Origin of the sequence: Cumulibacter soli (genome assembly GCF_004382795.1) — a bacterium.
In the GTDB taxonomy this organism is placed as follows: domain Bacteria; phylum Actinomycetota; class Actinomycetes; order Mycobacteriales; family Antricoccaceae; genus Cumulibacter; species Cumulibacter soli.
Genome location: NZ_SMSG01000009.1, coordinates 1 through 57,671, shown reverse-complemented (window position 1 = coordinate 57,671; position 57,671 = coordinate 1). Strand labels below are relative to the sequence as shown.

Here is a 57,671-nt window from a genome sequence, read left to right as displayed (position 1 = left end):
CATTCATTGACTTCCTGGCCGATACGCCGTTCCAGGAGTCGATCCCCGACACCATGTTCATGTATCCCGCGAGCGGTGCGGCGCTGCCTGAGTTGTGGGCGGAGCACGCGCCACTGGCCACCGATCCGCTGAGTGTCGATCCGAAGGAGATCGAGGCGAATCGGGATACCTGGCTCAAGGAGTGGGCCGACGTCACCGCAGGTTAGCGCGAAGCAGTCCCGCGGTACACCGAGCCGCGCGAAGGTCGGCGTCCCGACGTGGGTGCTGGTGGCGATCGCGGCGATCCCGATCGCCTTCCTCGCAGTCTTCTTCCTGCTGCCGATCGGCGGCATGCTGCAACGCGGGTTCTTCACTGACGGTGCGCTCGACCTGTCGGCTTTCGGTGACACGCTCAGCAGCCCGCGAATACTGCGGCTGATCTGGCTGACCGTCGCGCAGGCGGCGGTGGCCTCGGTGCTGTCGGTTCTGCTCGGCGTGCCTGTGGCGTACTGCCTGTATCGCCTACGGTTGCCGGGAAGCGGCCTGTTGCGCGCGATCGTCGCGATGCCGTTCGTGCTACCCACCGTTGTGGTCGGCGTCGCGTTCCGCAGCCTGCTCAACGAAGCCGGTCCGCTCGGATTCCTCGGCCTGGACGGCACCTGGATCGCGATCATCCTCGGGCTGATCTTCTTCAATATCTCCCTTGTGGCGCGCACCGTCGGATCCAGCTGGCAGGGACTGGATTCACGCGCCGAGGAATCAGCGGCCGCTCTCGGCGCCTCACCGATGACCGTGTTCCGGACCATCACACTTCCGGCGCTACGTCCGGCGATCGTTTCGTCGGCATCGGTGGTGTTCCTGTTCTGCTCGACCGCGTTCGGCGTCGTACTCACCATGGGTGGGTTGCAGTACGGCACGATCGAAACCGAGATATACCTGCAGACCGCGCACTTCCTTGATCTGAAGACCGCCGCGGTACTGTCCGTGCTTCAACTGGTCGTTGTGCTCGGTCTACTCGCGTTCATTGGCCGCTGGCGTCGCGGCGTCGCGCCAAACCCGACCGTGCGTGTCGTACGGCGACGCCCGCGAAGGAGCGAATGGCCCGTGCTCACGGTGCTGGTCATTGTCCTGGCATTCCTTCTCACGCCGATTCTCGCGCTGGTGGTGCGCTCGTTGCAGCGCGGCGGGCAGTGGACGCTGCAGAACTACGTAGCGCTCGCCGACGAGGACTCGAATCCGGCACTGTTGGCTCCGGTGACGCAGGCGCTACGCGCCTCGTTGATCATTGCAGCGAACGCGACCGTGATCGCTGTCCTACTGGGCGTTCTGGTCGCCTTCGTGCTGTCGCGCGCCAGCGCAACCCGCGGGGGTCGTCGCGCGACCAAGGTCTTCGACGCGGTGTTCATGTTGCCGTTGGGTGTCTCGTCGGTGACCGTCGGCTACGGCTTCTACATCACGCTGAATAACCCCCCGCTGGACCTTCGCACCTCGTCGGTGCTGATCCCGATCGCGCAGGCCACCGTCGCTCTGCCGCTGGTCGTGCGGACGCTCACTCCGGCGTTGCAGCAGATCGACGACCGACTGCGGCAAGCCGCGATGATGCTGGGGGCGCCGTACTATCGGGCCTTGATGACGGTCGACGTCGCGGTCATTTGGCGGCCACTGCTGGCTGCTGCCGGCTTTGCGATGGCGGTGTCGATGGGGGAGTTCGGCGCCACGGCGTTCTTGGCGCGCAGCGATAATCCGACGCTGCCGGTGGTGATCTTTCGGCTCATATCGCGGCCGGACGCCGAGAGTTTCGGAATGGCGATGGCGGCCTCGGTCGTGCTGACGGTGGTGACTGTGGTGATCATGGGCTTGGTGGAGCGGCTGCGGGTATCGACGGTGGGGACGTTCTGATGGAGGTCGTGCCGATGGATGAAGAGACCGTGCCGGTAGACAGCAACTCGACAGAAAGCAACGCGACGGCACTGGAACTTGACGGCGTCCGTGTGCGGTTCGAGCGCACCGTGGCTGTCGAGGGGGTGCGCTTGCAGGTCGACGCGGAAGAAATCGTCGCAATCCTCGGTCCCTCGGGCTGCGGCAAGTCGAGCTTACTGCGCGCGATCGTCGGTCTTGAGCCTCTCGATGGCGGCACCGTGACGTACGACGGGGTCGATCAAAGCGCGATCCCAGTCCATCGCCGCGGATTCGGCTTGATGTTTCAGGATGGGCAGTTGTTCGAGAACCTCTCGGTACGTCAGAACGTCGGCTACGGTCCACGGCGGCATAAGGCGTCGCGCGCCGAGACAACCGCCATCGTCGATGAGCTGTTGGAGTTGGTGGGGCTGGCCGGATACGCCGCGCGGGCGCCGTCCACCCTGTCGGGTGGTCAGCGACAACGCGTCGCCCTCGCGCGAGCGCTCGCGGCAAAACCACGGCTGCTGCTCCTGGACGAACCACTGTCGTCGCTGGACGCCTCGCTTCGTCGGCGGCTGGCCGATGATTTGCGGCGAGTACTCAAACAGACGGCTACGACCGCATTGCTGGTGACGCACGATCATGACGAAGCATTCGCGATAGCCGACCGAGTGGTGTTGATGCGCGATGGGAAGTTCGTTCAGCAGGGCACGCCCCGTGAGGTGTGGTCGGCCCCGGTAGATGAAGCTGCGGCGTTGTTCCTCGGCTACGCCCGGGTCCTTCGATCCGGTGACTGCGTCCCGCTGCGACATGCGTTCGGACTTGGCGAGCAAACGCTGGCGCTACGGGCAAACGCTCTGCGTATCGCCGCGGACGGTGCCTTGGTGGCATCGGTGCGCTCCGTGGCCCCTGCGCTCGACGAGTTGCGGCTCATCGTGGCGATCGAGGGTGGCGAGGAACTCGAGGCAGTGGCGCCGATCGATGCTCAGGTGGCCACCGGGGACGTCGTACGGCTCAGCCTGTTTCGCAGTGGGACCGCAGCGATATCGGAGAACTGATCGAGATCATCGCCGCGTCCGGGGCTCATTCGGCCGACGGTTTATTCCTCATCGGCGATGACTTTGGAGGTTACGGTGTCGGCCCCCGGATCAGTCGTGGGCGCGGACTCGTCGGCGGTCAGGATGTCGATGAGGATCACCGTGACGTTGTCCGGGGCTCCCGCCTCCAGCGCGAGTTCGACGAGTCGGTCGGCTGCTGCATCGACATCAGCGATGTCCAAGGACGTGATGATGTCCCCGCGGGCGACGTAATCAGTCAGGCCATCTGTGCACAGCAGGTAGCGATCGCCGGCGATGCGCCGCAGCGTGGTGAACCTCGGCTGTACGTCCTGCCCGTTCAGGGACTTCAACACGACATTGCGATACGGATGGTGCTGCGCCTGGTCGGGAGTGATGTCGCCGTTGTCGACCATCAGTTGGACGAACGAGTCATCGCTGGTCAACTGCGTCAGCTTGTGCTTGTCAGCCTGGTAGAGGTACGCGCGGGAGTCGCCGATGTTCGCCACGGCGATGCGACGATCACCGAACATCACCGCGGTGACCGTTGTGCCCATGCCCTCCAGGGTGGGATTGTCAGCGACCTGGCGAGCGATTTCGGCCGTAGCGTTGTCGATTCCTTGGGTGAGCGCGGCGGTGATGTCGTCGCTCGGGTGCTCGCGGTCGAGCGCGGCGAGCATGTCCTTGGTAATCGTGGAGGCGACTTCTCCGGCGGCGTGACCGCCCATCCCGTCGGCCACCAGAATCAGGCGGTCGCCGACGTAGAAGCTATCTTCGTTGTTCTCCCGCACGAGACCGAGATGCGTGCGAGCTGCTGCGCGCAGCAGGTTTGGCATCGTGACTCCTCGACGCGTGCTCGGACCGGTGCCCAGCAAGTTTAGACCCAACGCCGTTGCCAAGTTGTGACCCGCGCAGGTGGCGGATTCGGATCAGAGTGTCGGCCCGTGTTCCTTCGAGGCGTACCTGCCTACCTGACGGGTCGTCCAGCCATCCGTAGCGCCACCGATGATGCCCGCGAGCCCAGGAATCGAGCGGCCGATGAAGCTTGCGGTCGACCTGCCTGCAGCCCGAGCGATGATTTCGCCGATCACCGCGGCACCGATCTGGTTCGCGGTCTTCTCGTCAATGGGCGGACCTGTGGCGATATCGCGCGGGCGGGACGGTATCCGGTCCTCGGCGAGCAGTTTGCGCACCGCCTTCGAACCGAGGATCGTCGCGAATACCGCAGTACGCACCCGGTCATCGCCCAGATCGTAGCCGCGTAGGTGCGCTATCGCGGCCACCATGCGGCACTGCAGGATGGCGATTCCGACGACGTTTGCGGGGATCGTCGCGACTTTGCTGGCCAGACCGCCGATGTTTGTTGCGAACCCTTCGACGGCGGCCAGTTTGGTGTGGTCGGAGATGATGCCTGCGATTGCCTCGCGCACGTTGCCGTTGGCTTTTTGCAGCCGGGCGTCGGCGTACACCGCGGCCGGGCGCAGCGGCCCGATGCCGTCCAGCGCTTTACCGAACGCGACTCGCGCGACTTTGCCCGAGGCTTCTGGGGTCGCGCGTTGTACGCGCGGGATGATCACCCGGTTCAACAACGTGTCGCGAAGCCCCATCGTCGCCTCCTACGGCCGTCGGTCAGGTACGGAAAGTATGCCCCCGACCGTCGCCGGATGGCAGGCGTGGCTGCGGGTGGGCAGCAAACGAATTGGGTCGTAGGCTGGGTGCATGGTCATGTGGGGTCAAGAACCGGTGATGGTCGCTGAGCACGATGCGCTGCCAGGACGAGACGGGTACCCGTACCGAGTGCCCGCGATGAACGAAGTGCTGGGCACGCCGTTGGACGGCCCGTGGCCGGACGGCACCGAGGTCGCCGTACTGGGCATGGGGTGCTTCTGGGGCGTCGAACGGATCTTTTGGCAGATCGACGGCGTGTACTCGACGTCCGCGGGGTACGCCGGTGGCTTCACCACATACCCGACGTACGAGGAAACCTGCACCGGTCGCACCGGGCACGCTGAGGTGGTGCGGGTGGTGTACGACCCGTCGAGAGTCGGTTACGACGAACTACTCAAGACGTTCTTCGAAAACCATGACCCCACGACCAAGTGGCGCCAGGGTAACGATGTCGGTACGCAGTACCGTTCGATCATCCTGACCACCTCGCCGCAGCAGGCCGAGACGGCGCAGCGAGTGCGGTCGGCGTACTCGGCGGAGTTGGTCGGTCGTGGGTACGGCGAGGTGACGACCGAAATCAAACCGGCCGGTGAGTATTACCTGGCTGAGGACTATCACCAGCAGTACCTGCACAAGAACCCCGGCGGCTATTGCAATCACGGTTTCAACGGGGTGACTTGTCCGGTCGGATTGGCCTGAATGAATCGCCGTCCCGAGGCGGCAGTAATTAGGTTTACCGCACCTTAGTGAAACTCAGGGAAACCAGCCCTGACCTGGTATAAGGCGTGCCTTTCCTGGGCGTCACAATGCACAAAATACTTCCGGATAACTGGTGATTCTTCGACCACTGTGGGCATACGATTGTCCACATGAAGATGGATAACGCACTGGAAAAGGCTTTCTGCCAGCAGATCACGATGGAGTTCGAAGCATCGATGGTCTACCGCCAGTTGGCCATCGAAATGGACGTCCTCTCCCTGCCCGGAATGGCTGCGTGGTTGCGCCATCAGGCGGACGAGGAAATCGTCCACGCGAACAAGTTCATCGATCACCTTCTGGACCGGGATAACCACCCGACCATCGGATCGACCGACGTGAATGTCCAGGAGATGGACAACCCGCTCGCGGCCTTCACTGCGGCTCTGGAGCACGAGCGCAAGGTGTCGGAGGCGATTCGCGACCTCTACCGCCAGTCCGAGGAGGTCGGCGACCTCGATTCGCGTCCGCTGCTCAACTGGTTCCTGACCGAGCAGATTGAGGAAGAGGCGACGGTGACCGAGATCGTGGATCGCATCAAGTTGATTCATGACGACGGGCCCGGTCTGCTTCGGCTCGACGCGGAGCTTGGCTCTCGCCCCACGAGCACGACCGAGGATTAATGCAATGCGCGACGAGGACGCGTGGCTCAGGCCGCGTGCCCTCGTCGCGCAGGTGCAGCGCAGATCACAGAGCTGCCATCGGTTCTTCGGGTATCCTCGTTGCATGCTTCCCGTGAGTCAGTATTGGTTTTTTGGGTCGGCTCCGGCCGGCGCAACTCGCATCTGACGCGCGCAACCGGAGCCGACTAAGGCGTGGACCGCAACGGTCCGCGCCTTTCGCCATTCAAGAGGCGGGCGCTCCGGGACGTGGGGTGATCCGCCGTACAGGAGAGGGACACCCCAGATGAACGCCGCACTTCGACAGAACACCGAGAATCTTCGGGTTCGCCAGATTCAACCGCTGCCGACCCCACGCGAGATCCGCGAAGAACTGCCGCTGCCCGACGACGCCGCCGAACTGGTCGCGCGCTCCCGCAAGGAATCGCAGGAGGTGCTGCGCGGAGAAGACGATCGCCTCTTGGTGGTCGTAGGGCCATGTTCGGCGCATGATCCCGAGGCCGTACTTGACTACGCCCGCCGGCTCTCCGCGGTCTCCGACCGCCTAGGGGAAGACCTGCTGATCGTGATGCGGGTGTACTTCGAGAAGCCGCGCACCACGACGGGCTGGAAGGGTCTGATCAACGATCCTGCGATCGATGGCAGCTACGACATTCCGCGCGGTCTGCGCCTTGCCCGCCGCGTACTGCTCGACGTACTCGCCGCTGGGGTCCCGGCCGGTTGCGAATACCTCGAGACCACCACGCCGCAGTACATCGCGGACACGGTGACGTACGGCGCTATCGGAGCCCGCACGGTCGAATCGCAGGTGCATCGTCAGCTCGCGTCGGGGATCTCGATGCCGATCGGGCTGAAGAACGGCTCGGACGGCGACGTCCAGGTCGCCGTCGACGCATGCGTGGCGGCCTCCGCCGCGCAGACTTTCCTCGGCGTCGACGCCGACGGGCGCGGTGCAGTCGTGATGACCGACGGTAACCCGGACGGTCACGTGATCCTCCGTGGCGGCCGTGCCGCGCCGAACTACGACGCTGATTCGGTGGCCGTCACGATGGCGCTGCTGCAGAAGGCCAACCTGCCCGAGCGGGTCGTCATCGACGCCAGCCACGGCAACAGCCGCAAGGATCACGTCCGCCAGGCGGAGGTCGCGCGAGAGGTCGGCGAGCAGATCGCGAGCGGTTCGCGCGAGATCGTCGGGGTGATGCTGGAGAGCTTCATCGTCGAAGGGAACCAGAAGCCGGCCCCGTCCGGACTCACCTACGGCCAGTCGGTGACGGACGCCTGCATGTCGTGGGAGGCCACCGAGGCGCTTCTGGACGACCTCGCCGGCAGCGTCCGCGCTCGCCGCACTTCCTAACCCCTCTCAACGCTCGCACCCCCGCCCGGTCGTCGACCGGAGCGGGTGTGACGGGCGGGGAGATCTGCTGGCCGCGTGTGTGGACGATGACGGGCGGCGTGCTGCGCAATAGGCTTCGATCATGACTGAGCTTCCACAGCGCGAACTAGGTACAGGCGGACCGCGGATCACGGCCGTCGGGATTGGCTGCAATAACTTCGGTCGGCCAGGAACCGCGACGGTGTCCTTCGAAGGAACGCGCGCTGTAGTGGACGCCGCGATCAACAGCGGCGTTACGTTCTTCGACACTGCCGAGATGTACGGTCAGCCGCCCGGGACCAGCGAGCTGCTGCTCGGCGAGGCGCTCCGCAAACGCAATCGCGATGACGTCGTGATCGCGACCAAATGGGGACATCAGGCCGCGATTGCGTCCGGCGCGCAGGACTGGGGCCCGAAGGGCGCGCGTACCTACATCCGTAATGCGCTGGAGTCGTCGTTACGTCGATTGCGCACCGACTATGTTGACCTCTACCAGTTCCACACGCCTGATCCACTCACACCGATCGCCGAAACGCTCGGCGCGCTGCAGGAACTGATCGACGAGGGCAAGGTTCGACATATCGGGCATACGAACTTCACTGCGGCTGAAATCGAGGAGTCGAACGCCGCGGCGGCGGCCGACGGACTAACCCCGTTTGTTTCCGGGCAGAACGATTACTCCTTGCTGAATCGTGATCCGGAACAATCGGTCCTGCCCGCGCTGGCGGCAGCGGGTATGGGATTTCTGCCGTACTACCCGCTGGCCAACGGGTTACTGACCGGCAAGTACACGCAAGGTAAGACGCCGCAGGGCTCCCGGCTCGCTGCACTCAAACCGGAAATGCTCGCCAGCGTCGACTGGGCACAATTGCAGCGGTTTCAGGCGATCTGTGATGACGCCGACGTGACGATGCTGCAGGCGACCTTCGGCTGGCTGCTGGCCCGACCTGGGCTGACCAGTGTGATCGCGGGAGCGACCTCGCCCGATCAAGTTGCTGCCAACGCCGAGGCCGGACGCACCGACTTTTCCGCTGACGTGCTCGCAGCGATCGAGGGGGTCTTCGCGCGGTGAGGAGCTGGGGCGATACCGGGTTGCCGACCGTACCGGCCGTAATTGGCGCCGGACTTCGTGCTGTGGGCACTCCAGGTTGCGCCACGAAGTTGCTGCGTGACACGGCCTTCTGCTCGCGCGATCTGATTGCGGCGTGCGGACGCGGCGCAGTTCTGACACGCTAGGGGCACGACGCCGAGGGGGCAACGATGAGCTCAGGACACGCGCACCGCACGCCGGGCCCACCACGTATCGAGGAGGTCTCCGACGGCGTTTTCGCCTATATCCAGCCCGATGGCAGTTGGTGGATCAACAACATGGGCTTCGTGGCCGGGCGCAAACACACGATCTCGATCGATTCCAGCTCGACCGTGGCGCGGACCACCGCGTACCGCGACGCGATCGCAAAGACGACGTCCGCCCCGGTGACGACCCTCGTCAACACGCATCACCATGGCGACCACACCAACGGGAACTTCTTGTTCGAGGGCGCGACAATCGTCGCTCACGAGCAGGCGCGCCGGCTCATCGTGGAAGATGGCAAGGAAGGCATCCAACGGTTGCAGCGTGCCGGGGTTTTCGTTGGACCGGACGGCGGACCAGATTGGGGTGACATCGAACCAGCGCCGCCATTTCTCACCTATACAACGGGTGTAGACCTGTACGTCGATGATCTGAAACTCGAAGTCCGTCACCTTGGGCATCCTGCGCACACCACGAACGACTCGATCGTGTGGTTGCCCGAACGGCGGGTTCTGTTCACCGGGGATCTGCTCTTCAACGGCGGCACGCCATTTCTCCTGATGGGGTCGGTGACCGGCGCAATCGAAGTCGTCGACGCGCTGAAACGATTCCCCGCAGACGTGATCGTGCCCGGGCATGGCGACATCTGTACGCCGGAGACAATCGATGAGGTCTTGGAGTATCTACGCTTCGTCCGAGAACTTTCGGTGCAGGGACACTCCGCTGGCATCCCGCCGCTCGAACTCGCTCGCGAGGCAGATCTCGGCAAGTTCGCCGACCTCACCGATTCCGAACGTATTGTCGGCAACCTGCACCGCGCGTACCTCGAACTGGACGGCGCCCAACGCGGCGCACCGATCGACGCCATAAAAGCGATCGGAGACATGGTCGCGTTCAACGACGGCAATCCACTGACCTGCCTCGCCTGAAACGCCCGGCTGAGTCGGCGCGGCAGGCCGCCGCGGTTCCCCGGCTCTCAGGTGCCAGCGACCAGGATCGCTATGGCGAGTTCGGTCAACCGCGTGGACAGGTCAGCTCGACGGTGTGCGTTTCCGGTGCGCACCAGGTTGTTAATGACAGTGAATACAGCGTTGACCCGCAAGGCCAATTCGCGTGGATCGTGACCAGGGATAGCCTGAGCGACGACTCGCACCCACACGCGTAAGTAGTCGTCCTGGAGCCGATAGGTGGCTGCACGCTCGTGCTCTGGGAGTTGGTCGCGCTCGCTGATCAGCAGTCCGATCAGATGGCTGTTGCGCACCGAGAATTCAATGTGCGAGCGCAGCAGAATCTGCAGTGATTCCTGTGGGTCGATCGTTTCGTGTATCAGTGGGATTCCGGCGTGCAGGCGCTCATTCCCGCGCACCATCGCCGCAACCAACAGGTCGGTCTTCGCGCCGAAGTGCTTGTACACGCTCGGCCCGGCCATGCCCACCGCCGCTCCGATGTCATTCATGCTGACCGATCCGTAGCCGCGCCGGTCAAACAGCTCGATTGCTGCGTTGAGCAGTTGCTCGCGGCGGGTATCGAGATTTGCCTGGTGATGCCCCCGCTCGACTACGGCGCCTGTGGACTCGGTTCGCAGCGTGCATTGTGGGACAGCGTGTGCGATGGCGTACGCCAACTCTTCGCGGCGCGGTTGTCGGATAGCGGGTTCCCGTGTGGCGGCGCCCGCTAGTACGCCGAGCAGCGACCAGGCGAGCAACTCTGCGTCGGCCTCTGACAGTTCGCGGCGCTCGTCGCCGATGAACGCAGTTATCTGGCGCACCAGACCGGTCAGTCGTGAGCGCGCCTGCGCGCGCTCAGCGTCTGGCAGATGGCGCGCCTCGCGCTGCCAGAGCGCTGCGAGTCCGGTGTGCTGCATCGAGAAGTCGACTAATGCGGTCACGAGTTCGTAGATGTTCGCTGCGGCGCGGACGGCCTCCTCGAGGCTGTCGAGGCCGTCCCGCACCGCGGCGAGTAATAGCTCTTGCTTGTTGCGCACGTGCCGGTAGATCGCAGGCGCGGAGATCCCCACGGCGTCAGCGACGTCCGCGAGCGTGACGCGGTGAAAGCCGTGCTGCCGGAACAGATCGGCGGCCGCGGCGATGATCTGTGCCTTACGATCCCGCGGGCGCGGGCGCGGGCGTGCCTGGAATATCGCCGTGCGGACAGGCAAATCCGCAGCCTCGCTCATGTCGGCACCCTTTGGAGGGTGCACTCTGGGAAGTGGTGCGTCATCCGCACTCGCGGCGGCTCAGAGGCTCGCGTGCTCGAGGATGGGAGCTCAGAGGCTCATCGACTTCGCGATGATGGTGCGCATGACCTCGCTGGTGCCGCCGTAGATTCGCGAGACCCGAGTGTCGGCGTACATTTTCGCGATGGGGTACTCAAGCACGTAACCGTATCCGCCGTGCAATTGCAGGCACTTGTCGGCGACGCGCCCGGCCATCTCGGTACAGAACAGCTTGGCTTTAGCAGCATCAACGGCCGTGAGTGTGCCGGCGTCGTCCGCCTCGATAGCGCGGTCGACCATCGCTTCGGCTGCCTCGACCGTGGCGGCACAGTCGGCTAGCACGAACTTGGTGTTCTGGAACCCGGACAGCGGTTTGTCGAAGACTTGCCGGTTCTTCACATAGTCGACAGTGTGTTCAATCGCCGACCGAGCCAATGCGTAACTCTGCACCGCGATCGTCAGGCGTTCCCGAGGGAGGTTATTACCGAGGTACGAGAACGCTTTACCCTCCTCGCCGAGAAGGTTCTCAGCCGGCACGTGAACGTCCGTGAACGACAGTTCGCAGGTATCGCTGGACTTCAGACCGATCTTGTCGAGTCGGCGGCCAACCTCGAACCCGGTCGTCTTCGTGTCCATCACCAGCAAGGACAAGCCCTCGCGGCGGTTGTCGCCAGTGGGAGCAGAGGTGCGTGCGACGACGATGATGAGATCGGCTTGCGAGCTGCCGGTGATGAACGTCTTGGCGCCGTTGATGACATAGTCGCCTCCGTCGAGGCGCGCGGTTGTTTGGATGCCGGCGAGGTCCGAGCCGGTGCCCGGCTCGGTCATCGCGATCGCGAGCAGCAGCTCGCCGCTGGCGATGCCGGGGAACCAGCGTTTCTGCTGTTCTTCGTTGGCAAGATTGCGCAGGTACGGCACGATGATCCCGGTCGAGATGTCGTAGTTGCCGAACGAAACCGCCGCGCGCGCCGCCTCCTCGGTCATCACGGCCTGGTACTTGTAGCTGATCTTGCCGGCGCCGCCGTACTCCTCGGGAATATCGAACGCAGTCGCGCCCGTGCCCGCCAGCTTCTTATAAAAGTCGTGCGGGACGTAGCCCATTGACTGCCACTGTGGGTAGTTCGGGGTGATCTCCTTGGCGATGAAGCTACGAATCGTCGAGCGGAAGGCCTCGTGGTCTTCGTTATAGATGGTGCGGTCCATGAGCTAGTCCTACCTCGTCAATTGGCTAGTGTGACTTAACCAACACAGGGACGGACGCTGTTGCTGCGACTGATGACGTCCCTCATTCGATGGCTAATTGATATTAACTTTCGGTGGCATCGCTTGGTATGTCAATGCAGTCAGGTCATGCTCTCAGTGCCAGGACGAGCGCTCGCGCGGAGTGGGAACGACGTCCGGGTTCCACTGCTCGAACGGCGCATTGAGCTTGTAGCGATCGTCCTCCTGCAGGCCAAGAACGATGAATTCGCCGTTGTCCGGATTAGAGATCGATTCGAAGTACTCCACGCTCCAGTGGAACCAGCGCATGCAGAACAGGCGCATCGTCAGTCCGTGCGTCACGATGACGACGTTCTCCGACATCTCGGGCTCGGCGAAGTTGCGGTGTAGTGACTCCAGAAAAGTGGATACGCGGTCATAGACATCGGAGCCGGACTCCCCATTCGTGAAGCGGTACCAGAAGTGCCCGTACTCGTTGCGGATTCGCTTCTCCATCTTGATCTGCGCCGGGTCTTGGAAGTTCGCCCAATCCTGCTCGCGTAGTCGTGGTTCGAGTCGCAGATCGTCGTCGGTGATGCCGAGGCCCAGCAGCATCGCGCTCTGGCGAGTGCGTACGTACGGCGAGGCCCAGACCCGTAGCGACTCGCCGTCAATGAGTTCCCTCAGCCGGACACCTGCCGCACGCACCTGCTCGCGGCCACGTTCGGTCAGGTGTAGCGCGTGGTCGGGAACGGTCTCGTAGATCGTGTCATCGGCATTGCCCTGGCTCTCGCCGTGCCGTACCAGGATGATCCGTTTCGGTCGGTATCGAGCCCCCATGGGCTCAGCCTATCCAGGTGGATCACCGTGACCCACCGGTGTGCTTGGTTGCTGGCGGTCGGAGGCTGGGACGCGTCGAGAGTGACGTCGTCTACTCGATCCGGGCATCTTGGGGGACGTCGAACCTGAAACGTCGTCCGGTGACCTTGATGGGGGTCAGCCGGACCAGCACATCTCTGGACTCGGCGACCCAACGGCTCAGACCGAGTTTCTCGGCCTCCTCGATCTCGAATTCGCGGTCGAGTTGCCGTGCTGAGCATTTCGCGATCACGCTCCACCCCGACTTGTCGTCCCAATCGTCGATTTCGAACGCGACAGGACGCCCAAGCGCGATTCCGAACAGCTTGGTGCCCTCCGCGGTGCGGATATACATGGAGCCCTCGCGCAACTCGTAGCTGACGGGGAATACTTCGACCTCATCGCCAATGATCATGGCGACGCGGCCGATCGGTCTGCTGCTGAGCAGATCCCAGCACTCTTCCTCGGTGATCACGCTGACTGGCGGCTCGCTCATTACCTAGGTGTATGTCGACATAGTCGGAAGGTCAACGGATTCGCTAGGCAATATTCGACAGCGTGGAAGGATGTGCACGACAGGCACGGCCGGTGACCGAAGGGGCGGATATGACCGAATCGATCGATCCGCGGGCGCGAGTGCCGAGGACCGACGCGTTGCTGAGCACGGCAGTGGCGACCGCCGCGATCGAGACGTACGGACGACGATTCGTCAAACGTGTGGTGCACGAAGTGCAGGACGCCGTACGCGCTGGTGACGTCGACCCCGCGCAGGCCGTGGCCGATCTCGAGGTCCGCCTGTCCCGGGGGCTGATCGGCCTACGCCGAGTGCTGAACGGGACCGGGGTGCTCGTGCACACCAATCTTGGCCGCAGCCCACTGTCGGCCGCGGCGCTGGCCGCGATCAGCGTGGCGGCCGGTACCTGCGACGTCGAACTGGATCTCGATACCGGTCGCCGCGGCAACCGAGGCGCGTCCCTGAACGCCGCGCTGCTCGCCGAGGTCACGCCGGCCGGCGGCGTACATGTGGTCAATAACGGCGCTGCCGCCCTCGCGCTCGTCGCGATGGCACTCGGCGGTCGCGGCGAAGTGATCGTCTCCCGTGGCGAACTGATCGAGATCGGCGCCGGATTTCGGCTACCCGATCTCGTCGAGGCAACCGGCGTACGCCTCAAAGAAGTCGGCACAACCAACCGCACCCATCTAGCCGACTACCGCGACGCCATCAGCGAGGACACCCGACTGATTCTGAAGATCCATCCGTCGAACTACCGCGTCGAGGGGTTCACGACCGGCGTCGGCGTCGACCAACTGGGCGACCTCGGAGTGCCGGTGGTCTCCGATATCGGTAGCGGCCTGCTGCATCCGCACCCGATGTTGCCGGACGAACCCGATGCAACGACGCACCTGAATGCCGGGGCGGCGGTGGTGACCTCCTCGGGCGACAAGCTCCTTGGCGGCCCGCAGGCAGGAATGATCTTCACCGCCGATGCGGATGTCGCGACGCGCTTGAAAAAGCATCCGATGGCGCGGGCCTACCGCATCGACAAACTCACCCTCGCAGCATTGGAAGCGACCGTCGTCGGACCGGAGGCTCCGGTGATCGACATGTTCGAGACGCCGGTGGACGAATTGCGGCTGCGCGCTTCGCGCGTGGTTGCGGCGCTCGACGGTATTGATGCGCGCGCGGTTGACACAGTGTCGACGGTCGGTGGCGGGGGAGCGCCGGGCTCCGAATTCCCAAGCGCCGGAATCAGCCTGCCCTCGTCGTACGCCGCCGCGTTGCGTGCTGCGCCGATCCCCGTTCTCGCACGAATCGATAACAATCGATGCATTGTGGACCTGCGCGCGATCGACGCCGCAGACCTGGATAACGTACGTGAATCAATCCGGTACGCGGGCGCGGCGGGCGCATGACACGAAGTGCCGTCTTTGCCACCGCAGGACACGTCGACCACGGAAAGTCGGCGCTGGTGCGCGCGCTCACCGGTATCGAACCAGATCGATGGGATGAGGAACGGCGTCGCGGTATGACGCTGGACCTGGGCTTCGCCTGGACGACCCTCGCAGAGCAGGTGGACGTCGCGTTCGTTGATGTGCCGGGACACGAACGCTACGTGCCCACGATGCTGGCCGGCGCGGGGTCGGTCGCCGGCGTGCTGTTCATCGTGGCCGCCGACGAAGGATGGGCGGCGCAATCCACCGAGCACCTCGAGGGCTTGCGGGCACTCGGCGTACGCGATGGGATTCTGGTGATCACCAAGAGCGACCTGATGGAGCCCGAACTCGCCGAGGCTGAGGCTCGTGAACGGCTCGACGATGCGGGGTTCGCGGGCATCCGATCCGTCGCGGTGAGTGCGCTGACCGGCGCCGGTCTCGACGAGCTGCGTGCGGAGATGCTGGCGCTCGCGCGCAGACTGCCGGAGCCGCATCCGGACGGCGATGTGCGGCTCTGGCTGGATCGGTCTTTCAGCATCTCCGGGGCTGGAACGGTGGTCACCGGGACCCTCACCGACGGCACGCTACGCGTCGGCGACGAACTCGAACTTCGCGGGCTGCAGGGCGCGGATCCTCGGCGAGTGCGGATTCGTGGGCTGCAGACCGCCGGCCAGGAACGCGAGTCGGTGAGCGGGGCAAGCAGGGTAGCGGTGAATCTGCGAAATGTTCCTCCGCATGAGGCGCCGCGAGGCTCCCAGCTGCTGTCGCCGGATGCCTTCCTGCGACCTGAGGTCATTGACGTCCGCCTCGACGCTGATCGTGACCGGATGCCCGCGGCGTGTGTGGTTCACATCGGTACGGCATCGCTGCAGGCTCGACTGCGGCCGCTCGACGCTCACCACATGCGGATGACTTTCGACGTCCCGCTGCCGGTGCGGATTGGCGATCGAATGGTGCTGCGCGACCCGGGCCAGCACATCGTTCTCGGTGCCGCAGTGGTTCTCGACCCCGACCCGCCGGCACTTCGCCGTCGCGGCGCTGCCAAGCATCGAGCCGCCGCGCTCACGGAGTATTCGACAGCCCCGGATGCCGCCGTGCTCCTTAGGGACAAACGCCTGGTACGAATCGACGTACTTCGAAAGATGGGGTGCGTTGCGTTACCGGCCGCGATCGACGGATGGTGCTTGGACCCCTCGTACCGGAAGGTCCTCGAATCGCAACTCGCCGACCTCGTCGCTGCGGACGTGCAGGCAGACGCAGACTCACGCGGAGTCTCCCTCGGGGCCGCGCAGCGTCATCTTGACCTGCCCAGCCGTGCGGTGTTGCTGGAACTACTCACCGATGACCTCACCGTCACCGACGGCCACATCGTCAGTGAGCACCACGCGGTCATGAGCCCAGCGAGTACCGCGGCGATGCAACGGTTCGCGGTCGAGGTCGCGGGCAAGCGGTTCTATTCACCCGAAGCCCCACGGCTACGGGAACTCGGACTCGACGCGAGCACGCTGGGCGTACTCTGTCGGCACGGTCACCTCGTCGACCTCGGCCGCGGCATCTACTTGACGCCTGACGCCATTGAGGAGGCCGCGACCCTGTTGTCCGCGCTCGACGGGGCGTTCAGCCTTGGTGAAGCGCGCATCGCGCTCGGTACGACGCGCCGCATCGCCGTACCGCTCATGGAGCACCTGCAGCGCACCGGCCGAACGCGCAGGATGGGCGGCGATAAGCACGCCATCAGGCCACCGTCCACCGAAGGAGAAACACGATGACCGGAATTCAACTATCGAAGCGGTTGACGGAGTTCAGCCATGGCGGCGGCTGCGCCTGCAAACTCGCTCCCGGCGAACTCGCGAACGTGCTCGACGATATCGATCAGTCGCAGTTCGGCGAATTGATCGTCGGCACCGAGACTGGCGATGATGCAGCGGTGTGGCGGCTGGATGCGGAGCGCGCGCTGATCTCGACGACCGACTTCATCACTCCGCTCGTCGATGATCCATACCTGTGGGGTCGAGTGTCGGCGACCAACGCGATCTCCGACGTATATGCGATGGGCGGTCGGCCGCTGTTCGCGTTGAACCTTGTCGCCTGGCCGTCGACCGAATTGCCGACCGACATGTTGCGCGAGGTCGTGCGTGGTGGACTGTCCGTCGGTGCCGAAAACGGTTTCGCGATCGTCGGCGGGCACAGCGTGGACGATCCGGAGCCAAAGTACGGACTCGCCGTCACCGGTGAGGCGCACCCCGATCGGCTGTTGCGCAACACCGGGTTGCGGGCCGGCGACCAGTTGATCCTGACCAAACCGCTGGGCGTGGGGGTGACGACGACGGCGATCAAACTTGGCCGCGCCGGTCAATCGCTGGTTGATGAGGCGATCGGCTGGATGACGACCCCCAACGGCGACGCATCGCGGATCGCGCTGGAACACGGGTCGACCGGCGCCACCGATGTCACCGGATTCGGACTACTCGGGCACCTGTCCCGGCTCACCGTCGCCTCGATGGTCGATGTAACGATCAACGCCGCCGACGTGCTGTTCTTCGACGGTGTCGCAGAACTGGCGACGGACGGCGTCGTACCCGGCGGGAGCCGACGGAACCTGGAATGGGTCAGCCCGCTTCTGAGCGCCGAGGGGAAGTCCGAGCCCGAATTGCTGATGCTCGCCGACGCACAGACGTCCGGTGGTCTGTTATTCGGTGTCGCTGCCGATCAGGTTGATTCCGCGCTGCAGCAGTGCGCAGCGGTGGGCCTGCGGGCCGCCGCGATCGGCTCGGTTACCGCAGGTAGCGGGCGCATCACCGTCGCCTAGGCACACCGTTCGTCAGCGGTCGGTTTGACGCGGCCGCTGGGCCGACGATTGCTGGCGGGTTAACCTCGCACCAGACCACGAACTAGTTGGAGGGCCCATGAGCGCCGCGATCGATTTACCTGATGGCCTCGTCGTCATAGTGAAGAAGGAATGCGCCACCTGCCAACTGATTGAGCCGGTGCTGCAGGACATCAAGGGCCGTGATGGCGTCGAGCTGACCGTGTATACCCAGGACGATCTGAACTTTCCGGCCGAGGTCGACCCCCGCGACGACACTGAGCTCGAGGTCAGTTGGAAACTCGATATCGAAACCGTCCCGACGGTGATTCGGGTCGAGAACGGCGCGGAGGTTGAGCGCACGTTTGGCTGGGTGCGCGAGCAGTGGGAAAAGGTCACCGGGTTGAGCGATCTCGGCTCGGACCTGCCCGGTTTCCGGCCCGGCTGCGGCTCGATGTCGGTCGATCCGGACAAGGTCGACGCGCTGCGGGTGAAATACGAGGGTGGCCTCCTGCACGCGCGACGTATCGAACTCGCCGAACAGGAGGACGAGTTCGAGGCACTGTTCATGCGTGGCTGGACCGATGGTTTGCCGGTCGTACCACCCACCGAAGAACGCGTCATGCGAATGCTGTCTGGAACCACCCGTGATCCGCAGGACATCGTCGCGAACATCCCGCCGGACCTGATCGATGCCACCGTCGAGAAAGTCGCGATCGCAGCCGTCATGGCGGGTTGCCTGCCGGAGTACCTGCCGTGGGTACTGACCGCGGTCGAGGCAATCTGCAACGACGAATTCAATATCCACGGCGTGCTCGCGACGACGATGCCGGTCGGGCCGGTGATCGTGTGCAGTGGTCCCGGCACCGAAGCCATCGGGATGAATTCCGGCGGTAACGCGCTCGGGCAGGGTAATCGGGCGAACATGACGATCGGGCGCGCCGTACAACTCGTCGTTCGCAATATTGGTAACGGCCGCCCTGGCGGGGTCGATCGCGCCAACCTCGGAAACCCCGGCAAACTGTCGTTCTGCTTTGCAGAGCGCTCTGACTCGCCGTTCGGATCGTTGGCGCAGGCCCGAGGTGTCGAGGCCGGGGTCGACGCCTTGACCGTGTTCGCGGGGGAGGGCCCGCGTTGCATCGTGGACCAGAAGTCCCGCACGGCCGATGAATTGGCCAACAGCATCGCCGCGTGCATGCGCACGGTCCATCACCCGAAGGCAGTTCAAGGCTTCGACGCGATCCTGGTGCTCAGCCCAGAGCACGGAGCGCGCTTTCAGGATGCCGGCTGGTCATACGAGAAGATCGTGCAGGAGTTGCGCGATCGGTTGGAGATCCCATCGGAGGAACTGCTGGTCGGAGTCGGCGGTAACGCCGAAGGCCTACCGCCGGCGATGACCGGCAAGGTGATCAACAAGTTCGCTCCCGGCGGGCTGATGATCGCGTACGCCGGTGGCACCGCGGGTCTGTTCTCGGCGGTCATCGGGGGCTGGGCGCGAGGCGCGATGGGATCTACTCCGGTCACCCGCGAGGTGGTAGCGTGACGCGCAGTCGACAAGGAGGGCAGCGATGACCGTTATCCTCGACCCGACCGGTGAACGTGAGCCGATCGAACGGCAGCGAGTCGCACGTCCGGCGTCCCTGGAAGGCCAGGTTATTGGCCTGCTGGACATCGCCAAGCCTCGTGGCAACGTGTTCCTGGACCGCCTCGAAGAGCGACTTCGCGGAGCAGGTGTCGCCGACGTACATCGTTACGCCAAGCCGACGTTCACCAAACCGGCCCCGGCGGACCTGCGCTACGAGATTTCCCAGCAATGCACGATGGTGATCGAAGCGCTCGCCGATTGAGGCAGTTGCACGTCGTGCAGTGTGCATGACATCAGTGACCTGGAACAGCGCGGAGTTCCCGGCGTGTTCGTCGCTTCCAACGTGTTCGTAGAGGCCGCACAAACCCAGGCCGATGCGTTGGGCTTCAGCGATGTGGCGCGCGTTTTCACCCCGCACCCGATCCAGGACCGCACCGACGAGGAGATGCGGCAGTACGCCGACGACGCATTCGAGGCGATCGTCGCGGAGATTACCTCGCGCTAACGGTCGTCGGCTCGGCCCAGTTCTATGCGGCGTGCATCGGTCGTCGCCGCGTTGGTGTGAAAACGCTCGGCGCTAGTTCCACAGGAGGCTGCGTCGTCTTCCGGACGAAACTGCGCCGTCGACAGGCCGTATAGTCGCATCCTATGGAGGCGTCCAGGTGCCTGGTGGCCCTCACGGTCTTCAAAACCGATGTAGCCGAGTACCTCGGCTAGGCGGGTTCGATTCCCGTCCGCCTCCGCAAAGTTCGAGGTGGGGTCCGAGGTACGAGGGCTCCACCTCGAACTTTATTGAGCAGAGCCGGGAATCGGGAGGAGGCCCGAGGAACGAGCGCCGACGGCTCCCATCCGCCTCCGCTATGACTTGAGTACCTGCGGTGGTTTAGGCATGGATCGCATATGGATCGTCAGGCCTGAACCACCGCAGATCGTTACTCTGATGCGGGCTGCCCGGGATACGCGTGCCCGCCGGCGAAGTCTTCCCACGCGTGCAACTGCCGCATGAGCGATCGCTTCTTGAACTGGTGCTCGGCCATTCGTTGCAGAATCCCGGACAACAATGAGACTGCCTCGACGACGTACGGACCCTTGTTGAGCATCACGCATTCGGCGCGCCCCGCCATGGCCGCGTCGGTGACCTCGGCACGCGAAGGGCGACCAGTGCGGGCCAACGTGTCGAGAACCTGAGTAGCCCACACGACCGGAACGTGCGCGGCCTCGCACAGCCACATGATCTCTTCCTGGGCTTCGGCCAGGCGTTCATACCCAGCCTCGACCGCCAGGTCGCCGCGGGCGATCATCACGCCGATGCCGCGCCACTGCATCAGGCCGAACAGTATTTGCGGCAGGTTGGTGAACCCGCTGACGGTCTCGATCTTGAGGATGACGCCGAGTGCGTCCCCGCCGAGATCACGCAACCGAGACAGCAACAGCGCGACATCCTGCGCCTCGCGGACGAAGGACAGGCTGACCGCGTCCGCGTGCTGTACGACGAACGGCAGGACGGCGGCGTCCTCGCCAGTCAATGCGGGGAGGTCGAGCTTGGTGTCCGGCAGGTTGATGCCCTTCGCGGCGCCCAGCTTCGCACCTGACGGCGGGATGTCGGTGATCCGCACCCGAACTCGTTCGCTGCCGGCCTCCTCGACGACGCCACCGATCTTGCCGTCATCGAAGAAGACCCGATCGCCGGCCGTGACATCGGTAAACACCTGCGCTAGCGTGCAGCCGATTCGCAGGTCCGTCGCAGCCGGGTCGACCGGGCTGAGATCGCGGGTAAGTTCCAGGACGTCGTCGGCGAACAACTGCAACTTCTGCTCACGCGAGGGCAGCGCGCCAACGATCGCGGTTTCGTCGTCGTCCCCGACGAGTTCCATACCCGGAACGAAGTAACCGGTGCGCTCGAGTTCGCAGCGCACCGCGCCAGCGATCACGTCGACGACGGTGAGCGTGCGGTGCGCCCCGCGCGAGTCGGTGCAGTCGATCTGTTCGCCAACATCGCGGCGGGCCAGCCAATCGCCATCGGTGACCGGGATCGTCACGCCGCTGGCTGAGGTGGGGTTCTGCTCGTCGATCAGCCAGACCTCGGCCGGTTGGGTGACATTGCCCAGGGCATCGCGGGCGGGCTTGACTTTGACCACTGGAGGGGCCGGCTGAATCGGGCCGGTCCGCAACTTTGGCCCGGCGAGGTCCATGATCACCTTGACGTCGGTCGAGTACTTGCGCTCGGCGGCGCGCAGGTGATCGATCATCGAGCGCCACTGCTGTGGCCCATCGTGCGCACAGTTGATTCGGACAGCCTCCACGCCACCACGGACCAGGCGATTCACCAGAGTGGCGTCGTGGGCAGCTTCGGTCGGTAGCGTCACCAAGATGCGGGTGCGACGACCTTCGCGCGGTCGGCCGAGCAATAGGTCGGCGTTGTGACTGAGTGCGAGTTCGGAGACGTCGTAATCGAGCGCGGTCGAACCCGCGCTCGCCTGCGGGCCGTGCAACTGTCGGCGTACGGCGCGATCGACTGCTGTGAGCGCCGCTTCGACCTGGGATTCCAGTCGACCTAACGAGGAGAGTCCGACTTCAGCGAGTTCGATCTGTAAGGACCGGACATCGTGGGTGCGTAACTCGAGGTACTGCGCGAGGTTCCTCGCGCTCTGCGCGTGCTGGGGGTGCACGTCGTCCCAAACACCGGGTCCATCGACGACCTGTTCGATACGGTCGCGAAGCAACTGGATGCGTGTGGAGATCGCTGTCAGCCGCGCAACATCGCTCGTCGAGACGTTCGCGTCCGACTCGTTGGGGCCCATGAGGGCAGGTGACTGGCTCATGCTTCCACGGTAGGACGGCGTGATGGCCGCGCGGTGAAACGCAGAACAACGCTTGCCGACAGTGGCGGCGCCGCTGAAGACGCAGCCTGAGCGTCGACTCGTCGATGCAGGTGCGATGAGTCGACTCCTGCGCTGCGTTTTCAGCAGCAGCGTTGCCTACGAGGCAGGCGGTGTGCCGACGTCGCCGATGAGGTAACGCTGCAGAACCGGCCCGATAGCCGCGATGACGTCCTGCGCAGGGGCCGAGGCCAGAGGCTCGAAACGGGCGACGTACCGCGCGGTGAGCAGTCCCATAAGCTGCGCGGCAACGAGCGAAGCACGCCACTGCGCCTCGGCGTCCCACTCCATGACCGCGCTGAGTCCGCGGCGGATCAGTGATTCCAGCAGCACGGTCCGCAGCTGCGCGGTCGCCTCCTCGCTCTGTAACGCCGTCCGCAGCATGGAGGACGCCGACTCCGAACCGGCACGATCCCATTGCCTCAGGAATTCACCCAACAGCCGCGAGGCAAACTCCTCACGTGGCCCGGACACTATCTGCGCAAGATCAATGTCCGCCGGGTTGAACGGGAGCCGTACGGCGGCGGCAAACAGCCCCTGCTTCGAGCCGAAGTGATGATTGATCATCGCCGGATCCACGCCCGCACGTGCGGCGATCGCGCGAACCGTCGCCCCTGCATAACCGCCGTTGGCGAACTCCGCGCGAGCGGCCTCGATCAGCGCCTCACGCGTGTCCTCATTACCTGGACGCCGCCCGCGCCGCTGATTCATGCGCTTCGCCGACGCAGCGTCAGCGCACCGCCCAACAGACACGCGATGGCCACCACGACGACGACGAGCAGGCTCACGTACATCGTCGTGGTCGGCGACGAGTTCGCCGCGACCTCCTGCATCGCCTGTACGGCGTAGGTCATCGGCATGATGTCGGAGATTACCTGCAGCCATCCGGCCATGGCATCGCGATCGACGAAAAGCCCGCAGAGCAACATTTGGGGCACGATCAGCGCGGGTACAAACTGCACGGCCTGGAACTCCGTACGAGCGAACGCGGAAACCAGCAGGCCGAGTGCCACACCGAGCAGCGCGTCGGCGAGCGCGATGACGTAGACCCATACCAGCGAACCGGAGACCTGCAGGTCAAAGATCCAGACGGCGACCGCAACCATCACGGTCACCTGTGTCAACGCGAGTACGGCGAACGCGAGTGCATACCCGAGCAGCAGGTCGAGCTTCGCCAACGGAGTGGTCAGCAACCGTTCGAGGGTCCCGCCGGTACGTTCGCGCAGCATCGTGATCGAGGTGATGATGAACAGGATGAAGAACGGGAAGAACCCGAGCATCACCACGCTCACTCGGTCGAACATGCTCGGCGCGCCCGGAGGTGTGGGAACGCTCTCGAACATGTAATAAAGCAGCACCAGCAGGACGACGGGGACCACGATAATCATCGCGATCGAGCGGCGATCGTGGGCGAGTTGCCGCAAGATCCGGCGCGCGCTCGCGAGAGTGATCCCGGTGTGTCGCAGCAAGGGCGCACGCGCGGGCTGCGGGGCGAGGGCTACCTCGGTCATGACGACATCTCCTGGTCTTTCGGTCCGCCGGCGAAGTGCACGAACACGCTGTTCATGTCGGCGGCGCCGGAGGCGGCTCGTAAGTCGGCGGGGGATCCATCGGCAATAAGGCCGCCGTCCCGCAGGAAGAGGACACGCGCACACCGGTCGGCCTCGTCCATCACGTGACTGGAGACGAGCAGCGTGGTGCCCTTTGCCGCGAGTGCGTTGAAGGCGCTCCAGAGTTGGTCGATCAGCAGGGGATCGAGTCCGACCGTTGGTTCATCCATGATCAGTACGTCGGGGGAGCCGACGAGCGCGCAGGCGAGCGATACGCGGTTCTGCTGACCGCCGGAGAGGTTGTGCGCGAGATCCGCGCCGCGATCGGCTAGTCCGACGGTTTGTAGGGCCGTGGCGACGGCGTCCGGTGCCGCGCCGTACAACGCGGCGAAGTAGCCGACATTCTGCGCGACGGTGAGGTCGGGGTAGATCGCGGCGCCTTGGGTGACGTACCCGATGCGCTCGCGCAACGTCGGATCTCCCGCGGGCAGATCGTCGATGGTGATCGTGCCGCCGGCGATGCGTTGCAGGCCGAGCAGCGCGCGCATCAGAGTCGTCTTACCGGTGCCCGATGCGCCGAGCAGTCCGGTGATAGTCCCGCGTTCGAGGGTGAAACTGATGTCGCGCAGCACCGATCGTCGTCCGCGCATCAGGTCGAGGTTGTGTACGGCGATCATCCCGCCTCCTAATTCAACGGCTGATGAATTAGACGGTACGTCACGACTTCGCGTGGCGCAATGGGTGAGTGTGACGAGTAGTCGTCACGGTGAGAGGCTTACCCGCAGGCCGTGCAATCTATGGTGGTCTGCTGGCCTTCGGGCGTCTGGTGGAAGTCGTCGATAGATTTTGCGTAGGCCTTGGTGATTGCCTCCTGGGCCGCCGTTACCAGGTCTGCGAGTTGTTTTCTGATCCGCTCGCGAGCTTCCTCGGTATCCTTGCCGAGCGCTTTGAGGGTCAATTTTGCGAGGCGTTCCATCTCAGCGTTGATGATGCGCCGCAAGTCATCTACATGCCTCTGCTCGTGGGCGTCCACGGCTCTGTCGAAGGCGTCGATCGCTGCCTGACATTCTGGGGATACCGGACGCTCAGGGCGCCAGCGGAGTGCGGTGAAGGACAGATCGATCGGCTCAAGATAGGGACGCGCGGTCACGACCTTGCCGACGAATCCGCCACACTTGATCATCGAACCGCCCAGGCCTGGCTTGCATGGTGAATTCCGTTCGCATTCGGCCTGGGACTCGTAATAGGTGTCGGGTTCGGTCGGGCAAGTCCACACGTTCGCGACCTGTGCTGTCCATTGGTACCCGCCGGTGATCTTTGTGGGGTCCAGCGGCGTCGCGCCTGCTCTCCCGGGGTGATTCTGGCCGCTGGCGTCATAGACGCCGGTATTTGCCATGTGCTCGCCGAATTCAGCGCAGCTTGATCCGGTGAATGTGTTGCGTGGGTCCGGTGCCGTCATGATGCATAACCCCATCCGCGAAGAAGAGTGGTGTTGATGTCAAATAACATCGAGTTCGATCAACATAGCCGAACTGCGGACGAGTGGTGATCGGAAACCGTGAGTCGCTCAGCGGACTTCGTTGAGGATGAAGGTGGCGACCGAGTCGACGATCAATTGGGCGGCGCCGTCCGGGTCCGATCGCTTGCCTGGTTGCAGTGAGTGTCCGGCGGAGGGCACCTCGATGACCTGCCTGCGGCGCCCGCGCCGAGGCAGCGCTGAGCGTACGTCGGACGCTGTACCGAACGGATCGCGCTCACCCTGCACCACGAGCACGGGACTATCGACGGCGGTGAGTTCGTCGAGCCGGGACTTCTCAGGTTTGCCTGGCGGATGCAGCGGGAACGAGAGCGCGATGACCCCGACGGCAGGCCTTGCGAAACATCGGCACGCAACCCTGGCCCCAGCGCTGTGCCCGCCGACGTACACCGGAATCCGCGGCCAACGATGGTGAACTTCCTCCAGCGCGAACGCCCACGCGGCATCTAGCGAAGCCGGTGGCCCGGCGATTTTCTTGCCCGCCGTACGCCATGGTTGTTCGTATCGTGCGACGGCGACTCCACGGGGCGGGAGCTCGGTAGCGAGCGCGGTGAGGTCGAAACTGTCGAGTCCGCCCCCGGCGCCGTGACCCAGCAATACAGCGGCCTTGGGTCGAGCCGGTGTGGCGGTGAGCATCCGGGAGTCGCCGCGATCGGTGTCGATCGCGATCTCGTCCGTTCGAATCACCCGGGGCATGCCAACCTCCGATCAGAATCCAGCGATGCGCGCACGGTATCGGATGTACGACGAGATTGGCGCGGGCCGCCATCTGGGCATCGCCCCGAGTACGCGCGCTCGGTCCGGTCGTGGAGTGCGCCCGAGGCTCACCCCGTCAATGGTGGGTGGTGCCGCCGGTCGAGGAATCGCCGGCGTTAGGGGAGAACGCGCAGGCGGATGGTCTGCGGCATCGCTTCGAGCTGCGCGATCGCCTCCGGGGACACCGCGCCGTTGACGTCGGTGACGACATACCCGAGCTCACCGCGCGTGGTCAGCGACTGCGATTCGATGTTTTGTCCGTGCTCGGCCAAGATCCGGTTGATCTCCGCGATCACGCCCGGGATGTTCTGGTGCACGTGAACCAGTCGATGCACGCCGTCGCGAGCGGGGACGTCGATCGTTGGGATATTCACCGACAGCGACGTTGCCCCGTCCTCGACGTACGAGGACAGTTTGCGGGACACGAACCGACCGATGTCTTCCTGGGCCTCCTGCGTCGAACCGCCGACGTGCGGGGTGAGAATAACGTTCGGCAGCCCTCGCAACTCGGAGATGAACTCCTCGTCGGGCTTCTTCGGCTCGACCGGGAAGACATCGACTGCGGCGCCGGCGATATGTCCGGACAGGATGTTGTCGCGCAGCGCGAGATGGTCCACCACCATGCCGCGAGAGGCGTTGATGAACATCGCGCGCGGCTTCATCTTCGCGAATTCCTCGGCGCCGAAGATACCGGCGTTGCCCGGCCGACCGTCGACATGCAGCGTGACGGTGTCCGCCTGCTCCAGCAATTGATCGAGCGGAACCTGACGGGCGTTGCCGAGCGCCAACTTGGCGGCGATGTCGTGGAAGATCACCGTGAACCCCAAGGCTTCGGCCAGCACCGACAGTTGAGAGCCGATATTGCCGTAGCCGACGATGCCGAGGGTGCGCCCGCGTACCTCATGCGAGCCCTTCGCCGACTTGTCCCAGACGCCGGCGTGCATGTTCTGATTTTTCTCGGGGATACGACGGGCCAGCGAGATGATCTCGCCGATGACCAGTTCGACGACCGAACGAGTGTTGGAGTACGGCGCGTTGAACGCCGGAATTCCGCGGCGTGCTGCGGCGGGCAAGTCGATCTGGTTGGTGCCGATGCAGAACGCGCCGACCGCGACCAGATCTTTCGCGACGTCGAACACCTTTTCGGTGAGGTGAGTGTTCGAGCGGATCCCGAGCAGATTGACGCCGGGCAACGCTGCGACGAGTTCGTCCTCGGTCATCGCGGCGGGATGGGTAGTGACGTCGTACCCAAGAGATTCGAAGTGCTCTACGGCGCGCGAGTGGATGTTCTCGAGCAGCAAGACCTTGGTGGGGTTGTCGCTGGTGGTGCCTGTGGTCACGTTCGTCCTCCGGATGGGAGTATGTGGGACCTTAACGAAGATACGCCGCGGTGCCTGGTGGCGTGCGCCACCGTGGCGCTTTGCGATATCTGGGCTGCGTACCGCCGTGGATCCGTCGGCCTAGCGGCGGCCTGGTCTCGGGAGAAGACCGTATCCTGAGCGCATGCGGCTGTTGGTGACCGGCGGTGCCGGCTATGTCGGGTCCATCTGCACGAGATTGCTGCTCGATGCGGGCCACAGCGTCGTGGTTGTTGACGACCTGTCCACCGGTCATCGGGATGCTGTCGACCACCGCGCCGAGTTCATCGAGGCTCGGGTGCACGACGCGGCCGACTTCGTCAGTACCGACCTGGACGCCGTACTGCATTTCGCCGCGGCTTCGCTCGTCGGTGAGTCGGTGGAGCACCCAGAGCGGTATTGGGAAAACAACATCGTGGGCGGGATCCAGCTTATCGAAGCGATCCGTTCAGCCGGTATCAAGAAAATGGTCTTCTCGTCGAGCGCCGCCGTCTACGGAAACGGGGACGGTACGGCGCTCACCGAAACGAGCCCGACCTCGCCGATAAACCCGTACGGCGCCTCAAAGCTCGCGATCGATCACATGCTCACGGCCGAAGCCCGCGCCCACGGCTTGGGTGCGGTATCGCTGCGTTACTTCAATGTCGTGGGGGCGTACGGCGATCTCGGCGAGCGGCACCCGCAAGAGACTCACCTGTTGCCCAGGCTGCTCGACGCCGCCCGCAATGGCGCTGGCGCGACCGTCTACGGCACCGACTACCCGACCAGCGATGGAACGTGCGTGCGTGATTACTTGCACGTGCTCGATTTGGCCGAGGCGCATCTGTTGGCGCTTCGGGTCGCGACGCCTGGCGAGCACCACATTCTCAATCTGGGGACTGGTCTGGGGCACACCGTCTCCGAGGTACTGCGCGTGGTCGCCGACGTCACGTCGTTACCGCTGGAGGTCGAGGAGCATCCGCGGCGCGATGGTGATCCCGCCGTACTCGTCGCGGCGAACGTTGCCGCCAGCGAGGTGCTCGGTTGGACGCCTACCCGAACCCTCACCGACGCCGTTCGCGACGCCTGGTCCTTCATGCGACAGGACTGACGCGATCAGCACCGATGCGACCGCGTACCGGCAGGCGAGCCGCGTATGGGTGCGCAGGGCGGTACTGGCGGGAGCGTTAGTGCGAAGGCGCGCCAGCGGGCGCGCCGCTATGCCCTAGTCGGTCGCCGCGGATTTCAGTTAGGCGGCTTCGGAGTCGGGGTTGCCGGATCGATCGGCCATCGCGTACAGGCCGAAGGCAGCGATCAGGAACACCGCGCCGATGATGACGTGCACCCACTTGAGATCCATCTCGGCTAGCCCGATCTGGACCAGGGCGAGGACCGGTAGCGAGATCGCGTGATAGAGCGTCCCCTTGTTGCCGGAGCTCTGCGATGCCTTCCAGGCAAAGAAAGTGGCGATTAGGGCGATGACGAAAGTGGCGTACCCGATGTAGCCGTGGATATCGCGGATCCCACCGCCACCGCTGAGCACCGTGCCGCCCAGTGCGGCCTGAGCCAGCGCGAGTATGGAGACGACAAGCGCTGCGGCGCGAAGGTTGCGGACGGCAGGCGAAACGACGGGCTTGGTAGGCGGCATGGGTCGCATTCTATGCGGACCGCGCAGCGGGTTGCCCTGATGCTGCTACACGCTGAGGTCAGCAGCTGGCGTGTCACAACAGGGCAAGCCAGTGAGTGCCGCTACACGCTGAGGCCAAGAGGCGTCAGCGATCGTTAACGCAGGCGGTCGGCGATCTCGGGGAAGAGTGCTAGCCACTCCTCGAGGACTCGTGCCGCGATCGGATAGGACCCGTTGAGCGGATGGGTCGCCAACGCGGCGCGCAGCGCGTCGCGGTCACCGTCGACCGCGGCGGAGATTGTCCACCGTTCGATGGCTTTGAGTTGCCGGATCAAACCGGCCTGATGGTCCGTCAGTGCAGCGACTTTCAGCGGCCGTACGCCGCGCGCGTTAATACGACAGGGCACCTCCACGACGGCGTCGGTGTCCAGAGCGCCGATGGTCGCGCCGTTTGGCACGTTCAGGATGAGCCGCGCGTCGGAATCGTTGGCGATCGCGCGCATGACGGCCAACGCGATCTGTTCGTACCCGCCGCCCTCGACGTCCTCCTCGGCACGTTCGGATGCGCCGGCAGCCTCACGGGAGACCGCCATGTACGTGCGGTTGCGCTCGTCCACAGTTCGCTGCCATAAGGAATACGGTGCGGACGTCGCGGACGCGTCGCGGTAGAACGAGGACTGCTGCTGGGCTAGGAACGAGGCGCGGGACGTCGTTGCGCGCAGCGACTCGACCACATCCCGTCCGTAGTAGAAGTAGTGCAGATACTCGTTCGGCAGCGCCCCGATGCTGCGCAGCAGGTCGGCGCCGAAGAGTTGCCCTTCTTCGAAACTGTTGAGCGCGGTGTTGTCGGCGAGCAGCCCGGGTAGGAGGTCGGTGCCGTCGACGCGTAACGAACGCAGCCAGCCGAGGTGATTGAGACCCACGTAGTCGTACGCCGCGTCGTTCTCATCGATCTGCAGCGCGCGGCATGCGCGGCGAATCAGCGCGGCCGGGGAGTCGCAGATGCCGATGACTCGGCCCGGCAGCAGTGGCTGAAGGGCTTCGGTGACCATCCCGGCGGGGTTGGTGAAGTTGATCAGCCAGGCCGTTGGGGCGACCTCGGCGACGGTGCGGGCGACGTCCAACATGGCCGGGATCGAACGCAGCGCGTACAGGATTCCGCCGATGCCGACGGTCTCTTGCCCGAGAATGCCGTGGGCGAGCGGGATGTTCTCGTCTGCGACGCGACCGTCCAGCCCACCGGCACGGATCGCCGCGAACACGAAGTCGGCGCCGCTCACCCCCGCGCGCAGGTCCGTCGTCGCCTCGACGGCGGGTGCGTTCGGTGCGCCGTCCGCCATACCCCGAAGTACTGCATCGATGACCGCTAGTCGCTGCGGGTCGTCGTCCACGAGCGTGACGTGATCGATCGGCTGGGCGGCGTCCGCCAGTAAGGCGCGGAAGACAAGTGGTGTGCGGAATCCGCCGCCACCGACGATCGTCAACTTCATCGGTTCTCGACCTCATCAGGTCCGGGCTCGGTCGGGTGTTCGGCGGTCGCGGTGACCTGCGCGCCGTCGGCCGGCGTGATGGTGGGGTCCACGAACGCGGGATCCTCGCCGTCTTCATCCTGCGTGTCTGGGCCCAGTTCAGCCGGGTCTGGGTCCTCCGGTAGCCCTCGACTTGCTCGGAATAGGTCGATTACCGCCGTGTTGATGACGGCCGCGAGCGGTACGGCGATCAGTGCGCCGAAGATCCCGCCGACCACGGCGCCGAGCACGACTAACAGCAGCGAGGCGAGCGGATGGACCTTCAACTGCCGGTTCATCAGCAGCGGGTAGAGGAAGTTGCCCTGCAATGTCTGGATCACGATCATCACGATCGCCATCACGATCGCGGTAGTCAGGTTCGTGGAGATAAGCGCCAGCGCGATCACCAGAATGGACGAGATCAGTGCGCCGAGGGTGGGGATGAAGGCGAACAGGAACGCGATCAGCCCGGCCGATAGGGCGAGCGGTACGCCGGCTATCAGACACGCTAGCCAGGTCGCCACGCCGACGGCCAACGCCACGATCAGCGTCACGTTCATGTAGGTGACGAGCACCTCCCAGGAGCGTCGTCCGGCGCGGTTGACCTTCCATTGCGCGTTGCTCGGGAACAGGCGGCACAGCCAGGTCCAGATCCGGTTTCCGTCGCTGAGGAAGAAGAAGATGATGAACATCGACAGCAAGATGGCGGACAGGATGCTGCCGGTGGTGGAAACGACGGTCAGCGATGTGGTCAGGACGTCGCTGGGGTCGCGCTGCAGGTTGGCCAGCAATTCGTCGATGGTGGCCTGCAGTTGCGAGGCGTCGATTTGCAGCGGGCCGTCAGCGAGCCAGGAGACGATACTTTCCAGGCCGTCGGCGACCGTGTCGTAGATCGTGTTGTAGTTGACGATCATCTCGCGGACGATCAGTGCGAGCAGGCCGAAGAGGAAGATCAGCCCGGCAAGGAAGGTCAGGACTGTCGAAATCGCATTGGGCAGCCCGGCCCGGCGCAGGGTGCGCGCCATCGGCGTCAAGAGCGCGGCGATCAGCAGTGAGATAACCACGGGGACGACGACGATCGCCAGGACGTCCAGCAACCACAGCAGTAGGTAGATCCCGATACCTACCGCAGCAAGGCGCCACGCCCAACCGGCCATCAGCGTGACGGCGCGCGGGATCGGCTCACCACGACGGGTGGGATCGAATTCGTGGGCACTGTGTTCGGCCGACCGCAGGTCGCTGAACCGCTGTCGCAGGTTCGCCGCGACGGGACGTCGGGGGCGGGAACTGTCGCGAGCCATCTCGGTACCTCGGCGGTGTTGTGGAGATCGGGCGGATACGCAGCGACGATAGCCGCGCATCAAGCGACTGTCGCGATGGCGCGCCACGCGGTGCGCTTCGGCTCATCTGTGACGTCCGGTGCGATGCGGTTGGCTGATCGAAGGTGTTGTGGTCGCGAGCGGAACTTTGTGGGCCGGGTCGGTGACTACCCACGGTGAGAAACCACGTTCTGGGAGGAATGCGTCGTGATTCGCAGGTTGTTGGCGGTACTAGTAGGGGCTTTGATAGCAGTGCTCGGAGTGCCGGCGGTAGCGTCCGCGCACACGCACATCTCCGAGAGCGTCCCCGCTGACGGGGCCGAGGTCGATGAGGTACCCGGGACGATCACGCTGACCTTCGCGGAGGACCTGCAGGGTCCGACGGCTCAGGTTGGCGTGTTGGTCGGCGACAACGACCCGGTGCAACTGGACGCGCCGGTGCAGGGCCCGACCGTGACCATCGATACGAGCGTCCCCGAGCTCGCCGACGTCGCTGACGCCGGAGGCCAGTGGGCGATCGCGTACACGATCGTGGGCCAGGACGGTCACCCGATTGACGGCACCGTGACTTTCACCGTCGCTGAGGCAGCGGGCGGCGCCGAATCGGAGTCAGCCGGTACGGAGACCCAAGCCGACGAGCCGTCCGATGCCGCGCCCATTTCAGAGGCTGCCGATGACGAGGCTGTCGATGAATCGATGTCCCCGTGGCTGTGGCTGGCGATCGTAGCGGTGATCGCGCTGGTGGTCTTCGCGGTGGTGAAGACAGAGCGGATGCGCCGCAAAAAGGCCGAAAACGCTAAGGCGGCCGCGAACCAGGAGTAGCCGCCCGAGCTGCTTGAGGGTTGTTAGCGGCCCGCGCGGGGACGTCGCAGCGACTGTCCGGGTCCGATCGCCGCGCGAAGTCCTTCTGGGACGTCGATCCGGGTGTACTCCTTGGCGTCGACCGTGACGTAGACGTTGCGGGCCGAACACACCGCTTCGCCGTCGCGAATCGCGGCGAAGTCGACCGTGATTGATGAGTTGCCGCAGTGCACAGCCGACACGGCGATCTCGGCGGCATCGGGCCAGCGCAGGGATCCGTGCCAGTCGAGTTCGCTGTGTACGACCATCCAGTCGACGCCTTCGGCGTGCGCCTTGTGGATGCTGTAGTCGATCGATTCGGCGTACAGCGTGAAGGCCTCGTCGAAATAGTTCAGGTACCAGCCGTGAAATACGACGCCCTGCTGATCGGCCTCGTAGTAACGGACGGTCAACGGCATCCGCCAAGTGTCTTCACCGACGTGAACCTCTACGGCCATGCGTTCTCCTAGGTGATGGACGCTGTCGCTGGAACGGCGCGGCTCGCCCCGACGATGCCGCGGACATCGGTCCGCGTCGGCTAACGTGGTGGTTGCGCCTTTTGCGAACCCGAAACTACCAGGAGCGTGACATGTCTGATCAGATCGAGCCTGATTCGGGCGATGCCACCCTGGGGTCCCGATTCCACCTGCGGGCCGCCGCGCTTGGGCTGTTGGCGCTCGCGGCGCTGATCACCGCGATAACCCTGTTCGGGAATGGCAGCGGCTCGGGTGACGAGTCGAGTGCAAGTGATGCGCCCTCGTCCTCAGAGGCGACGGAAGCGTCGGAGACCTCCGAAGAAGTGCCACCGACGTCCGCCGAGGAATCGTCAGAGCCGCCCGTCACCTCGGAGGCACCCGCTACGTCGGAGCCCCCTGCCAGCTCAGAGGCGCCAGTGACGACCGATTCCGCGACGAACGCTCCGCCTGCGTCGGGGTCCGCCGACGTCTCGGGGCAGACCTCGTCCGATGATCCTCCGTCGGATGCGCTGGTACTGATCACCAGTTCGGACTGGAACGCCGACGAGCAGGCGATCGAGGTCGTCGGCTCGGTGCAAGGTGTTGCGAGTGAAAGCTCGACGTGCACGGCGACGGCCACGCCCGACGGCGTCGATGAAAACAATGCCGACGCGAACAAGACCGCGACGGTCGACGGCACCTTCGACGGCCAGGGAACCGCCTGCGGTTTGATGACCATCCCAATGCCGGACGCCAAACCCGGTGTCTATCACGTCGTTATTGCCTTCGACGATGGCAGCGGGCAGATCAAATCGGATCCCGTGGACGTGACGATCCCGTAACCCGCAGCGACCAAGTCCAGACAGTGGGTACTCTTGTCGTTCTGGCCGTTGGCCTGCCGCGTACTTGAGGAACTTATGGTCTACCGTCGTACCGCCCGCTGTATTGTCGTGATCCCGACGTACAACGAAGCGGAGAATATCGGGCAGATCGTCGCGCGTGTCCGCGCGGCACAGCCCGACGTCGATGTTCTCGTGGTCGACGATCGCTCGCCCGATAAGACTGGGCGCATCGTCGACGAGATCGCTGAGCAGGATCCATCGGTGCACGCGCTGCATCGGCGGTGCAAGGACGGTCTGGGCGCTGCTTATCTCGACGGGTTCAGATGGGCGTTGGACCGCGAGTACGACGTCGTGGTCGAGATGGACGCCGATGGGTCGCATCAGCCCGAGCAACTGGGTCGAATCCTGGACGCGTTGACGGACGCAGATGTCGTGATCGGTTCGCGCTGGGTCCCCGGCGGCTCGGTGACGAACTGGCCGCGCGGTCGCGAGTATTTATCGCGCGGCAGCAACCTGTATATCCGGCTGGTCCTGGGGCTCGGGTTGCGTGATGCAACAGCCGGGTTTCGCGCTTACCGAGCAGACGCGTTGCGGGCGATCGGTCTGGCGGAGGTCGAGTCTCATGGCTATTGCTTCCAGACTGACTTGACCCGGCGAGCGGTGCGCGCCGGGTTGCGGGTCGTGGAGGTGCCGATCGATTTCGTGGAGCGCGAGCGCGGCCGCTCGAAGATGAGCGCCGATGTGATGGCGGAGTCATTGGTGCGGGTCAGCGGTTGGGCGATAGCGGACCGATCGAGGCAATTGCGCCGCGCGGTCACCGACGCCACTCGTCGACTCCGCCGACGCTAACCGCGACCCGGCCACGCACAGCGAACACGGCCCGTCGCGCGTCCCGAGATTTGGGCGCCGAACCTGATAAATTCGCCGGCGATGCGGTCCGTGATCCCGCCGTTACCAACGACGGCGGAGTTCGCGTCGCGGCCAAACGTGTGCGCAACGGACGGTGCCCCGCGATGAGGTGGAGAACTCGTGATTCTTGGTAGCGGAGTCGCCGCGGCGAACCCGACATACGACCCCAGCACCCTCCGATGACAAGCGCCCGACCCGCGCGACTGCCCCGGATTATCGCAGTCCTCGCCGCCGCGCTCACCGCATTCGGATTGCTGAGCGCGCTCTCGGAGCAGAGGGCAGAGGCGGTCACCGGTTCTGATTGGAAGGCCGGCCGGATTATCGAGGACAACTTGTTCTACGACGGCGACTCGATGTCCCGTGCGCAGATCGCGAGTTTTCTGGACACCCAGGGCGCCAACTGCACCAACGGCGAAGCGCCGTGCCTGAAGAATTACACGACCGCGACCCGCTCGACCTCGGATGGGTTGTGCTCGCCGATGGCAGCGACGTCCTCCTCGTCCGCGGCCGCCATCATTCACCGGGTCGCGAACGCCTGCGGAATCAGCCCCAAGGTCATTTTGGTGATGATTCAGAAGGAATCCAGTCTGATCACCACGACGTCACCGAACTCGATTCAGTACCGCTCGGCCACTGGCTACGGGTGTCCCGACACGGCGCCGTGTGACAGCCAGTACTACGGATTCTTCAACCAGGTCTACCGGATGGCGCTGCAGTTCCAGTACTACACGAACTCACCGACCTCGTACGGCTACATCCCGGGTCGGCAGAACACGATTCTGTACAACCCGAACGCGAGCTGCGGGTCCTCGTCGGTCTACATCGAGAACCAGGCCACCGCGAACCTCTACAACTACACGCCGTACCAGCCGAACAAGGCAGCCCTGGACAACTTGTACGGAGAGGGCAACAGCTGTTCGGCGTACGGCAACCGCAACTTCTGGCGGATGTACAACGACTGGTTCGGCAGTACCTCCACGCCGGTGAAAACGTCCATCGGGCAGTTCGAGTCAGCCAAGGTCGCGGGCGAGACGGTCACGTTATCGGGATGGATGATCGATCTCGACTCGCCTGGCACCCCCGGACACGTCGCGGTGTATCGCGATGGGAAGAGTTTGGGCTGGCATCCGGTGACTAAGTCGCGTCCGGATGTGAATGCGGCGTATGGCGTGTCGGGTGTGCATGGGTATTCGGTGGCGTTGTCGAATCAGCCTGCTGGTTCGCATTCGTATTGCGTGTATGCCATTGACAACGAGAGGGTTCGCGCAAACCCGAAACTGGGCTGCAAGACGGTAAAGGTTCCTGATGTGCAGGGGAAGCAGGCGCCGATTGGTCGGTACGAGGCGGCCAAGGCGGATGGTGCGACCGTGAGTGTGAGTGGTTGGACGATCGATCCTGATTCGCCGGGTACGCCGGGTCGTGTGGCGGTGTATCGCGATGGGAAGAGTTTGGGTTGGCATCCGGTGACTAAGTCGCGTCCGGATGTGAATGCGGCGTATGGCGTGTCGGGTGTGCATGGGTATTCGGTGGCGTTGTCGAATCAGCCTGCTGGTTCGCATTCGTATTGCGTGTATGCCATTGACAACGAGGGCGTACGTGCGAACCCGAAGTTGGGGTGTCGGACGGTGACGGTGTAGCGCTGGAGCGCACCTTCCGTGTTGGGAATTACCTGCTGACGTGCGGGGGATGGCCACCCAGATGCCATAGAATCGGTCCTCGTTCCCGCTGAGTGAAGGACGTGGTCGTGCTCGACTCCGATAATTTGGGCGTGATGCTCCTCGCGATCGCCACCGGCTACCCGGACCGAGTCCGCAACATCTTGCAGACATCGGATCAACTGGACGATGAGGAACGCCAGCGCCTGTGGGACGCGTTCGCCTCGACCGAGGAGCCCAGCCAGCAGGCACGGGCGCTCGGCAACGCCATCCGGCAAGGCGGATCGATCGATTTCCTGTCTAACGAGTGCTATCGACTGGCCTTCTGGCTCGGTGACGGTCTGGACGACCTTCGCGGTAACGCTCTGTTCGACTATTTCGCGACGCAGCGCACGACACAGATCCTGGATAAGTGGGTGCACTACTTCCCCATTTACTCCAGGTACTTCGAGCGGTTCCGCGGGCGTTCTTTGAAGATGCTCGAGATCGGAATCTTCCGTGGCGGTTCGATGAGCATGTGGGAGAACTACTTCGGCGAGGGTCTTGTGCTCACCGGCGTCGACATCGACCCGTCGTCCAAGATTGCGGCCGGTCCAGACCGAACCGTCGTGATCGGCGATCAGTCGGATCCCGAGTTCCTGCGTAAGCTCCACGATGACTACGGCCCGTTCGACATCGTCTTGGACGATGGGGGCCACACGATGGAACAGCAGATCGCCACCACGGAGACGTTGTTTCCGTTGTTGAACGAGGGCGGCGTTCTTCTCGTTGAGGACTGTCATACGTCTTACTGGCCGAGTTACGGCGGGGGGCACGGCAAGTCGGGCACCTTCATCGAGTGGGCGAAGGCAAAGGTCGACACGATGCACGGGTATCACGACGTCATCGGTGTGGACCCGATCTGGACTGACGAAGTCGATGGAATCCACTTCCACGATTCGATCGTCGTCTTCGAGAAAGACCGACGATTCGCACCGTTCGCCGAGCAGGTCGGCACCTCCGAGTTCCTGATGCATGACCGCGGCGCAAGCGTGACTACCACGGAACTACTCGCGACGCGCGACGCGGCCGTCCAAGAGCTTGAGGAGTTGCGCGAACAGGTGAGCAAATCCGCGGCCGACGAAGATCTGCGACTGCTGACTGCCGAGATCGAGCGGCTTCGCCCCCTCGCCCTCGAATCGGACCGCGTGATTCAGGAAATTACGCAGGAGCGGGACAGCGCCCGCGAGACCGTACGCCAACTCCGCGGGGGGCGAGATTCATGGATCTCGCGAGCAAAGTCGGCTTTCAACCGTCGATGATTGATCGAATGAGCCGCAGTCCTCGACAGGTGCCGCTTGACGACTACGTAGTCGAGACGGACTGCCACCGCGATGCAGCCCCCGAACGAGTTGCGTTCGTCGCTTCATGGTCACCGGACGCGCAGCAGGCGCGCTCTACGAGCGAACTTGTCGCACAACTGCAGCAGGCTGGGTACCTCACGGTTCTCATCACGACGTGTGAGGACAAGCGCCCGCTTCAACACCATTCTCGCGCCGACGTGGATACATCCCGGCTCGTCACGCTTCGCCGACCTAACGTGGGCTACGACTTCGGGTCATGGGCGGTGGGTATGAGCCGTCACGCAGACTGGCTGGCAGCGCCCTACGTCCTGGTGGTGAACGACTCGCTCGTCGGCCCGTTCGCCAGCCTGGAACCAATCATCGCGCACTTCGAGCAGTCCACGGCCGACCTCTGGGGCTTGTGCGAATCGCGACAGTTCAACCCACACTTGCAGTCGTTCTTCCGTGGCGCTCGATACGGTGCTTTGGCCGAAGAGCCGATGCGCAATTTCTGGAATGGAATCCGGATCGAGCCCACGAAGCAACAACTGATTGAGCGCTACGAGGTCGGGTTCGAGTCCTTTCTGGCTGTCCACGGCTACACGAAACAGGCATTCGTGCCGGCGTCGCGGTTCAGCCGCGATGTAGTCAATCCCACCATCGGAGGATGGCGGCAGTTGCTCGCCAACGGCGTACCGTTCGTCAAGCGCCAACTCTTGCTGGATCCTTCGTTGGCACACGATGGAGATCAGCTTCGAGATGTCGTCCAGAATTTGTGGGGCATTCAGCTCGACGAATGGTTGTAAGGAAGTGTGTGGATGAGCGTGCGACGACACGCGGGCAAGGCCAAGATCGAACTGATCAAGGGCGCGATGAAGGTGCGCAGCAAGATCGCACCGCGTAAACGCCTATACGCGATCTTGGGTAAGGAACTTCCTGAGGGGTACGGTGTCCCGCCGGAGCCCCCTTATGAACGACCGAATTTCAATGACTGGGTCGATGTGGGCACGGCAGGCCGGTTCACCGGTTTCCCTGATGAGTGGCGCATGGAACCCGGTGTAACGATCGAGGATCCAGCGTCGGTCGCGGTCGTGATGCACGTATATTACGTGGATCTGGTGGACGAACTGCTTGAGCAGTTGCGGACGATCCCGGTTCCCTTCGATCTGCTCATCACGAACGCGTCAGGCACCAAGGTTCACGTGCCGACGGATATCGCAAATTTGCGTAACCACCGGGAATACCCGATTCTGAACCGCGGACGGGACATCTGGCCGACCATCGCGCTGATCAACAGCGGCGTGATCGACCCGTATCCAGTTATTCTTAAGGTCCACACGAAGAAGAGTCAGTGGCGGGAGTCGCATGAGGGCTTCTCGAACACTGGTGAACAGTGGCGGGGGTCCTTCTACGACGACCTGCTCGGTACCACTGAGAATGTGAGCGAGATCCTCAACGGATTCGCATCTGCCCCGTCGCTCGGTGTAGTCACCGCGAATGAATCCGTGCTTGGCCCGGAGTTCTGGGGCGACAACGAGTGGGCAACCCAGCAACTGGCGAATCGTGTCCAGTTGGATATCGACCAGAAGTCGCTTAGGTTCGCGGCCGGCTCGATGTACTGGTGTCGCGGATTCGTTTTGCAGGGACTACGTGCGCTGTGCCTATCTGAGGTCGATTTCGAGCCAGAGAAGGGGCAGAACAATGCCACGACTGCTCACGCGATCGAACGTCTGATCGGCGTTCTGACCGAACAAGCAGCGTTATCGACAGAAGAGCGCAAGGCTGTTCCCGCATCAGCGGACCCATCGGCATGGCGTCGATTCGACGGCCGAGAGATCCCGCATCGGGTTAGGGCTGTGCCGTTCTATCTGCCACAGTTCCATCCGTTCGAGGAGAACAACCGCTGGTGGGGAACCGGGTTTACCGAGTGGTTGAACGTCGCCTCCGCGCAGCCGGTTTACCACGGTCATTATCAGCCCATGGTGCCGACTGACCTCGGTTATTACGACCTGCGTACATCGCAAGCCCGCGTCGATCAGGCTAACCTCGCGAAGTTCGCTGGCGTCGAGGGCTTTATGTACTACTACTACTGGTTCGCCGGTAAGCGCTTGATGAGTCAGCCGATCGAACAGATGCTGGCCAGTGACCTGAACTTCCCGTTCTGTCTGATGTGGGCCAATGAGAACTGGACTCGTCGGTGGGACGGCGCTGATGAGCACGTCCTGATCGCCCAGGACTATGAGCATGTGCCAGCCGAGAACTTCATCGATGACGTCGCCGAGTTTCTCGCCGACGACCGTTACCTCACGATCAGCGGCAAGAAGGTGCTCGCGGTCTACCGTCCCGCGCAGATGGCAAACTTCGGTGACGTCGTCGCGAACTGGCGGAGTCGCGCCAGAGAGCTGGGCCTCGGCGAATTGAAGATTCTCGCGGTCGATGTCGGATCTCGATTCGACGGCCTCAGCGGAACGAACGCCGACCACGGTCTCGACGGTTCGCTGGACTTCCCGCCGCACAATATGACCTACGCGCACATCGATCGGCATCCGCTGAAGGTGCACCCGAAGTTCCGCGGCAACATCCTCGGCTACCGGGAGGTCGTCGATGACGCGATCGCGAGGCTACGAGGCTCACTGGGACACGATCACTTCCCAGGCGCGATGGTGACTTTCGACAACACTGCCCGGCGCCAGTGGGCTCCCGATCTGTGGTGGGGGTCGAATCCGTATCTGTTCCGCAGGTGGGTTTGTGCGCTGGCCGAAGCCGTGGTGACCCGTCCGCACGACGAGCGCGTCATCTTCATCAACGCGTGGAACGAGTGGGCAGAGGCCGCGGTGTTGGAGCCGAGTAGCCGGTACGGGCGTAGTTACTTGTTGGCTCTGCGTGACGTTGTGCTGAGTTAGACAGCACGAAACGGGTTCGTGCGCGTGCGCAGTTCGTACGATGAGCAGTCGACATTGATCCGCGACTCAAGCGGACAGGAATGAGGTGAAGCGCGCCATGAGTGGTAGGTCCAACGGATTCGCGCAGGTGTGGCAGTACCGCGGGCTCATCGGCAACTTCGCGTCACGTGAGCTCAAGGGCCGATACAAGGGAAGTCTGCTGGGATCGGCTTGGTCGTTGATCAGCCCGCTCGCGACCCTCCTCACGTACAGCATCGTCTTCGGCTTCATCATGAAGTTTGAGCCGCGCGTTGCCGGCAACGGCACGCTACAGAGTTTCCCGATTTACCTGTTCGCAGCCCTGGCGGTCTGGAACCTGTTCAACAGTGTCGCGCTGGGCTCCATGGGCGCGCTATTGTCCGCGGGCCCGCTCCTGCGAAAGATCTACTTCCCGCCCTTTGCGCCGGTGCTGGGTTCGGCGCTTGCCGTCCTCAACCAGACGGCGATCGAGTTTGGCCTCTTGCTCGCGATCTTGCTGATCGTGATGAACGTCGGATGGTCGTGGCTCCTGCTGCCTGTGCTGCTGGCGCTGTGGCTAGCGTTCTCAGTAGGGGTCGGTCTGATACTCGCGACCATCAACGCGCGCTTTCGCGATATGACACATATTGCGGGCGTCCTTTTCGGGCTGCTCTTCTACAGTGCGCCGATCATTTATCCGGTCGAACTGGTGCACGGGCAGTACGCCGCCCATCCATGGCTCCGCGCATACGATTACAACCCGATCACCGTCTTCGTGGAAGCATTTCGGAACGTCGTGTGGGATCTGCGGATGCCGGACCTTGACCATATGATTTATATGGTTGTGGTCAGTTGCACCGTCCTATTCGTCGGCTGGACCTACTTCCAGCGCCGCTCCGCAGACATCAGCGAGGATCTGTGATGACTACTGACCGGGACGTCGAGACCGACCTGGATTTCACTCGGGAGGAGCCCGAGCAAGATCTGGGCGCGGCAATTGAAGTAAATGATGTGTCGAAGAAGTTCCGAGTCTTCGCCGATCGCAAGACCAATCTGAAGGAAATCTTCACATCGCGGCGGCGTACCAGCAGCGGTGACGTGTTTTGGGCCCTGCACGACGTCTCGTTTACCATCCCTCGCGGCAAGACATTCGGGTTAATCGGGCACAACGGCTCCGGTAAGTCGACGTTGTTGAAGTTGATTGCCGGTATTCACCGCACCACGACTGGGTCGATCGTCAGTCACGGCCGAATCTCCGCGATGCTCGAGTTGGGGGCGGGATTCCATCCCGAACTCACCGGCCGAGAGAACATCTACCTCAACGGCTCGATCCTCGGGATGAACCGTAAGCAGATCGATGCCGCGATCGAGTCGATCATTGACTTCTCGAGCTTGCGCGAGTTCATCGATACCCCGGTGAAGGTCTACTCATCCGGAATGTACGTCCGGCTCGGATTTGCGATTGCCGTGAACCTCGATCCGGAGATCCTCATCATCGATGAGGTCATCGCGGTCGGTGATGAGGAATTCCAACGCAAGTGTTTTGAACACCTGTATAAGCTGCGCCAGCGCGGCGTGACCATCGTCGTCGTCTCGCATAGCCTCGGCATCGTCGCAGACCTCTGTGACGAGGTCGCTTGGCTAGACAAGGGTCGCCTGATGGGCGTGGGTCCTGCGCGCGAACTCATCGACAAGTACCTCGGGGTCGTCAACGAACGCGAGACGGCCGCGCTCGAGGAACAAGATGCGACCGGCGCAGATACCGAGGGTCTCCAGGACATGGGCTCGCATCGTCGCGGGTCCGGCGAGATTCGGGTGACCTCCTTCGAAACTCGTGACGCGAATGGCGAGATATGCCCGTTCATCAAGACCGGTGAGCCGTGCGAACTCCGGATCAACTTCAAGGCCGAGGAACCGTTGGAGAACCTCACCTTCGGCCTCGGGCTCTTGCACGAATCCGGGGCGTCGCTCGCGGGCCCGAATTCGGGCTACGAGGGTGCGATTTCCGTGGCAGCCGGCGCCGGATTCGTTTCCTTCCGGATGGACGCGGTGCCAATGCAACCGGGGAATTATGCGATCTCTACGGCGATCGTGGATAAGGGACACACGTACGACTACCTGGACCAAGCGTTTGACATTCGCGTGCGTTCCGCGCATGCGGTGACGGAGCCAGGCCTCATTGTCCTGTCTGGTTCCTGGACGGTCGGTTAGCGCGTCGTTCGGCTCGATGCGCTATTGATGTGTCGGCCGTATAAGGCCGCCCGAGCAGCCTTTATCCATCGTCGCGCATTGACTGCGTAGTGCCGTTCCCTCGCGCGTCATTTGCTTCGACATCGTCGTGTTGAACGCTGGCGCGTTCCTTGGCGGCAGCGACGTTCGACGGATTCACGGCATCTTCCGGACCGGTTTCGACCGCGGGTGCGTTCAGGAAGTTTGCGCTGAACAGTTGGCCGGCGAACAGGGATCCAGCCGTGATGACGACCCCGAGGAAGAGCAGACTAACCGCGATCGGGGCGAGGACTTCTGGGAGCTCATTCTGCGTTAGCGCATTCGACAGACCCGTCCAGATGCTGTCGGCGGCACCCAGGTCAGGGTAGGCGCGCGCGAGGTAGGCAGCGAAGCTCAGCAACATGCCCGCGGCGAATATCGCGGTAAGGATCGTCACGAGAAGTGGGCCGAGTCGGCGCCACGCCGTGACGCCGAATGCCAGTATGAGCGTGATGGTCAATGTCGCAGGCTGGAAGTAGCGATAGTTGATCGCGCCCCAACCGGTGGCCTGTTGCAGTTGTGCGACGTAATGACCGACAAGGTGCGCCAATAACATGAGCCAAATGGCGTTCTGCGGTGTGATCGCGAGCAGGCCGCGCCACCGGCCACGGGTGACCAGCCGCGCGAGGAGCAGCAGTACGCACGTAATTGCGATCGCCATGGAGAGTTGTAGGTTGTGCGGCCAGACACCGTTCCAACTCTCCCGCCCGAGTAGTCCTTCAGGAACGACCTTGTAGTACTTCTCGTTGGTGAGGACGTCCATCATCGTTTGTCGTGGGCGGTTCTGGAGTGCTCCTTTGGGGGTGGATCGGAACCAGGAGCCGCTCAACTGATGGTTGTGCAGGTAGAACCAGCCGATGGTGGCTGCGACGAACGCGAGTATGGCAGCGCACCATCCAACGCCGAGGAGCCCGGTTCGCGCGATCGAGCGTGGTTCGGCGTTGGGGTCGGGTCGACGATGCAGGAAGAACGCAACGACGACGGCGATCAGAACGAGGATCAACGCGAACGCGTAGGTGGCTTTCGAGGCCATTCCGCCTGCGGCGAGGGGAAGCAGGAGGATGAGACGTCGTGGTGTTGGACCGTCGCGCAGGATAATCGCCGCCAGGGTCAAGCTGACGATGGCGAACAGCGATACCAAGGTGTCGTTGTACTCATTGCCGGTAAAGCGGTTCATACCGCCGACCAGCGCGCCGATCGCAGGGGCAGCGACTGCGAGGATGGCGCGCCGCGAACCGCCGAGCTGCCAGCCCGCCCATGCGAGAGCCACGACGACCAAGCCGCCAAAGAGTGCGTTGAGCAGCCGAGTCGCGACGATGGCTTTGACCCATTCGCCATCATCCATGAAGGGCCCGGAAACCAACGAGGCGAGGTAATAGAACAACGGCGGGTGGGCTGATGCCCACTGCCGCTCGGTGCGCGTGCTGGCTTCCGGGAGCCCCGGGTGGTTCCATTCGTAACCGAACGGCGCAGGAATGTGTCCGTGGTGAATTTGGTACACGTAGTCCATATGGGCATTGGAGTCGGCCGTGCCGCTCCACGGCATGATCAGGACGTTGAGGATCGCCGATCCTAAGAAACTCACCAGGACACCGACGATCCCGATAAAGGTCCAGAACGGAAGCCCGAATACTGTTCTCGATGACAACCGCTGCAACATTCGTCCTCGATCCGTGCGATATCCGACCCCGCAAACCATACTTGCCGTGGTTGATGACCGTGGTCATCACGCGACAGCGAGTTGGCGAGCGTCGGTAACTTACTAGGCGCACGTCTGGAACCGCATGGCGGTATTGCTGGCGAGAGCGCTCTGAACGCCGCGCCCCGCCGGCATTCACGCCGCCGGCCGAGTGGATGACCGGCTCCGTTCCTGTCACGTTCGTCGAGGGCTCATTCAACGAACCTGGTCATCGACCTCCACTGGTGACTACCCTCCGGGGTGTAGGGACCATGACGCGACGTCTTGCGGAGGCCGACCGGTGAGCACCGACCACTCCTTCCATTCCACTGCCACTGTCGATAACGCTGAGGTCATAGCGCTCCTCGAGGACGTTGTTCGCGCGATCGAGTCCGATCACGACGCGCTGCCCGATGGTGTTGAACTGGACGCCGCAGCGACGTTTGCGCGTGCCTACTACGCCGATGCGATAGCCGAAGACCTCATCGTCCGCTCCGCTGATGACCTAGCCGCTATCGCTCGTACTCATCTGGATTTTGGTGCCGAACGCGCTGCGGGGAAGACCAAGGTGTCGGCGCGCAGCACATCTGCGGCGCGTGCGTCGGTAGACATCGTCACCGACGACAAGCCCTTCCTCGTCGACTCAGTCATCGCCGAGATTCTGCGCCGGGGTTACACGGTCCGCTTCCTCGTTCACCCCGTGTTGAACGTGACTCGCGATCGCGCCGGCCGATTTGGTGATGCCGTTCGCCGAGGAGAAACCGCAGGCGGTGACGAGTCCTGGATCCACGTCGACGTGATCGGACCACAGTCAGAGGCGGCCGTCGATGAGCTCGCCGAGGCACTGCGCAGTGTACTGGCGGACGTGGAGGCCGCCGTCGCCGACTGGAAGCCAATGGTTGATCGGGCCAGCGCCATCGTCGACGAACTGCGTGAGTCGCCGCCTCACGGAATCGCAGAAGTGGACGTCGAGGACGGCATCGAGTTGCTCGAATGGCTGGTGGCTAACCATTTCACGTTCCTCGGGTACCGCGAGTACCGGCTGCGCAAAGTTGACGGGGTCGACGCGTTGCAGCCAGTGCAGGGCACCGGTTTGGGCTTGTTGCGCTTGACAGAACCGCAGGCGCCGCGCCCATTGCCCGGGCCCGCTGCGGCAAAAGCCCGTGAGAAGCGGCTACTCAACCTGACCAAGGCTTCGTCGCGTTCGACGGTGCACCGGAATGCCTACCTGGACTACATCGGCGTGAAGATCTTCAACGCCAATGGTGATGTGGTCGGTGAACGTCGCTTCCTTGGACTACTGACCTCTGCGGCATACCGACAACGGCTCGAAGGTGTGCCGGTGATCCGACGGAAGGTTCGCGAAGTTCTGAAGGCAGCTGGATTTCCGGCCGGTTCGCATGTTGCCAAGGATCTCCGCGACGTCTTGGAGAGTTTGCCGCGCGACCAGCTACTGCAAGCGGGAGTTGAGGAAATCCTCGCGCTCGCGCTGGCAGTCATGCGGCTACCCGAGCGACGGCTCACGCGACTGTTCTTGCGTCGTGACGACTACGGCCGCTACTACACGGCGCTGGTATTCCTCTCCCGTGACCGGTACTCGACTCCGGTGCGGCTGCGGATGACCGAGATCCTGATGTCCACTCTCGGCGGGACCTCCTACGACTACTCCACCAGGGCAGGCGAGGGACCACTTGCCCGGCTCGAATTCGTGATCCGGGTACCGGATGGCGCTGCGGCCGACACGCTTACGCCAGAGGCTGTCGCAGAGTTGCAGGCGCAGATCGTGGCTGCGTCGCGGTCCTGGGACGACGACCTCGCCGACGTGCTCCGCGACCTCGATCCGCGCGAGCAAGCCTCGATCGAACGGTTCGCCGATGCTATGCCGGCCGGGTATCGAGCGGCCTACGGCGCGAGCGCTGCAGTCGCTGATATTGACGTACTGCGCGGAATTGAGCAGGTGGATGCATCCTCCGTGGACGCGGTCGGTGATCCGGCAGCGAGCGCCGGGATGGCGCTGCGGCTGGCCCTCCCCGGACAAGAAACTGGACACATCGACGTTTCCGGTGCCGACGAGCTACAACGCGATGCCTATCGGTTGAAGATCTACACGATCGACCGGCCGGTGCTGTTGTCCGAGGTGCTGCCGATTCTCCAGCACCTGGGCATGGAAGTCAGCGACGAAGACACGTTCGACTTCGACGTTCTGGATGGCGACGGCAACCACCACCAAGTGTGGATCTACGACTTTGCGATGACCGCAACAGCGGAGGGTGAGCTGGCCGACGATCTCGCTGACCGTCTCACCGAGACCATCGCGGCGGCGTGGAGTGGGGTCGCGGACAGTGACGGACTGAACGCGCTGATTTCGGCCGCCGACCTGACGTGGCGGCAGGTCGCGCTGCTACGCGCTTATGTGAGATATCTGCGGATGGGTGCGCTGAACTACAGCAGAACGTATGTCGAGCAGGCGCTGGTGGGCAATCCGCGGATCGTCCGCCGCGCCGTGGCCTTGTTCAGTGCGCTGTTCGATCCGGCGTATACCGGTAATCGAACGGCAGAAGCCGCCCGATTGCGCGACGACCTCACCGCGGAGCTAGCAGAAGTCGCCAGCCTGGAGCAGGACCGGATCCTCTCTGCGCTGATGGGTGCAATCGATGCGACGCTACGCACCGACTTCTATCAGGGCGCACCGCACCCGCACGAAGCGATCACGCTGAAACTTGATCCGAAACGTGTTCCCGATTTGCCAGAACCCAGACCATACCGGGAAATCTGGGTCTACTCACCCCGCTTCGAGGGAGTGCACCTGCGCTTCGGTGAGGTAGCCCGCGGCGGTTTGCGGTGGTCCGATCGCCGCGAGGACATGCGTACCGAGATTCTTGGCCTCGTGAAGGCTCAGATGGTGAAGAACACCGTCATCGTGCCGACTGGCGCCAAGGGTGGATTCCTCGCCAAGAGATTGCCGGATCCGCAAGTGGATCGCGAAGCATGGTCGGCCGAGGGGGTGGCGTGCTATCGCGAGTTCATCCGGGCCATGCTCCGAATCACGGACAACCGGGTGTCCGGTGCGGTTGTGTCTCCGACCGGTGTCGTGCGTCGCGACGGCGATGATCCATACCTGGTCGTGGCCGCCGATAAGGGAACGGCGAGTTTTTCCGATTTCGCCAATACGGAGGCGATCGAGGCAGGTTTCTGGCTCGGGGACGCATTCGCCTCCGGTGGATCTGTCGGGTACGACCACAAGGCGATGGGCATCACCGCCCGAGGGGCTTGGGAATCGGTCAAGCGGCACTTCCGAGAGCTCGGTATCGACACCCAGACGACCGACTTCACCGCGGTCGGCATCGGAGACATGTCGGGCGATGTGTTCGGCAATGGCATGCTGCTCTCGCGGCATATCAAGCTCGTAGGGGCTTTCGATCACCGGCACATCTTCGTTGACCCCAACCCGGACGCTGCCGCGTCGTACGCCGAACGCGAGCGATTGTTCGCGCTGCCGCGATCTTCCTGGGACGACTACGACAGAACGCTGATCAGTGCCGGTGGCGGGGTGTTTCCGCGGACGGCGAAGTCGATTCCTATTACTGCTGAGGTCCGGACCGCGTTAGGGCTGGCGGCATCGGTTGAGCACCTCACCCCTAACGAACTGATCCGCGCCGTACTTCTCGCGCCGGTCGACCTGTTGTGGAACGGCGGCATCGGCACCTACGTGAAATCCTCACAGCAGTCGAATGCGGACGTCGGCGATCGAGCGAACGACGCGATCCGCGTAGACGGCCGAGACCTGCGGTGTCGAGTCGTCGGGGAGGGCGGCAACCTCGGTTGCACTCAACTTGGGCGCGTCGAGTACGCGTTGCACGGCAAGGCAACCGGTGGCGGTCCGGAAACAGACGAACCCGGGCTAGGCGGCAAGATCAACACCGACGCGATCGACAACTCCGCCGGCGTAGACACGTCCGACCACGAGGTGAACATCAAGATCTTGTTGGCGAGGGCGATAGAGGCTGGCGAACTAGAACCTGCGGCACGCGCCGACCTACTTCGCTCGATGACCGATGAGATCGCCGCGATGGTCTTGGAAGACAACTATGACCAGAACGTGACTCTGCAGGTGGAGGAAGCGAACAGCCTGCTGTTAGCGGATGCGCATCGCCGACTAATCGGACAACTGGAAGAAAGTGGACTGCTGAATCGTGCCCTGGAGTTGCTGCCGACCGACAGCCAGCTGCGGGAGCGCAATCGCGCGGGCCGCGGGTTGACCTCGCCCGAACTCGCCGTACTCCTGGCGTACTCCAAACTGCTGCTGGAGGGCTGGGTGCTCGACAGCGATTTGCCGGAGGACCCCGCTTACCAACACTTACTGACCAATTATTTCCCTGAGGCGCTGCATACCGACTACCCGACGGCGATGAGTAGCCACCCGCTGCGGCGACAGATCATCGCCACGCTCATCACGAACCGGATCATCAACAATGCTGGGCCGACCGGACCAATGCGGATGATCGAGGAGACCGGTGCCGCGCCCGACGCGGTGTTCCGTGCGCAGACGGCCGGGAATCGGATCTTCGACCTACCGGGGCTCTTCGACGCTGTTACCGAATTGGACAACGTCGTGCCAAGCGCCGTACAAACCTCGCTGCGAAACGACGTGCAGCGACTCGTGGAGCGCTCCACGAGGTGGATGCTGCGCAACTTGCCGCAACCGGTTGATGTCGTGCAGACCGTTGAGGCGTACGCCGACGGGGTTGCGCAGGTCCGTGAGGTGCTGCCGGCAGCGTTGAAGGGGGTAGATCAGGAGTCCTTCGCCGCGCGTGCCGCCGAACTCTCCGAGAACGGCGTGCCCGATGAGGCCGCCCGCCGGTTTGCGGCGTTGCCGAAGTCGGTCGCGTCGCTGGACATCATCGGCCTCGCCCGATCGGGCGATCAGCCGATCGCCAAGGTCGCGTCGGCCTACTGCCTGATCGCCGACGAACTGCAGCTGTCTCGGCTGTTGGAGCTGATCATCCACCTGCCGCGGGACGCGCGCTGGCGCTCCATGGCGCGTGGCGCGCTGCGGGACGACTTGAATGGAGCGCACGCTGAACTGACCGCTGCGGTCCTCGCACATCCGGGCACGGACGTCGCCGAGCAACTGGCTGGCTGGCAGGACTCGTTGCCGCGGTCGTCGCGTCAGGCATTGGAGATGCTGGCGTCGATTCTGAGCATGGACACAGTGGATCTCGCGGCGATCGTGGTCGCCGTACAACTCGTCCGCAGCCTCGTTGTCGGCACGGTCACCACGCATTAGCCGTGGTTGGCCTGAACGAGGCTTAGGCGACCAGAGCTCCCCGAAACCGAATCGGGTTCGGTAGGGCGCGTATGATCGCGGCGTGCCTCGAACGCCGCTCAAAGACGACCCAGATCAGCCCCGAACGGGTACTCGCGCCGAGGCGATGCGAGCGGGACTGCTGGACGCTGCTCGCGAAGTGTTCGTCGGCGTCGGATACATCGATGCGTCGGTCACGAAGATCGTGGAGCGCGCTGGTGCCTCGGTCGGCAGCCTGTATCACCACTTCGGCGGTAAGCCGGACATCTTCATTGCGTTGTACGAAGAACATGAAGCGAGGCTGTCGCGTTCGGCGGCGGCTGAGGTCGCGCGAGCGCGGGCGGGCGGCGAGTCTGACCCCGTGACGCTGTTCGTGCGCGGCGCGCGCGGCTACCTGGAACAGTGTCGGCGGGACAGCGATTTGACCGCCCTCTTCTTGGGGGGCGATGGGCCACCGGGATTCAACGCGATGCGCAGGCAGGTCGCTGCTGAATGGGTGCGCCAGAATGGGCGACTGATCCGCGCTGAGGAGCGCCGTAATGGCCATGCGTTGGTCACGGTCCTGACGACGGTGTCTGGGTCGGCGGGGCGTGAGGTTGCTGCCGCGAGCACGGACGAGCTCGCGGCGGAACTGGTCGACGACTTCTGCGAGCTCATTGGCCGCGTCGCGGCCGAGTAGTCGACCGTCGGCCGTTCCCGACACGGCAGGCGCCCGTGACATCCCGGGTGCCGCTCCTGCGGACCCACCAGTGGTCGTGTGCAGATCGGTTCGCCGCCGCAGACCGGGGTGAGCCGTGACTTTCTGCGCTTGGGAGAATCGCGATGTGCCCAGTCCGCGAAGCCGCTTCGACATCACCCGCCCGCCAGGGGAACGCCTGGAGGAGTACGTCGCCAAATTCGCGGCGAAGTACGACGCCAGCGATGACGTCGCCGGGGAAGCCAGGTTCATCGACGCGATCGCGGACCGCTCATCGGTAATTCTCGACGGCGGTTGCGGAACCGGCCGGACAGCCGCCGCGCTCACCGCCGCCGGTCATCGCGTGCTGGGTGTTGACCGCAGTCCCCGGCTCATCGAGGTCGCTCGGCAGTACTTCCCGGATGCTCAGTACGAGGTCCGCGACCTGCTCGAGGTTGATTCCGCATCTCTCATCGCTGCCGGGCTGCCGGCGCTCGTCGACATCGTCGTCCTCGCCGGTAATGTGATGCCGTGTCTGGCTGAGGGCACTGAACGCGAGGTGCTGGCCACTCTCGCCACCGTGCTGGCCGAGGGCGGTCGTCTCGTGCTCGGATTCCGAACCGACCGAGAGTACGCAGTCGCTGACCTGGAGCGCCATCAGCGCGAACTGGGCCTTCGCGAAGTGCATCGATTCAGCGACTGGCAACTTGGCCCTTGGGGCGAGGACTCGCCGTGGATCGTCAGCATAATGGCAAAACAAGGAGATCGATGACCGAGCAGAACCCCGAGTACATCCTCACCCTGCGTTGCGATGACCGTCCCGGTATCGTGCGCGCCCTCACCGATTTCCTTTATGGGCAGGGCGCGAACATCCTTGATCTGCAGCAACACTCCGACCGGCTTACCGGCCGGTTCTTCGCCCGGATCGTGGTCGAGTTCGTGCGGCAGGCACCGACGCTGGACGCCATGCGATCCGATTTCGTCGCCACCGCATCGTCGTACGAGATGGACTGGCAACTCACCGACACCACCAAACCGACGCGGACCCTCGTACTGGTCAGCAAGTTCGCGCACTGCCTCAATGACCTGCTGTTCCGGTGCATGCACGGGTCGCTCGGTATCGATATCCCGGTCGTCGTCTCGAACCATCCGGACCTGCGCGACATGGTCGAGTCGTACGGGGTCGCCTTCGAGCATGTTCCGGTCAATAAGGAAACCAAGCCCGAGGCGGAAGCCCGATTGTTCGGCCTCCTCGAGCAGCACAACATCGATCTCGTCGTCTTGGCCCGTTACATGCAGATCCTGTCCGAGGATGCCTGCGCGCGCCTGGCAGGTCGGGCGATCAACATCCACCATTCGTTCCTGCCGTCATTCAAGGGCGCCAAGCCCTACCACCAGGCGCACGAGCGCGGGGTGAAGATCATCGGCGCGACGGCGCATTACGTCTCCGACGTCCTCGACGAAGGCCCCATCATCGAGCAGGACGTCGCCCGCGCCTCGCACACGATGACCCCAGCGGATCTGGTGAACGTAGGTAGAGATGTGGAGACCCAGGTGCTCGCGCGGGCGGTGAAGTGGCACAGCGAGAAGCGTGTCTTCCTCAATGATCATCGCACGGTTGTCTTCACCGACCGGTAATTCACGCTTAGGCCGGGCAACGGAACTGTTGGCCTAACTGCCCGGTGGCTGGGTTGAGCTGGTTCGCTAGTTGATGCCCTGGGCAATCGCTGGCGCCGCGTTGGACCGGTGAACGACTCGACAGGGCGCGCCCGCTGGGCGATGATCCTCTTGTTAGCCGTGCGCGTCGCCCGTGGAGGCGACGTTCGTGTAAAGCGGACTGTATGTTGTGCGTGTTCGCGTTCACACTGCGATGCCGCAGTCGGACAAAGACCAGAACCTCGGAGAGAAGGAAACATGAGAGAAGCAGTCATCGTCTCGACCGCTCGTACGCCGATCGGTAAGGCCTACCGCGGCGCCCTCAACGACACTCAGGGCCAGCACCTAGCAGCGCACGCGATCAAGCACGCCGTCGAGCGCGCGGGCGTCGAGCCGGGCGAGATCGAGGACGTCGTGTTCGGCTGTGCGATGCAGCAGGGTTCGACCGGTCTGAACGTCGGACGCCAGGGAGCGCTGCGCGCCGGCCTGCCGGTCACCGTCCCGGCGATGACGATCGATCGCCAGTGCTCCTCAGGTCTGATGTCGATCGCGACCGCGGCGAAGCAGATCATTAGTGACGGTATGGACATCACTCTCGGTGGCGGCATCGAGTCGATCTCCCTGGTACAGAACGAGCACCAGAACAAGTACCGCACCCAGGACCCGTGGCTGGTGGAGAACCTGCCCGAGACCTACATGCCGATGCTGCACACGGCGGAGATCGTCGCCGAGCGCTACAACGTCACTCGCGAACAGCAGGACGAGTACGCGTTGTCGTCCCAGCAGCGCGTTGCCGCGGCCCAGCAGGCCGGACTGTACGAGCACGAGATTGTCCCGTTCACCGCGCAGAAGGCGATCGTCAACAAGGAGACCGGCGATACGACGTACGAGGAAGTAACCCTCGAACTCGACGAGGGCAACCGTCCCTCGACCACGCTGGAAAGCCTGCAGGGCCTCAAGCCGGTGCTGCCGGACGGGCAGGTCACCAAGCACTCGACCATCACCGCGGGCAACGCCTCGCAGTTGTCCGATGGCGCTGCCGCCGTCGTGCTGATGGAAGCCAAGACGGCTGAGCAGCGCGGCGCGACTCCGCTCGGTATCTACCGCGGCATGGCCGTTGCCGGTTGTGGCCCCGAGGAGATGGGCATCGGCCCGGTCTTCGCGATCCCGAAGTTGCTGCAGAAGAACGGCCTGACTGTCGACGACATCGACCTCTGGGAACTCAATGAGGCCTTCGCTTCGCAGGCCGTGTACTGCCGTGATCACCTGGGCATTGATCCGGAGAAGTACAACGTGAATGGCGGCGGTATTTCGGTCGGTCACCCGTACGGCATGACTGGCGCTCGCCTCGTGGGCCACGCGCTGCTGGAGGGTCAGCGCCGCGGATCGAAGTACGTCGTGGTCACGATGTGCATCGGTGGTGGCATGGGCGCGGCCGGCCTGTTCGAGGTCGCATAACCTACCGCGAAACCCAATCTGCGGGGCAGTGCGTAACGCTAATCATCGAAGAGCGTTACGCACTGCCCCGCAGGTTTTGGCGATACCCGAAGCGTGAGGCCGTACTACTTCGAGGCGTGACGCTGGATCTCCTTGCGGGCGACCGTGCGGTAATGCACCTCGTCCGGGCCATCAGCGAACCGCAGCCAGCGAGCCTGCGAGTACATGTTCGCCAGCGGGAAGTCGTCAGATACGCCTGCGGCGCCGTGCACCTGCATCGCGCGGTCGATGATTCCGGCAACGACATTCGGCGTGCTCGCCTTGATCGCGGCGATCTCAATCTGAGCGCCCTTGGCCGATCCGGTCGAGTCGATGAGCCACGCGGCCTTCTGCACGAGCAGGCGAGCCTGCTCCAACTCGACGCGCGAACGCGCGATCTGATCGCGGACGACGCCCTGGTCGATGATCGGTCCGCCGAATGCGTGACGGGACGCGGCGCGTTCGACCATCAGTTTGATCGCGCGCTCGCCCATGCCGATCAGGCGCATGCAGTGGTGGATTCGTCCCGGCCCGAGGCGACCCTGCGAGATCATGAAGCCCTGACCTTCGCCGAGCAGGATGTTTTTCTTGGGAACCCGGACGTCGGTGAACTGAATCTCCGAGTGGCCGTGCTGGTCTTGGTAGCCGAACACCGGCAGATGCCGGATGACCTCGACGCCGGGGGTTTCGCGGGGCACGAGAACCATCGACTGCTGCTGGTGCGCCGCTGCGCCCGGGTCGGTCTTACCCATCACGATGAACAGCTTGCATCGCGGATCAGCGGTGCCAGAGATCCACCACTTGCGACCGTTGATGACGTAGTCATCGCCGTCCGACTCGATCCGGGTCTCGATGTTGGTGGCGTCCGAGGAGGCGACGCGGGGCTCGGTCATCGCGAACGCCGAGCGGATTTCTCCGTCCAGCAGCGGCCGCAGCCACTCCTGCTTCTGCTCCTCGTTGCCGAACAGGTGCAGCGTCTCCATGTTGCCGGTGTCGGGCGCGGAGCAGTTGATCGCTTCCGGTGCAATCTCCGGGATCCAGCCGGTAATCTCGGCGATCGAGGCGTACTCGACGTTCGACAGCCCCGACTCTTCCTTTAAGAACAGGTTCCACAGGCCGCGCTTCTTAGCTTCGGCCTTGAGTTCATTCATCACCGGCGGCAGGTCATGGTTGTCGTGACCGGCGGCGGCGCGCCACTCGTTCCAGGTTTCCTCGGCAGGGAAGACGTGAGACTCCATGAAGTCCCACATCCGCGCCTGGTAGTCCTGGGCCTTTGCTGAATGACCGAAGTCCATTCGTGTCTCCTTCGTCAACCGCCGTAGATCTTCGGCGGCAGGTGCCCTCATGGGCAAGATTGTCGTACGTCGTGTGCCGCTCCACGATACGGCCCGGCCCGACCGAGCAAGCGCTCGGTCGGAGGGTCTTGGCGCGCGCTCTGCCGGGCGGCGTCGGCGGGTGCGTGGGTGCCGGTGGCAGGCCATACGATGACTCGGGTGAATGATCAGGGCGCATCGAGTGTCATACCGCTGCGGCGGTGGCGATCCGAATGGCGCCCGGTGGCAGGGCTACTGGCGGCGTACGCCGCGATCCGCCTGCTACATCTCTGGTTCGTGCAGCAGGGCATCGGCGTGGAGCCGGCCGATCCGATGGCGCCGGCCGAGCCGACAACCTTGCTGGACAGACTTGGTGCATGGGACGGCGGCTGGTACGTCCGGATCGCCACCGACGGTTACCCGGACGAACTGACGCTGCTCAGCGTGCGCGACGATTCGTCCGCTCCGTTGGCGTTCCCGCCGGCTTATCCGATGCTGATGCGCACTGTCGGTCTGCTCGGGATGTCTCCGCTGGCCGCCGGACTGCTGATCAGCGCCCTCGCTGGACTCGTCGCCGTGGTTGGGGTATACGCCGTGGCGCGCGATCTCGTACCGCCGCGTGCCGCCTGGTTCGTCGCCGCGCTGTGGGCGGCGGGCCCGATGACCATCGTGTTGACCATGGCGTACTCCGAGGCGTTGTTCGTCGCATTCGCGACGTTCTCGCTGTGGTTTGCGCGACGTGGATGGTGGCTGTGGGCCGGCACGCTCGCGTTCTTGTCGGGCCTCACGCGATCAACCGGGTTTGCCGTGGGTGCGGCGCTGGCAGTAGCCGCCGTTCTCGCGATCGCAACTGCGCGGCGACGCCGCCTGCAGGATGCGGCCCCGCAGACCGACGCGTCGGATCCTGCTGCCGGTGAAGACGTTCGTCCGGATGCGGCGGCGCCGACCTGGCGTCCGATCGTTGGTGCTGCACTCGGGTTGCTGGGCGTACCGGCGTGGTGGTTGTACGTCGCGATCGTGGGTGGGCGCCTCGACGCGTGGTTCGCAACCCAGGAATTTTTCTGGGGTTCGAAGTTCGACTTCGGTGCCGCCATGCTGCAGGACGGATGGCGGATGCTGACGTTCTCCGGACGCTTCGAGGCTATGACGCGACTCGTCTACAGCGCGTCGTTCGCTGCGATGGTGATCGCCGTGGCGCTGCTCGTCCTCCTAGTACGGCGCGCCTGGCGTGAGGGCTGCGGATCGCAGTGGTGGCCGGTGGCGGCGTACGCCGCGGTGCTCGTCGTGCTTGCCGTCGGCTCGGACGGTTTCGTCGCCTCTAAGTTGCGATTCCTGGTGCCGATGTTTCCGCTGCTGCTGGTACCTGCGGTGTGGCTGGCGCGGCTCGAACGACCGACCCGCGCCGCGTCTGTTGTCGGACTCGCGGTCGCGACCGGTTGGTTCGGCGCCTTCATGCTCGTGGTGTGGCCGTATGCGATCTGACGCATCGGCGGGCACGAACCCACCGATTGACAGGTGACCAAATGGTCACCTATTCTCAAAGTGTGGATGACGACCAGGTATTCAAGGCGCTCGCGGATCCGATCCGCCGGCTGCTGATGGATGCTTTGTTCGAGCGTGACGGCCGCACGCTCGGCGAACTTGAGGCCGTTGTCAACGCGCAGGTCGAGATGACCCGGTTCGGGGTAGCCAAACACCTCAAGCTGCTCGAGCAGGCCAATCTCGTGACGGTGCGTAAGGAAGGGCGAAACAAGCTGCACTTCCTCAACGCGGTACCGATTCAGCAGATTCATGAGCGCTGGATCGGTAAGTACACCGAGCGCGCCGGCATCGCGTCGGTGCTGCTCGATCTCAAACGACACGTCGAGAGCGACACGCAACCGAAGGATCAGTCATGACCGAAAACAACGTGCAGATTTATACCGTGTACATCCATGCGCCCGCCCAGAAGGTGTGGGATGCAATCACTCAATCGCAATACACGACACGCTGGGGATACGGCGGCGCCGTCGACTATGGCCTGAGCGCGGGCGCTGAGTTTAAACATCTGACGACGCCGGCCATGCGGGAGATGGGTTTGGGCGATGTCGCCGTCAGTGGCACGGTCGTCGAGGTCGATCCGCCCCGCAAACTAGTGCTCCAATGGCAGCCGGCCTGGCATCAGGACAAGCCTGCAACCCAGGTGACGTGGGAAATCACGGCCTACCCCGACGATGTCACCAAGGTCGTGCTCACCCACGATCTATCCGATGCCCCTGAACTCGGTGCCGAGTTCGCCGGCGGGTCCGAGCCGGCAAGCGGTGGCGGTGGCTGGCCGTGGGCACTGTCCGATCTCAAGTCGCTACTGGAGACGGGCGAGGCGATGGCGGGCGATCCCGCGTAACGGATATCGCCGGTCTGGACCTATCGATCCGATCCGGCGGCCAGATTCGGCGGCAGGGTTCTCGGCGGGGAGCGCACCACTAACTCCCTCGCGCGCAGGACCCTGCTGTCGCTTGCGCGGACTAGTTGTGATGTCCAGGGACGTTGTTGCGTGAATCGCGCGTGATCTGTTGACGGGTGAAGGCCTCCCGTTGCGAGAGTGGAGCTGTCTAGGAACCGCTCACGCATAACAGGAGGCC

At 63.8% G+C, this 57,671-nt stretch carries 50 protein-coding genes and 1 tRNA gene (1 of these 51 running past the window's edge); 32 read left to right on the top strand and 19 right to left on the bottom strand.

The window, feature by feature from the left end:
• From E1H16_RS17195 to E1H16_RS17185, 3 genes are all read left to right on the top strand, one after another.
• Positions 1-206 carry the 3' end of a thiamine ABC transporter substrate-binding protein gene (locus tag E1H16_RS17195; protein WP_134325153.1) on the top strand. Its footprint begins 850 nt before the window's first position, so only the last 206 of its 1,056 coding nucleotides appear in the window; its start codon lies beyond the left edge, outside the window; its stop codon occupies positions 204-206.
• A gap of 61 nt (positions 207-267) precedes the next feature.
• The gene (locus tag E1H16_RS17190; protein ID WP_208379130.1) at positions 268-1,878 is read left to right on the top strand and encodes an ABC transporter permease; all 1,611 of its coding nucleotides are present in this window, start codon (positions 268-270) and stop codon (positions 1,876-1,878) included.
• Positions 1,879-1,892: 14 nt separating this feature from the next.
• Complete coding sequence (locus tag E1H16_RS17185; protein WP_134325152.1) at positions 1,893-2,936, top strand: ABC transporter ATP-binding protein; 1,044 nt, start codon at positions 1,893-1,895, stop codon at positions 2,934-2,936.
• 41 nt (positions 2,937-2,977) lie between these two features.
• On the opposite strand, the gene E1H16_RS17180 is transcribed toward E1H16_RS17185, so the two are convergent.
• Both E1H16_RS17180 and E1H16_RS17175 read right to left on the bottom strand, forming a co-directional pair.
• Entirely contained in the window at positions 2,978-3,769 is a 792-nt protein-coding gene (locus E1H16_RS17180) for a PP2C family protein-serine/threonine phosphatase (RefSeq protein WP_134325151.1), read from the bottom strand.
• Positions 3,770-3,862: 93 nt separating this feature from the next.
• Positions 3,863-4,540, bottom strand: coding sequence for an EcsC family protein (locus tag E1H16_RS17175; protein WP_134325150.1), 678 nt, complete (start codon positions 4,538-4,540; stop codon positions 3,863-3,865).
• 112 nt (positions 4,541-4,652) lie between these two features.
• Here E1H16_RS17175 and msrA point away from each other — a divergent pair, with 112 nt between their 5' ends.
• From msrA to E1H16_RS17150, 5 genes are all read left to right on the top strand, one after another.
• Positions 4,653-5,300, top strand: coding sequence for a peptide-methionine (S)-S-oxide reductase MsrA (gene msrA, locus E1H16_RS17170; RefSeq protein ID WP_134325149.1), 648 nt, complete (start codon positions 4,653-4,655; stop codon positions 5,298-5,300).
• Between the two features lie 170 nt (positions 5,301-5,470).
• The gene (locus tag E1H16_RS17165; RefSeq protein WP_134325148.1) at positions 5,471-5,980 is read left to right on the top strand and encodes a ferritin; all 510 of its coding nucleotides are present in this window, start codon (positions 5,471-5,473) and stop codon (positions 5,978-5,980) included.
• Positions 5,981-6,263: 283 nt separating this feature from the next.
• Positions 6,264-7,331: a 3-deoxy-7-phosphoheptulonate synthase gene (locus E1H16_RS17160; protein WP_134325147.1), complete on the top strand. Its 1,068-nt coding sequence runs from the start codon at positions 6,264-6,266 to the stop codon at positions 7,329-7,331.
• A 121-nt stretch (positions 7,332-7,452) separates the two neighbouring features.
• On the top strand, positions 7,453-8,421 hold the full coding sequence (locus tag E1H16_RS17155) for an aldo/keto reductase (protein WP_134325146.1): 969 nt from the start codon (positions 7,453-7,455) through the stop codon (positions 8,419-8,421).
• A gap of 188 nt (positions 8,422-8,609) precedes the next feature.
• Positions 8,610-9,572, top strand: a complete 963-nt coding sequence (locus tag E1H16_RS17150; RefSeq protein WP_134325145.1) for an MBL fold metallo-hydrolase — start codon at positions 8,610-8,612, stop codon at positions 9,570-9,572.
• A 47-nt stretch (positions 9,573-9,619) separates the two neighbouring features.
• On the opposite strand, the gene E1H16_RS17145 is transcribed toward E1H16_RS17150, so the two are convergent.
• The 4 genes from E1H16_RS17145 to E1H16_RS17130 form a co-directional block, all read right to left on the bottom strand.
• Positions 9,620-10,819 carry a TetR/AcrR family transcriptional regulator gene (locus tag E1H16_RS17145; protein WP_134325144.1) on the bottom strand — a complete coding sequence of 400 codons (1,200 nt, stop codon included), beginning with the start codon at positions 10,817-10,819 and terminating at the stop codon, positions 9,620-9,622.
• 90 nt (positions 10,820-10,909) lie between these two features.
• Positions 10,910-12,061 carry an acyl-CoA dehydrogenase family protein gene (locus E1H16_RS17140; RefSeq protein WP_134325143.1) on the bottom strand — a complete coding sequence of 384 codons (1,152 nt, stop codon included), beginning with the start codon at positions 12,059-12,061 and terminating at the stop codon, positions 10,910-10,912.
• A 153-nt stretch (positions 12,062-12,214) separates the two neighbouring features.
• A complete protein-coding gene (locus E1H16_RS17135; RefSeq protein WP_134325142.1) occupies positions 12,215-12,898 on the bottom strand; it encodes a histidine phosphatase family protein in 684 nt (227 codons plus the stop codon).
• A 91-nt stretch (positions 12,899-12,989) separates the two neighbouring features.
• Positions 12,990-13,412 carry a pyridoxamine 5'-phosphate oxidase family protein gene (locus E1H16_RS17130; RefSeq protein ID WP_134325141.1) on the bottom strand — a complete coding sequence of 141 codons (423 nt, stop codon included), beginning with the start codon at positions 13,410-13,412 and terminating at the stop codon, positions 12,990-12,992.
• Between the two features lie 110 nt (positions 13,413-13,522).
• Here E1H16_RS17130 and selA point away from each other — a divergent pair, with 110 nt between their 5' ends.
• The 6 genes from selA to E1H16_RS18485 all read left to right on the top strand — a co-directional run bounded on the left by selA (position 13,523) and on the right by E1H16_RS18485 (position 19,985).
• Entirely contained in the window at positions 13,523-14,830 is a 1,308-nt protein-coding gene (selA, locus tag E1H16_RS17125; RefSeq protein WP_134325140.1) for an L-seryl-tRNA(Sec) selenium transferase, read from the top strand.
• Positions 14,827-16,620, top strand: coding sequence for a selenocysteine-specific translation elongation factor (selB, locus tag E1H16_RS17120; protein ID WP_134325139.1), 1,794 nt, complete (start codon positions 14,827-14,829; stop codon positions 16,618-16,620). The genes selA and selB overlap by 4 nt, the downstream gene beginning before the upstream one ends.
• A complete protein-coding gene (selD, locus tag E1H16_RS17115) occupies positions 16,617-17,660 on the top strand; it encodes a selenide, water dikinase SelD (protein WP_134325138.1) in 1,044 nt (347 codons plus the stop codon). The genes selB and selD overlap by 4 nt, the downstream gene beginning before the upstream one ends.
• A gap of 97 nt (positions 17,661-17,757) precedes the next feature.
• Complete coding sequence (locus tag E1H16_RS17110) at positions 17,758-19,200, top strand: thioredoxin family protein (RefSeq protein ID WP_134325137.1); 1,443 nt, start codon at positions 17,758-17,760, stop codon at positions 19,198-19,200.
• A gap of 25 nt (positions 19,201-19,225) precedes the next feature.
• A complete protein-coding gene (locus E1H16_RS18945) occupies positions 19,226-19,747 on the top strand; it encodes a UGSC family (seleno)protein (RefSeq protein WP_279586376.1) in 522 nt (173 codons plus the stop codon).
• Between the two features lie 145 nt (positions 19,748-19,892).
• A tRNA-Sec gene (locus E1H16_RS18485) sits at positions 19,893-19,985 on the top strand.
• 189 nt (positions 19,986-20,174) lie between these two features.
• On the opposite strand, the gene E1H16_RS17095 is transcribed toward E1H16_RS18485, so the two are convergent.
• The 7 genes from E1H16_RS17095 to serA all read right to left on the bottom strand — a co-directional run bounded on the left by E1H16_RS17095 (position 20,175) and on the right by serA (position 27,304).
• The gene (locus E1H16_RS17095; RefSeq protein WP_208379129.1) at positions 20,175-22,064 is read right to left on the bottom strand and encodes a pyruvate kinase; all 1,890 of its coding nucleotides are present in this window, start codon (positions 22,062-22,064) and stop codon (positions 20,175-20,177) included.
• A 156-nt stretch (positions 22,065-22,220) separates the two neighbouring features.
• On the bottom strand, positions 22,221-22,832 hold the full coding sequence (locus tag E1H16_RS17090; protein WP_134325134.1) for a TetR/AcrR family transcriptional regulator: 612 nt from the start codon (positions 22,830-22,832) through the stop codon (positions 22,221-22,223).
• Positions 22,829-23,632, bottom strand: coding sequence for an ABC transporter permease (locus tag E1H16_RS17085; protein WP_134325133.1), 804 nt, complete (start codon positions 23,630-23,632; stop codon positions 22,829-22,831). Before E1H16_RS17085 ends, E1H16_RS17090 begins: the two co-directional genes overlap by 4 nt.
• Positions 23,629-24,348: an ABC transporter ATP-binding protein gene (locus tag E1H16_RS17080; RefSeq protein WP_134325132.1), complete on the bottom strand. Its 720-nt coding sequence runs from the start codon at positions 24,346-24,348 to the stop codon at positions 23,629-23,631. The genes E1H16_RS17085 and E1H16_RS17080 overlap by 4 nt, the downstream gene beginning before the upstream one ends.
• A 98-nt stretch (positions 24,349-24,446) precedes the next feature.
• Positions 24,447-25,130 (bottom strand): ATP synthase subunit B family protein, encoded by a 684-nt coding sequence (locus tag E1H16_RS17075; protein ID WP_134325131.1) that lies wholly within the window; start codon positions 25,128-25,130, stop codon positions 24,447-24,449.
• A gap of 108 nt (positions 25,131-25,238) precedes the next feature.
• Positions 25,239-25,895 (bottom strand): alpha/beta hydrolase family protein, encoded by a 657-nt coding sequence (locus E1H16_RS17070; RefSeq protein WP_208379128.1) that lies wholly within the window; start codon positions 25,893-25,895, stop codon positions 25,239-25,241.
• A 185-nt stretch (positions 25,896-26,080) separates the two neighbouring features.
• Complete coding sequence (gene serA / locus E1H16_RS17065; protein WP_134325130.1) at positions 26,081-27,304, bottom strand: phosphoglycerate dehydrogenase; 1,224 nt, start codon at positions 27,302-27,304, stop codon at positions 26,081-26,083.
• A 163-nt stretch (positions 27,305-27,467) separates the two neighbouring features.
• On the opposite strand from serA, the gene galE reads away from it, so the two are divergent.
• The gene (galE, locus tag E1H16_RS17060; protein ID WP_134325129.1) at positions 27,468-28,412 is read left to right on the top strand and encodes a UDP-glucose 4-epimerase GalE; all 945 of its coding nucleotides are present in this window, start codon (positions 27,468-27,470) and stop codon (positions 28,410-28,412) included.
• Positions 28,413-28,550: 138 nt separating this feature from the next.
• Here galE and E1H16_RS17055 read toward each other — a convergent pair whose 3' ends face one another.
• The 3 genes from E1H16_RS17055 to E1H16_RS17045 all read right to left on the bottom strand — a co-directional run bounded on the left by E1H16_RS17055 (position 28,551) and on the right by E1H16_RS17045 (position 31,737).
• The gene (locus E1H16_RS17055) at positions 28,551-28,949 is read right to left on the bottom strand and encodes a hypothetical protein (protein ID WP_134325128.1); all 399 of its coding nucleotides are present in this window, start codon (positions 28,947-28,949) and stop codon (positions 28,551-28,553) included.
• 134 nt (positions 28,950-29,083) lie between these two features.
• Positions 29,084-30,418: a 6-phospho-beta-glucosidase gene (locus E1H16_RS17050; protein ID WP_134325127.1), complete on the bottom strand. Its 1,335-nt coding sequence runs from the start codon at positions 30,416-30,418 to the stop codon at positions 29,084-29,086.
• Positions 30,415-31,737 (bottom strand): AI-2E family transporter, encoded by a 1,323-nt coding sequence (locus tag E1H16_RS17045; RefSeq protein ID WP_166741823.1) that lies wholly within the window; start codon positions 31,735-31,737, stop codon positions 30,415-30,417. The genes E1H16_RS17050 and E1H16_RS17045 overlap by 4 nt, the downstream gene beginning before the upstream one ends.
• Before the next feature lie 225 nt (positions 31,738-31,962).
• Here E1H16_RS17045 and E1H16_RS17040 point away from each other — a divergent pair, with 225 nt between their 5' ends.
• Positions 31,963-32,577, top strand: a complete 615-nt coding sequence (locus E1H16_RS17040) for a copper resistance CopC family protein (RefSeq protein ID WP_134325125.1) — start codon at positions 31,963-31,965, stop codon at positions 32,575-32,577.
• A gap of 23 nt (positions 32,578-32,600) precedes the next feature.
• Here E1H16_RS17040 and E1H16_RS17035 read toward each other — a convergent pair whose 3' ends face one another.
• Positions 32,601-33,053, bottom strand: coding sequence for an acyl-CoA thioesterase (locus E1H16_RS17035; RefSeq protein ID WP_134325124.1), 453 nt, complete (start codon positions 33,051-33,053; stop codon positions 32,601-32,603).
• Positions 33,054-33,184: 131 nt separating this feature from the next.
• Between E1H16_RS17035 and E1H16_RS17030 the strand changes: the two genes are divergently transcribed.
• From E1H16_RS17030 to E1H16_RS16995, 8 genes are all read left to right on the top strand, one after another.
• Positions 33,185-33,892 (top strand): hypothetical protein, encoded by a 708-nt coding sequence (locus E1H16_RS17030; RefSeq protein WP_134325123.1) that lies wholly within the window; start codon positions 33,185-33,187, stop codon positions 33,890-33,892.
• A gap of 33 nt (positions 33,893-33,925) precedes the next feature.
• Positions 33,926-34,741, top strand: coding sequence for a polyprenol monophosphomannose synthase (locus tag E1H16_RS17025; protein WP_243837887.1), 816 nt, complete (start codon positions 33,926-33,928; stop codon positions 34,739-34,741).
• A 239-nt stretch (positions 34,742-34,980) separates the two neighbouring features.
• Entirely contained in the window at positions 34,981-36,438 is a 1,458-nt protein-coding gene (locus E1H16_RS17020; RefSeq protein ID WP_134325122.1) for a hypothetical protein, read from the top strand.
• A gap of 107 nt (positions 36,439-36,545) precedes the next feature.
• Positions 36,546-37,757, top strand: coding sequence for a class I SAM-dependent methyltransferase (locus E1H16_RS17015; protein WP_134325121.1), 1,212 nt, complete (start codon positions 36,546-36,548; stop codon positions 37,755-37,757).
• A gap of 8 nt (positions 37,758-37,765) precedes the next feature.
• Positions 37,766-38,584: a rhamnan synthesis F family protein gene (locus tag E1H16_RS17010; protein WP_166741822.1), complete on the top strand. Its 819-nt coding sequence runs from the start codon at positions 37,766-37,768 to the stop codon at positions 38,582-38,584.
• Positions 38,585-38,596: 12 nt separating this feature from the next.
• Positions 38,597-40,681, top strand: a complete 2,085-nt coding sequence (locus tag E1H16_RS17005) for a glycoside hydrolase family 99-like domain-containing protein (protein ID WP_208379127.1) — start codon at positions 38,597-38,599, stop codon at positions 40,679-40,681.
• 97 nt (positions 40,682-40,778) lie between these two features.
• Positions 40,779-41,600 (top strand): ABC transporter permease, encoded by an 822-nt coding sequence (locus tag E1H16_RS17000; protein ID WP_134325119.1) that lies wholly within the window; start codon positions 40,779-40,781, stop codon positions 41,598-41,600.
• Positions 41,600-42,889, top strand: a complete 1,290-nt coding sequence (locus tag E1H16_RS16995) for an ABC transporter ATP-binding protein (protein WP_134325118.1) — start codon at positions 41,600-41,602, stop codon at positions 42,887-42,889. Before E1H16_RS17000 ends, E1H16_RS16995 begins: the two co-directional genes overlap by 1 nt.
• Positions 42,890-42,950: 61 nt before the next feature.
• Here the strand turns inward: E1H16_RS16995 and E1H16_RS16990 are convergent, their stop codons facing one another.
• Complete coding sequence (locus tag E1H16_RS16990) at positions 42,951-44,606, bottom strand: ArnT family glycosyltransferase (RefSeq protein WP_134325117.1); 1,656 nt, start codon at positions 44,604-44,606, stop codon at positions 42,951-42,953.
• 319 nt (positions 44,607-44,925) lie between these two features.
• Here E1H16_RS16990 and E1H16_RS16985 point away from each other — a divergent pair, with 319 nt between their 5' ends.
• The 5 genes from E1H16_RS16985 (at position 44,926) to E1H16_RS16965 (ending at position 53,719) form a co-directional block, all read left to right on the top strand.
• The gene (locus E1H16_RS16985) at positions 44,926-49,911 is read left to right on the top strand and encodes an NAD-glutamate dehydrogenase (protein WP_134325116.1); all 4,986 of its coding nucleotides are present in this window, start codon (positions 44,926-44,928) and stop codon (positions 49,909-49,911) included.
• Positions 49,912-49,993: 82 nt separating this feature from the next.
• Positions 49,994-50,608: a TetR/AcrR family transcriptional regulator gene (locus tag E1H16_RS16980; protein WP_208379126.1), complete on the top strand. Its 615-nt coding sequence runs from the start codon at positions 49,994-49,996 to the stop codon at positions 50,606-50,608.
• 145 nt (positions 50,609-50,753) lie between these two features.
• The gene (locus E1H16_RS16975) at positions 50,754-51,377 is read left to right on the top strand and encodes a class I SAM-dependent methyltransferase (RefSeq protein ID WP_166741821.1); all 624 of its coding nucleotides are present in this window, start codon (positions 50,754-50,756) and stop codon (positions 51,375-51,377) included.
• Positions 51,374-52,243: a formyltetrahydrofolate deformylase gene (purU, locus tag E1H16_RS16970; protein WP_134325114.1), complete on the top strand. Its 870-nt coding sequence runs from the start codon at positions 51,374-51,376 to the stop codon at positions 52,241-52,243. The genes E1H16_RS16975 and purU overlap by 4 nt, the downstream gene beginning before the upstream one ends.
• Positions 52,244-52,519: 276 nt before the next feature.
• Complete coding sequence (locus tag E1H16_RS16965) at positions 52,520-53,719, top strand: acetyl-CoA C-acyltransferase (RefSeq protein WP_134325113.1); 1,200 nt, start codon at positions 52,520-52,522, stop codon at positions 53,717-53,719.
• A 104-nt stretch (positions 53,720-53,823) separates the two neighbouring features.
• Here the strand turns inward: E1H16_RS16965 and E1H16_RS16960 are convergent, their stop codons facing one another.
• On the bottom strand, positions 53,824-55,083 hold the full coding sequence (locus E1H16_RS16960) for an acyl-CoA dehydrogenase family protein (protein ID WP_243837886.1): 1,260 nt from the start codon (positions 55,081-55,083) through the stop codon (positions 53,824-53,826).
• Between the two features lie 147 nt (positions 55,084-55,230).
• Between E1H16_RS16960 and E1H16_RS16955 the strand changes: the two genes are divergently transcribed.
• The 3 genes from E1H16_RS16955 (at position 55,231) to E1H16_RS16945 (ending at position 57,433) form a co-directional block, all read left to right on the top strand.
• Positions 55,231-56,532: a glycosyltransferase family 39 protein gene (locus E1H16_RS16955; RefSeq protein ID WP_166741820.1), complete on the top strand. Its 1,302-nt coding sequence runs from the start codon at positions 55,231-55,233 to the stop codon at positions 56,530-56,532.
• Between the two features lie 62 nt (positions 56,533-56,594).
• Complete coding sequence (locus tag E1H16_RS16950) at positions 56,595-56,948, top strand: ArsR/SmtB family transcription factor (protein WP_243837885.1); 354 nt, start codon at positions 56,595-56,597, stop codon at positions 56,946-56,948.
• On the top strand, positions 56,945-57,433 hold the full coding sequence (locus tag E1H16_RS16945; RefSeq protein ID WP_134325110.1) for an SRPBCC domain-containing protein: 489 nt from the start codon (positions 56,945-56,947) through the stop codon (positions 57,431-57,433). The genes E1H16_RS16950 and E1H16_RS16945 overlap by 4 nt, the downstream gene beginning before the upstream one ends.
• The last annotated feature ends 238 nt before the right edge of the window (positions 57,434-57,671 follow it).

Excerpts from the sequence above, each read along its gene's own strand:
- E1H16_RS17185 (WP_134325152.1), top strand. The coding sequence starts at position 1,893 with ATGGATGAAGAGACCGTGCCGGTAGACAGCAACTCGACAGAAAGCAAC.
- E1H16_RS17180 (WP_134325151.1), bottom strand. The coding sequence starts at position 3,769 with ATGCCAAACCTGCTGCGCGCAGCAGCTCGCACGCATCTCGGTCTCGTG.
- E1H16_RS17175 (WP_134325150.1), bottom strand. The coding sequence starts at position 4,540 with ATGGGGCTTCGCGACACGTTGTTGAACCGGGTGATCATCCCGCGCGTA.
- msrA (WP_134325149.1), top strand. The coding sequence starts at position 4,653 with ATGGTCATGTGGGGTCAAGAACCGGTGATGGTCGCTGAGCACGATGCG.
- E1H16_RS17165 (WP_134325148.1), top strand. The coding sequence starts at position 5,471 with ATGAAGATGGATAACGCACTGGAAAAGGCTTTCTGCCAGCAGATCACG.
- E1H16_RS17160 (WP_134325147.1), top strand. The coding sequence starts at position 6,264 with ATGAACGCCGCACTTCGACAGAACACCGAGAATCTTCGGGTTCGCCAG.
- E1H16_RS17155 (WP_134325146.1), top strand. The coding sequence starts at position 7,453 with ATGACTGAGCTTCCACAGCGCGAACTAGGTACAGGCGGACCGCGGATC.
- E1H16_RS17150 (WP_134325145.1), top strand. The coding sequence starts at position 8,610 with ATGAGCTCAGGACACGCGCACCGCACGCCGGGCCCACCACGTATCGAG.
- E1H16_RS17145 (WP_134325144.1), bottom strand. The coding sequence starts at position 10,819 with ATGAGCGAGGCTGCGGATTTGCCTGTCCGCACGGCGATATTCCAGGCA.
- E1H16_RS17140 (WP_134325143.1), bottom strand. The coding sequence starts at position 12,061 with ATGGACCGCACCATCTATAACGAAGACCACGAGGCCTTCCGCTCGACG.
- E1H16_RS17135 (WP_134325142.1), bottom strand. The coding sequence starts at position 12,898 with ATGGGGGCTCGATACCGACCGAAACGGATCATCCTGGTACGGCACGGC.
- E1H16_RS17130 (WP_134325141.1), bottom strand. The coding sequence starts at position 13,412 with ATGAGCGAGCCGCCAGTCAGCGTGATCACCGAGGAAGAGTGCTGGGAT.
- selA (WP_134325140.1), top strand. The coding sequence starts at position 13,523 with ATGACCGAATCGATCGATCCGCGGGCGCGAGTGCCGAGGACCGACGCG.
- selB (WP_134325139.1), top strand. The coding sequence starts at position 14,827 with ATGACACGAAGTGCCGTCTTTGCCACCGCAGGACACGTCGACCACGGA.
- selD (WP_134325138.1), top strand. The coding sequence starts at position 16,617 with ATGACCGGAATTCAACTATCGAAGCGGTTGACGGAGTTCAGCCATGGC.
- E1H16_RS17110 (WP_134325137.1), top strand. The coding sequence starts at position 17,758 with ATGAGCGCCGCGATCGATTTACCTGATGGCCTCGTCGTCATAGTGAAG.
- E1H16_RS17095 (WP_208379129.1), bottom strand. The coding sequence starts at position 22,064 with ATGAGCCAGTCACCTGCCCTCATGGGCCCCAACGAGTCGGACGCGAAC.
- E1H16_RS17090 (WP_134325134.1), bottom strand. The coding sequence starts at position 22,832 with ATGAATCAGCGGCGCGGGCGGCGTCCAGGTAATGAGGACACGCGTGAG.
- E1H16_RS17085 (WP_134325133.1), bottom strand. The coding sequence starts at position 23,632 with ATGACCGAGGTAGCCCTCGCCCCGCAGCCCGCGCGTGCGCCCTTGCTG.
- E1H16_RS17080 (WP_134325132.1), bottom strand. The coding sequence starts at position 24,348 with ATGATCGCCGTACACAACCTCGACCTGATGCGCGGACGACGATCGGTG.
- E1H16_RS17075 (WP_134325131.1), bottom strand. The coding sequence starts at position 25,130 with ATGACGGCACCGGACCCACGCAACACATTCACCGGATCAAGCTGCGCT.
- galE (WP_134325129.1), top strand. The coding sequence starts at position 27,468 with ATGCGGCTGTTGGTGACCGGCGGTGCCGGCTATGTCGGGTCCATCTGC.
- E1H16_RS17055 (WP_134325128.1), bottom strand. The coding sequence starts at position 28,949 with ATGCCGCCTACCAAGCCCGTCGTTTCGCCTGCCGTCCGCAACCTTCGC.
- E1H16_RS17050 (WP_134325127.1), bottom strand. The coding sequence starts at position 30,418 with ATGAAGTTGACGATCGTCGGTGGCGGCGGATTCCGCACACCACTTGTC.
- E1H16_RS17045 (WP_166741823.1), bottom strand. The coding sequence starts at position 31,737 with ATGGCTCGCGACAGTTCCCGCCCCCGACGTCCCGTCGCGGCGAACCTG.
- E1H16_RS17035 (WP_134325124.1), bottom strand. The coding sequence starts at position 33,053 with ATGGCCGTAGAGGTTCACGTCGGTGAAGACACTTGGCGGATGCCGTTG.
- E1H16_RS17030 (WP_134325123.1), top strand. The coding sequence starts at position 33,185 with ATGTCTGATCAGATCGAGCCTGATTCGGGCGATGCCACCCTGGGGTCC.
- E1H16_RS17020 (WP_134325122.1), top strand. The coding sequence starts at position 34,981 with ATGACAAGCGCCCGACCCGCGCGACTGCCCCGGATTATCGCAGTCCTC.
- E1H16_RS17010 (WP_166741822.1), top strand. The coding sequence starts at position 37,766 with ATGAGCCGCAGTCCTCGACAGGTGCCGCTTGACGACTACGTAGTCGAG.
- E1H16_RS17005 (WP_208379127.1), top strand. The coding sequence starts at position 38,597 with ATGAGCGTGCGACGACACGCGGGCAAGGCCAAGATCGAACTGATCAAG.
- E1H16_RS17000 (WP_134325119.1), top strand. The coding sequence starts at position 40,779 with ATGAGTGGTAGGTCCAACGGATTCGCGCAGGTGTGGCAGTACCGCGGG.
- E1H16_RS16995 (WP_134325118.1), top strand. The coding sequence starts at position 41,600 with ATGACTACTGACCGGGACGTCGAGACCGACCTGGATTTCACTCGGGAG.
- E1H16_RS16990 (WP_134325117.1), bottom strand. The coding sequence starts at position 44,606 with ATGTTGCAGCGGTTGTCATCGAGAACAGTATTCGGGCTTCCGTTCTGG.
- purU (WP_134325114.1), top strand. The coding sequence starts at position 51,374 with ATGACCGAGCAGAACCCCGAGTACATCCTCACCCTGCGTTGCGATGAC.
- E1H16_RS16965 (WP_134325113.1), top strand. The coding sequence starts at position 52,520 with ATGAGAGAAGCAGTCATCGTCTCGACCGCTCGTACGCCGATCGGTAAG.
- E1H16_RS16960 (WP_243837886.1), bottom strand. The coding sequence starts at position 55,083 with ATGAGGGCACCTGCCGCCGAAGATCTACGGCGGTTGACGAAGGAGACA.
- E1H16_RS16945 (WP_134325110.1), top strand. The coding sequence starts at position 56,945 with ATGACCGAAAACAACGTGCAGATTTATACCGTGTACATCCATGCGCCC.